Source organism: Clostridium sp. OS1-26 (genome assembly GCF_030915445.1).
GTDB lineage: Bacteria > Bacillota > Clostridia > Clostridiales > Clostridiaceae > Clostridium_AM.
Map to the genome: position 1 here is coordinate 3,976,958 of NZ_CP133264.1, position 57,671 is coordinate 4,034,628.

The window sequence follows — 57,671 nt, forward strand, 5'->3', positions numbered from 1 at the left end:
AAATAAATATTGAGTTTTTCATATTTTAGTCAACCTTTGCATCTTCATTTAGAAACTAAATGTAGATTGGAGCGAAGATTTATGAAGTATGAGAAAGCACAAGATATACTACCGCACGGTATAATAAAACAAATTCAAAATTATATTGATGGTGGGTATATCTATATACCTAGAAAAAATGAAAACAAAAAGTCCTGGGGAGAAAATACTGAAACTAAAAAATATCTTAGTGTTAGAGATAAAGAAATTTTTAATAAGTATTCCTCTGGAGTGCCTGTTAAAATCTTATCTGAACAGTATTTCTTAACGGAAAGCAGTATTAGAAGAATAATCAGGAAGCAAAAAAATTATGATTAATATAAAAGGCATATTTTTCACAGTTGATACTATGAAAAATATGCCTTAAATTTTCATACCTATATATTTCGATCAATCTATAATACTTTTAATAAGTTCACATTATTCTATAGATACTCAACTCCAACTATTAATAAATTTTTAGCTCACCTTGTATATAGTTGTAATCATTACAGAATTATTTATGAACTTGGTCTTTGTGATGCATGATGATATTATTCCTTATGAGGATACAAGGAGGTGTATAACGAATGAGTATCTTAACAATTGAAAATATGAATCATTCATTTGGTGATAGAATACTATTCAGCAATGTATCTTTTAGATTATTAAAAGGAGAACATATTGGTCTTATTGGTGCAAACGGAGAGGGTAAATCAACCTTTATGAAAATTATTACAAATCAAATATTACCAGATGGAGGCACTATTGAGTGGAATAGTAAATTTAGCATTGGATATATGGATCAACTTGTTGACTTAAAAGAAGGAATTACTGCATTAGGTTTCTTGAAAGAAGCATTTTTAAATTTATATGATATAGAAAATAAAATTAATGATTTATATAATAAGCTTGGCAATATAAACGTAGAAGAAATGAATAAAACCTTAAACAAAATTGCCACAATGCAGGAAATATTAGATAAGAGTGATTTTTACAGTATTAATTCAAAAATACAGGCAACTGCAGCTGGTCTTGGAATTAAGGATCTTTTAGATAAGGATGTTTCAGCTTTAAGTGGAGGACAGAGAACTAAAGTTTTACTTGCCAAACTACTTTTAGAAAAACCAGATATTTTATTGTTAGATGAGCCAACTAACCATCTTGACGAAGAACATATAGAATGGCTTAAAAATTATTTAATAAACTATGAAAGTGCATTTATATTAATATCCCATGATAATAGTTTTTTAAATAGTGCAGTAAACGTAGTTTATCATCTTGAGCACAAAGAATTAACAAGATATGAAGGAAACTATGATTATTTTGTTAAACTTTACGATATACGAAAACAGCAGAGGCTAATTGAATATAAAGAGCAGCAAAGTGAAATTGCAAAGCTTGAAGATTATATAAGTAAAAATAAAGCTAGAGCATCAACTGCAAAACAAGCTAAAGCAAGAGAAAAAAAACTTAATAAAATTGAAAGAATAGAAATTAAAAAAGAAATTATAAAACCTTATTTTAACTTTAAAAGTGTAAGAATGCCAGAAAGCATAATTTTTAAAACAAGCAATTTAATTATTGGATACAACAAACCCTTAAGTAAACCTCTTAATTTAAAGATGAAGAGAGGGCAAAAAATTGCAATAACTGGAGCTAATGGTTTAGGGAAAACAACTCTTCTAAAAAGCTTACTTGGATTGTTAAAACCTATAAATGGGAAAGTAACCTTAAGTGATTATAAAAAGATAGGATATTTTGAGCAGGAAATTGCAGAATATAATACTATTTCAGTTTTACATGATGTTTGGAACAGTTTTCCAGATTTGACTCAAACAGAAGTAAGAAGGTATCTTGCTCAATGTGGATTAACAAGGCTGCATATAGACAGCCCTATTAATATATTAAGTGGAGGAGAACAAGCAAAAGCTAAATTATGTAAACTTATTAATGAACCTTCCAATATATTAGTTTTAGATGAACCGACAAATCACTTAGATATTTATGCTAAAAATGAACTTAAGCGTGCTTTACAAGAATATGACGGCAGTATAATTCTAGTATGCCATGAACCTGACTTTTATAAAGATATTGCAACAGAGGTATGGAATTGTGAAGATTGGAGATGTTAAAAGCCTTGAAATCACAATTCAAGGTCTCCTCCTTAATTTTGAGAGCCCGAGAGGGCTCTATTTTACTGTCATAGAACCTAATGTAAAGATCAGTCATAGATTAATAAAATCAAAAATTCTACACTCGGTGAAGTTTCCTTAAAAGTCTGACTTCTGCCTTGAGGTATTCCTAATTATGTATACAACAATTATTAATTGTTGTACATCTGACATTCAAAAAATGGTAAAGTCACTTTTTTAAAATATCTCTAAGTAAAAGAGTTGATATAAAGAAAAGCCATCTGATTTTATTGAAAAGGTAGACGTATTTTAAAATTGTTTATTAATATGTGGACAAACACTTAGAATTGACGTAGAATATAATAAGTAGCAATAATTAGAAAGGGATTGATTTTTATGGATGCAAAGTCAAATGAAATATTTTGGAGGACAAAGCCATGTTTAAGAATTATTTAGAGTTAAATAATACAGAACTTGAAAAACTCATTGAATTTATAAATAAGAATAAAGAAAATAAATTATCATTTGAAGAAATTGATAAGCAATTCAAAGCTGAAGAATATGATTTTGGCAGGGGAGTTATTTTTAAAGTTAGTGAGGGAAATGTTATTGGAAGGGTATCAGTAGTATTAAAAGAATGCACCAAAAAAGGAATAGCATATGCATTCAATTTAGATTTAAGCGAAGGAATAGAAAACTATGAAGTAATTATAAGTGAGATAATAGAGAAAGTTAAAGAGATATCACACAAATATGGAGCAAATGAAATATTTTTAGGAGTAAATAATGAAAAAATAATTAAGGCCTTAAAATCTCTGAATATAAATAAGCAATATTCATCGGTAAAAATGACTTTAGATGATAGAGTGATTAGAGACACACCTTTAAATCTAATTAAATTATCAGAGAATAATAAAAAAGAGTATTTAGACATTTATAATGATGCATTTAAAGAAGTGCCAAATGGGCAAACGCTAACGGAGAATGAAGTTGAGGATTATGTAAAAGGTAACTGCGAAGGAAAATACTATTATATAGTTGCAGCAGATACTGAAATGATAGGTTTTTTACAATTTGATATTAAAAATGGCGTAGGAGAATTTGATTTAGGGCTAATTAAGGCTGCTAGAGGAAGGGGATATGGAAAACGGCTTTTAGAAACAGCTATTAACTTTCTAAACTCAGAGAAGGTAACGGAAATTAGCTTGACGGTTATCACAAAGAATATAATAGCCTATGATATGTACAAAAAAGGGGATTTAAAGATAGTAAATTAATAAATGAATGGTTTCAAATTGACTAAACTTGAACCATTGGAAGGCTTGGGTAATGCCTTAATCCAAATATTACATTTGTGGGAGGAGTGAGACTATAGATTTTACTCCTTTTTAGTTTGAAAAAATTTTAAATATTTTCCAATGATACTTGCATTGCAAGGTAGGCTATGTTACTATACATACATAGCTTGCAATGCATGGTAGCTTAATTATAAATTATATTATGTATTTAAGCTAATTGGTAGAAATTAAAAGAGTGAAGGTGATATAATGAATAAATTCATAGATATTGAAAATAAATTAAATAAGGAATATTTAAAGGCGTATAATGAGGTTCATAGAACTTTAAATAGATCAATTGCAGATAAGTACTTTTTAAATGAAGTTTTAGAGGATCTAATTGAAATGCTTTATACAAGTCAGGAAGAAGGGCGAAATATAGAAGATGTTCTTCCAAATGGGATAAAGGGTTTTATTGATGATATTGAAAAAACCTATTATAAGGGAATTCCTAAGAGAGATGTTTATCTTGGATTACTAGGAAGAACATTTAATCAAATTGCAATATTTTGTTTAATATGCTTTTTATCATATGGTGATTCCAAGATTGTATTAATAGGCATACCAACTGGGCTATTTTATGCAGTTTTAATGCATTTTATATTTGGAAACTTCAAAAGTGGCTACTTAAGAACCATAGTAGATTTTGTGGCTTATGCAATGATTTACCTTATTGCAAGTAAAGTTTTTATTGGCGTATCAAAGGAAGAGTTATCATCTACTATTATAGTTCTTATAATAATGGGATTTGGAACTCTAGGATATGTTATTTCTTCAAGAAAAATATACTTTTAGAAGAAACAAAAGTAGAAGGTGAGAAGATGGCAAAAACAACACAATTATTAAAGGGTATTATGGAAGGGGTAATTTTAAAAGTAATTTCAAAGGAAGAAACCTATGGCTATGAAATTTACAAAAAGCTACAGGATTATGGCTTTGAAGAGTTTGCAGAAGGCTCACTTTACCCATTACTTCTAAGATTAGAGAAAAATAAATTAATAAAGTCAGAGAAAAAACAATCTCCCTTTGGTCCAGATAGAAAGTATTACAGTTTAACTGAGACAGGGCAAAAGGAAATGGAGGAGTTTATTGAAGCTTGGGATATTATTAATGGAAATATACAAAAGGTATGGAGAAAATAAGTTGTCTAGATTAATTTTGAATTTTTTATTGGCACTGTTTATGGACAGGCTTTTATTAGATTGACATCAGTATTCACCATGAATGGTATGACGGTATGGCTCAAATTGAAGTATAGAGGTGGAATTGTGATTAGTTTATTATTAATGAAACAGATTGTTGAACTTTTTTTGGTTATGGTTATGGGATTCGTATTGGTGAAAACACATTTACTGAAAGCAGAAGAGAGTAAAAGCCTCTCAATAGTTGCTCTTTATTTGGTAATGCCCTGCGTAATCATTAATGCCTTTCAGGTTAAATATACAGAAGGCATCCGCAATGGCTTGATTCTCGCTTTCGTGGCAGCGGTATTGATTCATATTGTACTGTTGATTTTAGTAAAGGTACTTGAAAAGATATTCAACTTGGATGCAGTTGAAAAAGCATCTATGATGTATTCTAATGCTGGAAATCTGATCATCCCTATTGTAACTTCTATCTTAGGAAAGGAATGGGTTATTTATTCAAGTGCTTTCATATCTGTACAGCTAATTCTTTTGTGGACTCATTGTAGGATGGTATTTTCACAAGAACAAAAAGTAGATTTGAAAAAAATCCTTTTAAATATTAATATGATTGCTATTTTCTTTGGAATTTTATTTTTTGTTACAAGAATCCAGCTGCCGGATATCATTACGAAAACTATGGAATCAGTAGGTGTTATGATTGGTCCTATTTGCATGGTTGTGGTGGGAATGTTGATTGGAAATATGAGTTTCAAACAGGTATTTGAATATAAGAGAATTTATCTAATTACTTTTCTAAAGATGATAGTATGTCCAGTTATAATTCTGCTTCTACTTAGATATGGCGGAATGGCGAACTTATTACCAAATGCGAAGATGATTTTGCTTATCAGTCTGCTTGCAACAATCACGCCTTCTGCAGCAACAGTTACACAAATGGCTCAAATCTATGGGAAGAATGGAGAATATGCTAGTGTTATAAATGTAGTTACAACTATTGTTTGCATTGTAACAATGCCAATTATTGTTTGGTTGTATCAGATATAAGACATAATTATATAGTAAGATATTACTGAACACTTGATGTGCTAAAGAATGTAATTTAATGCGAATTAACTATATAAATAAATTAGAATTATGAACGCTGAACCGTATCACAAATAAATGAGTTTTTTTATAAAGTATTGATATTACTAGTATTAGCGTGTTTTAAGCAAAGAAAACACTGTATCATAATTGAAGCTAGAAATAGAGTTTTTATAAGTAATATTAAAAATAAGCCAACGATATTTAAATATCATTGGCTTATTCAGTATACTATAAAGCTATAGTAGCGCTTTCAGTATAATCTAATGTAACAGTAGCTTCTTTAAAGTGAATTTCATAAAGAGATAATTGATTTCCAACCTCATTTATTGTCATTTCATAATCAGGAATTTTTTTGATAAATTCATCTTTTAAATCAAATATTGTTAAGTTACTTTTTTGAATTATTGCATTATTAACTCTAATATGTTCAGTTCCATTAGATGGTATAGTAGTAAATGCTACTATGTTGTTTTTTTCAAACTCTTCAACTTTTAAATTATCTGAGAATGTTGAAAAGTATATAACTCCCTTCTTTGAAATGTTGTAGTAAAAATTAATGATTCTAACATTGGGAATATTATCTACACTAGTTGCTAGAGCTAGTTCTTTTTGAGATAACATAATCCTATTAAATTCTTTTAAAAAATCCATTTACAATACCCTCCATATTTTATATATTGTTTATAACAAATTAAATATATCACAGTAAATTTGACAGCATTATGTCAAGGTTATAAAAGATATAAAATAAATATATGTATGATTTTAAGGGGAGATATTATTGAAGATAGATAGATTGATATCCATTATTATAGTATTACTAAACAATGAAAGAGTTAGTGCAATAAAGTTAGCTGAAATGTTTGAGGTTAGTTCGAGAACTATATATAGAGATATAGAGGCAATATCTTTAGCTGGAATACCGATAATAACCTATAATGGAGCTAATGGTGGTATTAGTATAATGCAAGAATATAAGGTTGATAAGAAATTTTTTACAACGTCGGACATTTCAACGATTCTGATGGGATTATCTAGTGTTTCTACAACATTATCAAATAAAGAGGTTATAGGTACACTAGAAAAAGTTAAAAGTCTACTTCCTAAAGAACAGTTTAAAGACATAGAGTTAAAATCAAACCAAATAACCATTGACCTTACAACATGGATGGGTAATAAAAATTTTCAATCCAATATTGAGAAAGTAAAAAGCGCTTTAAATGATAGCAAGTATTTATCATTTGAATACTATGGTGGTAATAGAAAAAAAGATAAACGTTGTATAGAACCATATAAATTAATATTAAAAGAAAATAACTGGTATTTACAAGGATATTGTACTTTAAGAGAAGATTTTAGAGTGTTTAAATTATCTAGAATTTCAAACCTTGAAATATTAGAATCAATATTTGTACCAAGGGAGTTTAAATCAAAACCATTAGATGGAAGTGAATGGATAGATAAAAGGCTCATTACAATTAAGCTTCTAGTTGATTGGTCTTTGAGAGAACAAATGGTTGAAAGATGTGGAGAAGATAACGTAAAGGCTTATGGAGAGGATAAATTTATAGTTGAGTTTCCTTTTGTAGCTGATGATTTAGGATATAATATATTAATGGGGTTTGGAGATAAATGTGAATGTTTAGCTCCAGAGAATGTACGTGTAGAACTTATTAAACGTATTAAAAAATTGTTACATACTTATAAGAATTAATATTTACTTAGAAAAACCTCACTTGCAACTGATACGGAGAACCGCACCATAAGTAACGGAGGCTTTTTTAGGATAGGGATTGAAGGGCTTGAAGTTTAGTATAATACAAATATAGTAAGTATCATTGATACAGAATTAATAAAATAGGACTTACTGGGAAGTAAGTCCTTGTTTCGGCTTCTAAGAATATTCCGAAGTAAATAAAAATAACTCTACAAAATATAAAGAGGACTATACACTAAGTACTTATTTAGGTCGTCCTCTATATTAGGAGCTATATTTATCTAAAAAGTAACAGTTTAAAATCCATTGAATTTTACAAATATAGCTGCAGAAGCAGTATGGATTTTATATTGATTGAAAGCAGCCTTTCTGAGTTCTTCCTTTTTTTCTTCATCAGTTACAACCGAATAATATGAGTGCTGAATATTAAAGCATGAAGGAGCAAGCATTAACAATTCGAATATTTCAGTAAAATCTCTATCTGGAATTTTTACTCCCTTTAAAAAGTTATTAGCAAAACGTATTTCTTCAATAATTTTTTTGATTCTGACATAAACATTCTCCCTATTCCCGAATTTTTATAAGTAAAACCATAATTAATCCTTATGTTGGTATAATATAATAAGTTGCTTACTTTTATTAAGTGAGTGTGATATAATAGTAATAGGTGGTGATTGGATATGGAAAAATATCATATGTGTCCAAAGTTTGAAAATGCTTTTGAACTATTAGGCAAGAGGTGGACTGGATTAATTATAAGAACATTATTAAGTAGACAAAAGCGATTTTCTGATATAGCAGAAGCAATTCCGAATATGAGTGCTCGTATTCTTACAGAGAGATTTAAGGAACTGGAGAAGGAGGGGATTGTTAGTAGAAAGGTTTATCCAGAAACCCCTGTCCGTATAGAATATGAACTTACGAAAAAAGGACATGAACTTCAAGCTGTTATGAATGAAATTCAAAAATGGGCAGAAAAATGGAGCTGAATAAGATAATATAAAGAACTTCCTATTAATTTAGGGAGTTCTTTATATTTATCTATAAAATATAAATCTAAGAGCAACTTTAAATAATTATTAAAAAACCTCTTGACTAATCTTAATTCATATGTAATAATTTAATTAAACAAACTTACTAAATGTAAGTTAATAAATAAAATATAATTAATAAATATATGTAAGTTAATAAAGTTATTTTTGTAGTAAATTTTATTTATACTTAACTTAAAATTGTAAAAGATAACTAAGAGGAGAGATGTAGAATGTTAAGAAAGATAGAAAGCAAAAATATGGGTAGTAGTAATCTAGGATGGTTAAGAAGTAAATTCCACTTTTCCTTTGCTGAATATTACAATCCAGATAATATAAACTTTGGAGTTTTAAGAGTAATAAATGATGATTTAGTTGAAGCTGATACTGGATTCGATACTCACCCACATAGAGATATGGAGATAATATCTTATATAGTTAATGGTGAGCTTACACATGGAGACAGCATGGGTAATAAAAATACTATAACTCGTGGTCATGTTCAATACATGAGTGCAGGAACAGGAGTATATCATAGTGAGCATAACTTTGGAAAAGATATATTAAGATTCTTACAAATATGGATTTTTCCTGATAAACAAGGATATAAGCCTAACTATGGAGACTACAGATTTAATTGGGATGATAGAAAAAATAAGTGGCTTCATATGGTTTCAAGTAAAGATGGTAATGCTCCAATAAAAATAAATCAAGATATGAATATTTATTCCTTAGAACTTGAAAAAGGAAAAGAAATTAATTTTCCAGTTAAGGAAGGAAGACAGGCGTATTTAGTTCAAATAGAAGGAAATTCAATAATAAATAATATTGAATTAGCTGATAGGAATGGAATAGAAATAGTTGAAGAAGAGATTTTAATTAAAGCGAAAGAAATATCTCATAGTTTGATTTTAGAAATGAGAAAACAAGATTAATAATATTTAAATCATATTAAGGATAAATTCTATCTACAAATAGTAAAAAAGAAATATTTTATATAAACTGGAGGAATGATTATATGTCAAAAGATTTTTTAACTGCTGTAGCAGACAGACGTACATTTTATGGAATAAGCAAGGAGGCTGTGGTTTCAGACGATAAAATTAAAGAAATCATAGACCATGCTGTTAAGCATACCCCATCAGCATTTAATTCTCAAAGTGCAAGGGTAGTTCTATTATTAGGAAATCACCACGATAAATTGTGGGATATTACAAAAGAAGCATTACGAAAGGTTGTACCAGCTGACCAATTTAGTTCAACTGAAGAAAAAATAAATTCATTCAAAAGCGGATATGGTACAGTTTTATTCTTTGAAGATAATAGTGTAGTAGAGTCTCTTCAACAGCAATTTGCTCTTTATAAAGATAACTTCCCAATATGGTCAGAGCAATCAAGTGGAATGCACCAATTTGTTATTTGGACTGCATTAGAAGTTGAAGGATTTGGAGTTTCATTACAACATTATAATGAACTTATTGAGACTGATATAAAGAAAGAATGGAGCATACCAAGCAATTGGAAGTTAATTGCACAAATGCCATTTGGAAAACCAACAGCACAACCAGGAGAAAAACAATTCCAATCATTAGAAGAACGTGTTAAGGTATTTAAATAGATTGTACTTTAACTTGTTATAAAAAATAGTCTTTTTTATAAAAGCCTATGCAGTTATTGCATGGGCTTTTATCGAAGTTAAATTTAAATCGTCCGATACCCCTCTTTATATAATTTTGAAATATATATTTACGGTGAAGACTGGATAATTGATATTTTAATATACTATGTACAAAAATGTATAATTTATCTAGATTTCTTTTGAATTTATGGAAGAGGAAGAGATGGGAATTGTTCATGTTTTGTATAATAGCGCAAGTAACAATGAAAAGTATTCATTGATTTTATTAGTGTTAAAATATATAATTTTATTAAAAAATATAACAGTGTTATAAAATTATGTTAAATAACAATAAACAATGAGGTGATTTAAATTTGGGTATAAAAGAACGACGTGATAGAGAAAAGCTAGAATTAAAAAATAAGATACTTAATGCTGCAGAAGAATTATTTGCTGAGGCTGGATATCAAAACATCTCAATGAGGAAAATTGCGAATAAAATAGAATATTCATTACCTACAATTTATCAATTTTTTGAAAATAAGGCTGATATATTATTTTACATTTTCAAAGAAAATAACGGTAAACTATTAAGTGCTTTTATGGAAATAAGTAAAGAAGAATATAATCCATTAGAAAAACTAAAGGATATGAGCAGAGCTTATATAAGTTTTGCTCTTGAAAATCCTCATTATTATGAACTTGCTTATATGAGTAATGCATTAAGATATGAAAAAAATTTGATTTATCATGAACCACAATCTCCAGGATTTAAAACCTATGAATTAATGTTATCAACGATAACAGAGTGTAAAGAACAAGGTTATTTTCAAGATAAGGAGGTTGAAGTAATAGGTCAATGCTTATGGGCAGGAATACATGGTTTGACTTCATTGTTTATAGGACATGATGAATTCCCTTGGAAGGATAAAAAATGTCTAATAGAAAATATGATAAATTCTTTGATAAGCAAGTAACGCCGAAAGTAAAATTAAATTAATCTAATCCCTTCGCTTATAGAAGAGTGAAGGGATAAAATTCAAGGCTAACATTTCTTTCTATCTTTATTAATCCTTATCTAAAAAACAATCAATACTATTAACTTAGTCAAAACATTGTGTATGAACTTCTTATTCACATCTTAATAAAAGATATCCAATATTAAATTATTTATTAAAGCTATTGATTTAGTAAAAATTATAAAATATAATAATATTAAGAAATATAACACCGTTAGATTTAATAACGTTATTATAAATGAAGGGGGAATAAAACATGAATATTGGTAAAATAATTGTTTTAATTTTAGTAAGTCTGTGTATTGTTGTAGGGGGATTTTTAGGGTTGAATTACTTTACTAATTTACAAAAATATAAGAATTCAATTAAAGAAATATCAATAAGTAATGTTGACATATCTAAAATTCCAGACGGAACTTATTTAGGTTCTTATGATGCATTGAGAATTGCAGCTGATGTAAGTGTTACGGTTAGTAATCATAAAATAACGGATATTAAATTATTAAGTCATAAAAATGAAAGAGGCCAAAGAGCGGAAGTTATTCCCAAAAGAGTTTTAGAAGCTCAATCCTTAGAGATAGATGCAGTTTCTGGAGCAACAAACAGTAGTAAGGTTATTTTAAAGGCTATTGAAAATGCTTTAGAAGAAAGGAAATAAATCAAAGAAAAAACTGGAAATAACTCGTAAGGAGGTCCTATAATTGAGTGAAAGCATAAAAATAATTAAATTATTTAATAAGAATAAGTGGGTAATTTATTTAATGGCATTTCTTATAGGTAGCGCAATTGGTATTATAATTCCCCTTACTTCTATTCACATGTCAAGAAATTATGTTAGTGATGTTTTAATCGGAGTTATTGCTTCAGTGTATTTTTTTACTATTGCTTTAGGCTCAATATTAATTAATAAAAAGCTGAAAAATAGAGATTTAAAGAAACTTATTTCATTAGGGTTATTAATCAGTGCCCTATGTACATTAGGCTTTCCAATGGTATCTAGTGCGGCAGTATGGTTTATTCTTATGGCATTAATGGGTTTTGGTGTAAGCTTTCATTTAGTAGGCACTCAAACAGCTCTTCACAGATTCACTGATGGCTCTGTCAGAGGAGTTGTAAGTGGAGTATATACGCTTTTCTTTGCTTTCGGATTTGCTTTTGGTACAATTGGAGGACCTAAAATATATGCAAAAGATATATGGTGATGTTAGTATAATATTGTAGACACGAAAAGCCGAACACTTTACAATAAAGAAAAGAGAAGGAAGTGTTACAATGGCAAGAGGCAAAAAACAATATACGGAAGAATTTAAAAATACAATAATAGAATTGTACAACTCTGGAAAGACTTTAGCAGAGTTAAGTAGTGAATATGCCCTTTCTAAATCAACCATAACTGGATGGATTAAAAAAAATAAACCTGTCGCTATAGGTAAAGATACAGCAATAACAGCAGCAGATTATCAAGCAATGATTAAGAAAATGGCAAAGCTTGAAGAAGAAAATGAAATACTAAAAAAAGCTATGGGCATATTCGCAAGGAAGTAGCATCGGTATTCGAATTTATAAAAGCCAACAAGAAATATCATGATATTAAACTAATGTGCAAAGTTCTTAAGGTATCTAGGAGCTCTTATTACCAATACCTAAAAAAGAAGCCTAGCAAAAGAGATTTAGAGAATAATAACATTGCGAAAGCAATTATAGATATACACAAAGCTAGTAAAGGCCGTTATGGAGCCCATAAGATACACGCATCTCTAAATGCAATTGGTGTAACAATCAGCATAAAAAGAACTCAAAGGTTGATGAAGAAAATCGGAGTAAAATCTGTAATAACAAAGAAATATAGACCATCTACTTCTAAGCATAAAGTAGAAGAGAAAGAAAATATACTCAAAAGAGACTTTCAAGCTGAGAGCATCAATAAGAAATGGGTAACTGACATAACCTATATTCATACTATCAAGGATGGATGGTGTTATTTAGCCTCGGTTATGGATCTATATAGTAAGAAAATAATAGGCTACGCCATGTCCAAATCAATTGATACTACATTAGCGCTACAGGCAGTAAAAAATGCCGTAAGGCTTCAGAAGCCAACTAATAACCTTATACTTCACAGCGATTTAGGCTGTCAGTATATAAGCTCCGCCTTTAAAGAATATATAGTAAGCACTAATTTGATCACTCACTCTTTTAGCTCTAAGGGATGTCCTTATGACAATGCTTGTATTGAATCTTTTCATGCATCCCTTAAGAAGGAGGAGGTAAATCTTGTTACATACTTAGATTTTAATTCTGCTAGGCTTGCTATTTTTGAATATATAGAATCCTGGTACAACATAAGAAGATTGCATAGCAGCATTGGATATATGACTCCACAAAAATGTGAAGATTTAGCTAGAAAATCTTCATAATTTGTTCAACTTTTGGTGTCCAAGATATTGACATAGATCCATGGTTATCATTTATAGTAGGTGCCTCATTTTTACTTATAGCAGCGCTTATTCTATATTTGAAAATAAAAACAAAATTAACAATATCAGCTAGTTCAAATAAAAATGCAATTAAAAAAATATCATTATCTTTACAAGGAGCATTTTCATACGGATTTATAGAAAATACTATAGCGTCAATGTACCCTTTATTTTTATTACAACACAAATTTACTCTTTCTCAAGTGGGATATGCTTTAGGAATGTTCGTAATAGGAGGAATAGTTGGAACCATACCAATTACTTATATTGGAGATAGAATTGGACGAGAAAAGGGTTTGATAATAAGTGTACTGATTTCAATATCAGCATTCGTAGGTATAATAGTATTCGATGGATTAATGTATAAATTGTTCTTTTCATTTATTGCGGGAATAGGTATAGGTGCAATATATCCTATTTCGATGGCACTTGGAGTTCAAAGCTTAGATAATGAAGAAATTATATCTGTTACATCAAATTTTAACTTCTTTTATAGTTTTGGATGTGCTGCGGGACCAGTAGTATCTTCAATTACTATGAATAGAATTGGCAGTAATTATTTGTTTAGTATAAGCTTAATGCTTTTAATAGTACTTTTGTATAATGTATTTTCAAAAACAAAATACATTACAGATAGAATTCATTTACTACAAAAAAATCAATAACTTTAGATACATTAATTTTAGCCTGCATCTTAATTATAAATAACATGAGACTGCATCTATTTTAAAATGTAGACTCATGTATTGTGTTAAAAAATATTTTTAGAGTATGCGTTTGTGGAGTATGTGTTTGCCTTTATATTAAATATATAATTATAATATATTCGATTATAGATTATTTGCTACAATAATTATTTAACCTTCAAGACCATTGGTCTGGCGGTCCATGTTTTCTACAACGATATCATAAATTTCTCCCAAAGAAGCACAATATTCAAGCACCTTCCATGGTGTATTAGTGTGAAAATGAATTTTAATCATTTCATCGTCACCAACAGCAAGCAAACAGTCACCTTTAATATTGTTTGTAATATATTCGTTGATTGCATCTTCCGAAAGATTATGTCCCTCGATTAATAATTGGGTATCAAATTTGTATTCAAGCATAATACACTCTCCTTTGTCCCTTCTATTCTACAAATTACTACTTATTGAGTTGTTTTACATCTTTCATATGTCGCATTGTCTTACATCAATGACTTAATTAATATAAAAATTATACCACACCATTAACATATATTCATAGGCGTATAGGAAATACAAAAGTTTTTCAACACCGTATTATTCAATTGTCAAAGAACATTGTTCGCATCTTTTGTTTAAATAATTGCGTTGTATTTTTTTCATATTAAGCATTAATCTAATAAAAGGTAAAACAAAAAGAGCATTTCTGCTCTTGGCCTTATGCAGAGTTTTTGTAATGTGACACAAAAACTCTGCATTATTCAAATCTGAATTCTACGGTGTTCAAGTAAATTGTTCGTTTTTTAATTATTTCTTTGAATGGGAATATTAAAGCATTCTACCATTTAAATAATGAAATAAATCCTTTGTTACTTCTTGATAATCCAAATCTTGAATAGAATGATTCCTCCGAAGGCTTTGTTAAAAGAATAGGGCTTAAATTATTTTCCTCAAGAAACTGCATTAAATTCTCCATTATCTTCGTACCAATTCCTTTTCCTTGATAATCTTTATGAACAAGCAGTCTTAATATGTATGCATGCTTAATTCCATCAGAAAGTACTTGTACAAATCCTATAAGTTTATTTGAATCATCTCTCACAGTAATCCATCCCCATGATAACTTTAATGATTCATCTAATTTTTTTGCCGAACTTAATCCCCATCCTATTGTCTTTAATAGGTTATTTAATTCATTTACATCAATTTTAGCATTTCTTTCTATTCTCACAGAACCTCACTCCATCCATAGTTTAATAGCATAATAACAAATAATTCTGGTATTAGTTATGCGAAAATTATACCATAAATTTCATGAACTACCAAATTGCTTTTCATTTTAAATAGATTATTGTTCATATTCTTAATTTCAATAGATACGTTGCATAATATCATATTAAACATTAATCTGATGAAAGATAAAACAAAAAGAGTATTTTTGCTTTTGATCTTACGCACAGTAGTTGTTATGCGACATAAAAACACCCCAAAATTCAATTCATGAATAATGCGGTGTTTGAGTAAATTGTTCGTTTTTTAGTTATGACGTTAAATTGTAAAATAGAAATTATGCAAATTTAATAATGTTTTAATAAGTCTTTTTTATGACAGGTATCCACACTTCGCATCGATAGTCTGCATCTCTATTACCATAATACCTTTCCATTTCAGGAGCATCAGCATGCTCATAATTTGATGCTGGAAACCATTCAGAACTAATTCTTTTCCATACTTCATGTATATCTTCATCACGATTACCGTCAACTTCAAAAATAGCCCATGTCAATGCTGGTATTTCTAAAACCTTAAACTCTTCTGGAATATTCGTATTAGGCATATCACAGGCTATCATATATCTCATAGAACCATCTTCAGGATTATGAGCAAAAAGGATACCTGCATCCAAAAGTCCATTTTCAGGTTTTCCAGAAATTTTTATTATTTTTGCACTAGTCCCTTCAGTAACACATTTTTCCCAAAACTCAGGAATCTCCCTATAACATTTACCATCAACAACATTAGTCTTAAAGTCCTTACCAAACATTTTAAAAGATTCTTTTTCAATTATTTTATAATTCATTTCTTTATCACCCTTCATAGTAATTTGGATTGATAGACGACCAAAAGATTTTAGTTTAACTCCTGACTTGCGCGCAGCCGATGGAGTGACACCATGAAGTCTTTGGAAGGCTTTTGTAAATGCTTCTGATGTTTCATAACCATACTTAAAGGCAATATCTGTAATTTTTTCATTTGAACATGTCAGCTCTTGTGCTGCAAGTGTTAATCTCCTATTACGTATATATTCACCAATAGTAAAGCCTGTTAACATACTAAACATACGCTGGAAATGAAATGTTGATGAATACGCACTTTGAGCAATCTTGTCATAGTTAATTTCATCTAAGATATTGTCCTCCATATAGTTAATTGCGTTTTGCATACTACGTAACCAATCCATATCTATCCTCCTCAATTAAGATGATAACATTTATATTATTATTTAAGCCTGTTTTTAAATGCTAATAAATGTCCTATTTTATATAGTGTCGCGTATACTAAATACAACAAATATAAATAATACTACAATTTTATCTTCAGAGTACTTCAATATTAATTATTATAAAAATAATTTTAACACCTCATTATTCAATTTTCAAAGGTCATTTTTTTGTATAATATATTACAGTAGTTATGTCGTATATTTATCATAAGCCGAACTAACAACAAGTTATTAATAAGGAGAATTTGAATTATGAAAAATAATTTAAAGAGGCCAATTTATATTGAGGAATATGTATCAATTGATGATATCGATCAATATCTATTTCACTCTGGTACAAAGTATGATAATCCAGTAATATTATATCTACATGGTGGGCCTGGCAGCCCTGAATCAATATTTGCACATGCATTTCAAGAAAAATGGGAAGATATTTTTACAGTAGTTCATTACGATCAACGGGGCTCCGGAAAAACTCTTACTAAGAATCCAGATAAATATCCTACAATTGATTTGCTGATAAAGGATTTGTATGAAACTATTCAATATCTAAAGAAAAAATATAATAAAGAAAAGATAGTTTTACTTGGCCATTCTTGGGGCAGTGTTTTAGGAAATACTTTTATAAAGCGATATCCAGAAGAAGTAGCTTATTATATTGGAGTTGGACAGGTTATTAATATGTTTGAAAATGAGCGTGTTGGCTACGAAAAGGTTAAGGAATTAATTATACAGGCTAATGATAATAAATCTCTAAAAAAGCTTGAGCTTTTAGGTGATTATCCTGGAGACAAATTTGATAGTAAAAGCTTTAAAAAGTGTATGCAAGTACGTAAACTTCAAGGTAAATACAACTTAGCTGTTAATATGGATCTTTCAATATGTAAAACTGCATTTAAAAGTCCCATTTTTAAATTGTCGGATATTTCTGCAATGATAAAAGGGATTAAAGCAAATGAAAAAATATTAGATTATTTAGGAGCCTTTGACTTAAATTCAGAATGTGCAGAATATAAAATGCCAATTTATTATATTCTAGGCGGAAATGATTGGCAGACACCCTATGTTATTGCTAAGGAATACTTTAATAAAATCAATGCCCCATATAAAGAGTTCTATTTAATACCTGATGCTGGACATATGACAATGCTGGATCAGCCTCAATTATTTTTTGATACAATATTAGAAATAAATAATAGAGAGAAGTCAAGAATTTCTACGTATTAGATCCAAATGGATTAAAAATTCAGTTCCTAGAGAATATTTAATAGCAGGTTCACTTCACTAGAAATGGGATTAGCGAAGTGAACTTGCTAATCTGCCCTCATGACCGTTAATGAAAAATAAAATCCTAATTAAATAAGATTTTTATTTGCTAGCTGCTTCAAATGCGTCTATAAGCTGCTTCTTAGAGGTAGCTCCCTCATGGATTTTAACTCCATTAACAAAGTAGGTAGGAACATAATAATAATCATATTGCTTGGCTACCGACGGCTCAGCCTCTTCATCCACTATTTTAACTTCAATATCTGCGTATTTTGGATTTTCCCTCTTTATTTCTTCTATCCAAGAAGCTGCATTTTTGCAGTGAGGGCACCAACTAGTGATAAGCATCATTATGGTTTTCACTTCTAATCAACTCCTATTTTTTTTATTTAATATACTTTAAGATAAAAATTACAGTTTATTGTTTGTTTCTTTGTAATAAAATATTCTAACTTACCTATAAGTAGACTCAAGGTAGTACCAAACATTCTAGCTTGCCGAGTTCTATCCTTATATCTATTCTTCATACTTCTGTGAAAAGGCTCAACAAGCAGTTGGTTACTGCAAGTTGAATCTTAAAATGTCTATGTACAAAGTTTTTACTTGACTATGTAGTATGTCCTAATTATATTTTAGACAGTTTCTGCACTTACTTATCAGAGTCAATAGTAATTGTATAATGAACATAAACGTCAGGACAACCTTTTACAGGAAGCCAATATTTAATTTTTTCAGTTCCTACATTGAGTATTTGCGCAGTGTTTGTAGAAATAGCTTCATTTGCTTTACAGCCTTTATGAGCTTCAGGAGCTCCGATTGCAAAACATGGCACTTCTGTTTTCATTCCTATGTTATGAGCAGTTTCATTAACAGCTAATACTGTTTTGTTTTTATGAATCAAGCGAACAGGAGCAGGAAAGCTATCCCACATCATATGAAAAGCTTCTATAACTTTTTGATCAACCATTTATAATTCCTCCTATGTAAATGCATTGTAGTTAGTTTACATAACTAATTATACTAATTGCCTATAATATTTGTCCATATAAGATTTATACTGACACACAAAAGTAGGATTAAAACCTACTTTTTTATTTTATATTTTTTTAGTAATAGACTCGTAAAGGGTTTTATGGTTATGGGATGAGAGTAACATAATATGGCTTAACTGAGTAAGATATCTTATAGCGAACAAATGAAATAGGCAGAAAAAATGCTATAAGGAGGCTATCATATGTACAAAATTAATGATAATTATTTGAAGCTGCCAGGAAGATATTTATTTTCATTCATAGGAAAGAGAGTAGCTGCCTTTATGGAGAAGCATCCTGATAAGAAGGTTATCCTTTTGGGAATTGGTGATGTAACTCAACCATTAGCGCCAACTATCGTTAATACGCTACATTGTGCAGTTGATGAAATGAAAAATGCAGATACTTTCAAAGGATATGCACCAAATTTAGGTTACGAATTTTTACAAAATGCAATTGTAAAAGGTGATTACACATCCCGAGGTGTTGATATTTCAACAGATGAAATATTCGTAAGTGATGGTGCAAAATGTGATGCAGGTAATATTCAAGAAATATTCAGTATAGATAATAAAATTGCTATTTGTGATCCTATGTACCCTGTATACTTAGATATAAATGTAATGGCTGGAAGAACAGGAACATATGATGAAACTACGCAAAGGTGGAGTGATGTTATCTATATGCCATGTACTCCAGATAATAATTTTACACCAGAGCTTCCAAAGGAGACACCAGATATTATTTATCTATGTTTTCCTAACAATCCAACAGGGGCAGCAATTACAAAAGATCAGCTTCAAGTTTGGGTTGATTATGCGAATAAGGTAGGAGCAGTTATTATATATGATGCAGCATATGAAGCGTATATTTCAGAGGATAATGTACCACATACAATTTATGAATGTGAAGGTGCAAAAACTTGTGCTATTGAGCTAAAGAGTTTCTCGAAGAATGCTGGATTTACAGGGGTAAGACTTGGATATACAGTTGTTCCAAAGGATTTGAAATGTTCTAATGTTTCCTTAAATGCACTTTGGGCTAGACGTCATACAACAAAATATAATGGAGCACCTTATATAGTTCAAAGAGCAGGGGAAGCTGTTTACTCTAAGAATGTAAGAGAGCAGATAAAAAAGCAAATTGATTATTATATGAATAATGCAAAAGTAATCTGTGAAGGGTTAAAGTCAGCAGGTTATTATGTATTTGGTGGTGTAAATGCACCATATATCTGGTTGAAGACACCAAATGATATGACTTCCTGGGAGTTTTTCGATTATTTATTGGAAAATGCAAATGTTGTAGGTACGCCAGGAGTCGGATTTGGTCCACAGGGAGAAGGATATTTTCGACTTACAGCATTCGGTACTTATGAAAATACATTGGAGGCTATTGAGAGAATTAAGAAACTGTAGGAAGATAAAAATATAAAAGGCCAATTCTTAATATAGAAAAACTAGCTAGAAAGTTAACTTTCGGTCTAGTAACCCTATATAAAGAATTGGCCTTAAACTTAAGTATACTAAAAATTCAAATTGGCATTAAAAATTTTTCCCTTTAGATCTTAGGAAATCAAGAAACTCTTCCTTGTTTCTATTTATAATTAATTCTTCAGGCATATCTATCTGCTTCAGCATACTTAAGGCAGCATCGAAATTACCTATATTGAGGCAAAAATGCGCATCACTATTTAATATTATCCTTACTCCATATTCTTTGCATAGACGAGCTATTCTAGTGCAGTTCTTTTCGCTTCCAATTCTTGAGCTTACAAAGGAACTATTATTTATTTCAATAAGTATGTTTTTTTCTTTTGCTTTTTTTACTAATTCCTCTTCGTGAATTGGGAATTTAGGATTGCCTGAATGACCTATAATATGTACATTAGGGTTATCCATAACTTTTAAAAAGGCAGAAGTATTTAAATCAGCATTTTCATTTGCTTCCATTACTGGTTCGTGGATACTTGCTATTAATATATCCATTTGTTTTTGAAGAGATATTGGTAAGTCTAAGTTTCCTTCATAATCTATAATGTTGGCTTCGCAGCCATAAAGCATAGTAACACCAAAAAGTTCTTTGGGAAGTACCTTGAAATTCCCAAAGTACCATTCATGAGGAGCTCCAGGCATGGAAGATCCATGATCTGTGGTACCTAAAAGTTGAAGCCCTTTTTCGCTGGCACATTTTGCATTTTCTAATAAAGTTGAGTAGGCATGCCCACTGGTTATAGTATGAGTGTGCATATCAAGAAGACATTTCATATATATTACTCCTTTCAGGTTATAATTAAAATTAATATCATTTTTATTATATATTATAATTTATATTTAAGTCAGTTAATTGCTTACTTTTAAAAACAAATTAACAATCATAATATGTGCTGTAAGCAATGAATTGAAAATGGACAAGTAAAGTTGACGGAAGATTTGACGAAATGCCTAGTTAGGATAATTATAGATATTCAAAATAAGAACAAATGTTTGTATAAAACCTGAAAATTATACTAATACTATATATAAGAAATATTTGGTATAATCAAAGGAGAAATAATATGCTAAGGTACAATTATAATCTAGCTCTAAACATTGATTTTATAAAGGAAGAGGACGAAAAAGCTTATCATGAGCATGATGTTGGATACAAATATATATTTTCTCATAAGCCTACATTCATTGAACTTTTGAGGAGCTTTGTAAAAACAGACTGGGCAAATTCAATTAATGAAAAAGATTTAGTTTTACTAGATAAGTCCTATATACTTTCAGACTTCAAGGAAGAAGAGTCTGATATAGTATACAGAGTAAACATAGAAGATGAAGAAGTTATTTTTTACGTTCTATTAGAATTTCAATCTAAGGTGGATTTTCAAATGCCTATAAGGCTTCTCTTTTATATGACGGAAATATGGAGAGATGTACTTAAGAATGTAGGTAGCAAAGAAAGAAGAAGAAAAAACTTTAAGCTTCCAGCAGTAGTGCCTATAGTTCTTTATAATGGATTAAATAGATGGACTGCTGAGAAAAGTTTTAGAAGAGTACTTAATGGAGAAAATTTTGTAAAAGATAATATTGTAGATTTTAATTACATACTTTTGGACGTAAATAGATATAAAGAAGAAGAGTTACTAGAAGTAGCTAACCTAGTTTCAGCGGTATTCTTAATAGACTCTAACATAGATGAAAAACAGTTGATTAAAAGGCTTAAAAAAGTATATTTATATTAAGAAAAATAACACCAGAACAGTTTTCTATATTTAAACGTTGGGTAAATGGAATAGTTAAAAAAAGATTAAAAGAAGATATAAAGCAGGAAATAGAGGAAGTTTTGAATAAATCAGATCAAAGAGAGGTAGATAGTATGGTTTCTAATCTTGAAAAAACCTTAGAAAAAATGGAGAAAAAAGCAATAAAAAAAGGAAAAGAAGAAGGAAAGATAGAAGGGAAAATAGAGACAGCAGCAGAAATGATTAAAGATGGAGAGCCTATAGAAAAAATAAAAAAATATACAAATCTAGATGAAAATAAGATTTTGGAATTAATAAAACAAATAGGAAGCGAAAAAGTTCAATAAAATATGGTCTAATTTTCTAAAAATATGATTTAATTTATCCTTAAGCCTGTTATCAAATATGATTTGTTAATAGGCTTAAGAATTTTAGACAGGTTCTGAGCAGTGGCTTGTTAAAAAGTTAATATAATTCTGAAGCAAACTCGGTATGCAGGAACTTCCGAGCTAAGATACTTGAAAAACTGACGAAAATTAATACAATTTAAAATCATATCTATTTTACGAGCAACGTTCTTCCAATATCAGAAACAGTTTCAACTATATAATCTGCACCTGCATTCTCCAGTTCTTCTCTGTCACCATATCCAAATAAAACTCCCATTGAGTGAATACCATTCTTTTTAGCGCCTATAATATCATGCTCTCTATCACCAAGCATAATAACCTTTGATTTGTCTAAGATATTGCAGCTTTCAAGTGCATAGGATATGACTTCATCTTTTTTTACTCTTGTACCATCAAGGTTTCCACCTGCAATAAAGGTAAAGTATTTTGCAATATTAAAATGCTCTAAGATTTGTTTTGCAAAAATCTCTGGTTTTGAGGTTGCGACAATAAGAGTTTTAGAACTTGCTTTTAATAGTTTCAGCAAATCCTCAAGTCCTTCATAAACAAGATTTTCGTAAATACCTTTATCTTTGTAATATTCACGGTAATATTCAACAGCTTGTTTTGCTTCTTCTTTTGAGAAACCATAATATTTTTCAAAGGATTCCCAAAGCGGAGGTCCAATAAATTTATATAACTTACTTCTATCAGAAACTTTAATGCCGTATTTCTCTAGTGAATACATTACCGAGTTGGTTATGCCGATTGCAGGGTCCGTAAGAGTGCCATCAAGGTCAAATAAAATATATTCATAGTTTATCTTATGTTCATACTCTTTTGCCACCATTTCATTTTTACCTCCTTAAAGAATATTATAAAAAGAATTTGTTATATTACTATTATTAATTAAGTCACTTGTAAGCTATTCATTTAATAATTGATCTGCTTTTCTCATGTCTTTATAATACACATCTAAACTTACAGTTTGCAGATCTCTTACATTAACCATACTTCTTGCTACTGATTGGTCTGTCCCCATTTCACCAACAATTTTTATTCTACATCTTATACTATTGGCTTTTAAATAAGCGTATTTTTCGTTTAGTTTATAGCAGTTATTTCCTCTCTCTACCATTATTGAAATCCATTTTTTATCTTCTCTTAATCTATCAAAAACAACCCATACAAAAATAAGAAAAACTACTAAATAAAATAGTATGTTTGACATAACAAATCTCCCTTTTGTTTACCTCAAGTTACCATTGTCCTCTTGTTTAATTATACTGTATATAAATTCAAACATCAAACATTTGTCAAACTATATAAATATTGCTTTTCTTGTTTTAAAATACTTTAACTGTGTATCGGAAAGAGAAGTATACAATTGGATCAACAGATGTTTACATTTGTTTTAAGCATAGCCTTTACTTAATAAAGATTTCAAATTATAAACTATAATTGTATATGAAGATGAATATGCAGGAATTTGTTGGTATAATTTTAGTAGAGATGTGAGTTGTGAAACAACAGGAAAATGTATGCTTTTTCCTCTTAATAACAGAAGAGATAATGTACATAGGTATGATGATTAAGAAAATTAATTTAGAGAACTTAAAACTCATAAGGAAGGTTTATAAAATATGACAAAGTTATTATTAGTAGAAGATGATAAAGATTTATCTTATGTAACCGCTTATGCATTAAAAAAAGAAAATTTTAGTGTAGATACTGTAGATTGCTTAAAGGAAGCAGAAGAATTGGTTGAGAAAGAAGCTTATGATCTCATAATATTAGATGTAATTTTACCTGATGGATTAGGATATGAATTTTGTAAAAAGGTGAGAGCAAAAAGTGATATGCCTATTATCTTTTTGACCTGCTGCGATGATGAGGTAAATGTAGTAATTGGACTAGACATTGGAGGTGATGATTATATTTCAAAGCCTTATAGAGTAAAGGAGTTGATTTCAAGAATCAATTCTGTTCTGAGAAGAAATAGACAAGCTGTTAATAAGGAAGAAGTAATATCAAGTGGAGATATTAAGGTATTTACTGCTCAATATAAAGTATTAATAAAGGATAAAGAAATTGTGTTAACAACTACAGAATATAAGCTATTACTTACATTTTTAAGCGCTCCACATCAAGTGCTAACTAGGGCACTGCTGCTAGAGAAAATTTGGGACTTAGAAGGCAATTTTGTAGAAGATAACACACTGTCTGTTTATATAAAAAAGCTAAGGCTAAAGTTAAATGAAATTAGTGAAAATCTCGATTATATCACTACCATTAGGGGAGTGGGATATAAGTGGAATAAGGATGTGGTAAAACTATGAAGAGGTACTTTATTAATAATGAACTTAAGGTTACCTTTATAAGTTTAATTATTACCTTAATTTTTGCTTTAGGAATATCTTTAATTGTATTGAATCTTACTTTAGATAGTATAAGTGCCAATGTTGCTAAACAAAATATTGAGATTACTGGAAAGCTGGTTGAAAAGTATCCTCAATTAGAAAAAGGTATTATAGATGTTATAAAGGAGCCAACAACAGAGGATCAGGCGAGGAAAGGAAGGGCGATTTTAAGTCAATATGGTTATAGAGAGGATATGTCCTTTAAATTTCAAGATCCAATAAACAACGTTTATGATAAAGTGGTTTTAGAAATCGTAATGTCTTTTATAGCCTTAGCAATTAGTATACTTACTATAGTGTTTTTGGGATTTTCTAAGGTTTATTCTAAAGTAGAAAAAACAACTTATACAATACAAAAGGTTATTGATGGTGATTTCTCTTACAATTTAAAAGAGGATGGAGAGCAATTCTTTGACATATTAGGAAGCGAATTTAATAAAATGGCTAACTGCCTTAAGTTAAATATTGATAGTTTGAAAAAAGAAAAGATATTTTTAAAAAATATTATAGAAGATATTTCCCATCAGCTTAAAACTCCAATAGCAACCTTAATAGCTGCAAATGATATTATGGCTGCCGAAACCGATATGCCAGAAGAGACACGTACACATTTTATTAAAAGAAGTAAAAAACAACTGGAACGAATAGAATGGTTAGTCAAGAACCTATTGAAACTAGCCATGCTGGATGCTGGAATTATTGTATTTAACAAATCTAAAGTTCCGGCAGTAACTATGGTAGAAAAAGCTATTTCGTCTATAGAATATTTGAGAGAAGATAAAAACATATCCATAAGCATTGATGAAAATGTGCCAAACAGCTGCTTTTACGGAGATCCTAACTGGACTGGTGAGGCAGTGTTAAATATTATAAAAAATAGCATAGAACATACCCCTGAGAGAGGAAAGGTAATTATAAGCATCGAACAAATGAAGTTAGTTACTATTATTAAGGTTTCGGATAATGGAGAGGGAATCGAACAAGAGGAAATTACTAAAGTATTTGAAAGATTTCATAAATGTAAAAGTAAATACAAAGATGATAGTGTGGGAATAGGGCTTTCTTTATCCAAGAGGATAATAGAGGGACAAGATGGTACAATTACAGTTCAAAGTGAGAGGGGAAAAGGAAGCTGTTTCAGCATTGTTCTTATAAATCAAAATATTTAAATGTATCTGAGCCTTGTAAAAATATCCTGTTATATAAGCAAACTTCATAACTAGGAACTCTATAAGCTAACTTTAATGAATAAATTATAAGATAAAATTCACTAAAAATTAAGATAGGAATTTTATACTAATATTACAGATACAGAGTTCTTAGTGAAACTTTAACTTATGAAATGCCCTAAAACTCCAAGTTTGAGTATTTCTAGGACATGAATAAATGGAACTCTAACAGGTGATAGGAGGAGCAGCATGGATATTGTAAAAGTGATTCAGTTAAATAAAATTTATGGAAAGGGTAATACTCAAGTTGATGCATTAAAAGATATTAATATGAGTGTCCAGGAAGGAGAATTTGTAGCAATTATTGGACCTAGTGGATCAGGGAAAAGCACATTAATGCATATATTAGGTGGTGTGGATACTCCATCTTCTGGCAGCGTAATAATTAAAGATAAAGATATTACGAAATTAGATGAAAAGAGGCTAGCTATTTTTAGGAGAAGATCCATAGGATTCATTTTTCAGCAGTATAATTTAGTGCCTGTTTTAACAGTGGAAGAAAATATTAGTTTACCACTTATTTTAGATAACAAAAGTGTTGATGGTAAACAATTGGAAGAATTAATGAAAAGCTTAGGGATTTATGATCGAAGAAACCATTTGCCTTCAGAGCTTTCTGGTGGCCAGCAGCAAAGAGTTGCTATTGGTAGAGCATTAATAACTAAGCCGGCTATTATTTTAGCTGATGAACCAACAGGAAATTTGGATAAAAAGAACGGAGAAGAAGTATTAAGTTTATTAAAATTATCTGCTAAAAAATATCACCAAACCTTAATTATGATTACTCACGATCCTACAATTGCATCGAAAGCAGATAGAATTATTAATATTGAAGATGGTGTGGTGAAATAATATGATTAAGAATTATTTGCAAATAACACCTAAATATTTAAAAATTCAAAGGAAAAGAACTTTATTGACTATTATAGGTATCGTTCTTTCTACTGCTTTAATTGTAGCGGTGGGAACCTTAGGCTTAAGCTTCTGGGATAAACAGTACAAAGAAATTATGAAGAATGAAGGTGCGTATCAAGTATCTATTTCCAGTAATTCTAAAACAAATTCTGAAAAAGTTAAAAATAATGTTTCTGTTTTAGAAGCAGGTACAGTGGTGGAGTTAGGTACAGGTGGCAAAAATCTTGTAGATGGCGAAAAAAACATATTAACTGATGCAAAGGAATTTGACCCTAATGGGTATAAAATTTGCGCTTATGATAAAAAAGCTTTAGAAATGTGGCCAATCCTCCTTGCAGAGGGAAGATTGCCAAAGTCCAGTGATGAAATTATTATAGGTAATGAAACTTTACCTTATCTAAAGGGAAAAATTAATTTGGGTGATAAGATTTCTATGGACATGTCACCTAATAATGATAGCAAATCAAAGACTTATACTGTGGTAGGATTTTTAGATTCTAATTTAAACTTTTCCAGGAGGATGGAAGGAGTAACTTTTTATGATGCTGACCTAGATTTAGGCAATGCAAAGTATACAACTTACATAAGCTTTAAAAATAGCGGAAATGTTCGTGAAGCAACTAGAAAGCTTCTAGCTGATTTAGGTAATAGCAGCGGAAATAGCCTTAAGGTTTCTTATAATGAAAAAGTTTTAAGGTTTTTGCTACAAAGTGATAACAATGGATATAATATTGCATTAATGTCTGGATGCATATTTTTAGGATTGCTTGTAGTTTTTGCTATGAGTGCTGTCATATATAATATCTTTAATATTGCACTTCTTGAGCGTATTTCGCAATTTGGATTGTTTAGATGTATAGGAGCAACTGAAAAGCAAATCAGAAAATTAGTATTTAAAGAAGCAACTATTTTAGGTACTATAGGAATTCCAATAGGAATCTTAGTAGGAACTTTTGCTATAAAAGTTTTATTAAGTGTCCTTGCTATTATTGTGCCTAATCTACCTTATGGACAGCTTAAATTAATCATATCACCCTATATTATATTTATTAGCGTTATTCTAAGTTTAATTTCTATATATATAGCAGCTTTTGGACCAGCAAGAAAGGCTGGTAAGACATCACCACTTGATGCAATAAGAAATACAGGAAATTTGGGAAAAGAGAAGTTTAAAGGCATAGCTTCAGGAAAATTAGTAAAGAAACTGCTTGGTGCCGAAGGATGGATCGCAAGAAAGAACTTAGGAAGGAATAGAAAAAGATTCTCTATAACTGTATTTTCTATGGTTATAAGTATTGTGCTGTTAATTGTATTTAGTAGTATTATTGACCTAACTTACAAAACTGGAATAAATGATAGTGATAACGAATTTTATCATTTTCAAATATCACATAAGGATAATAGGGGTGATGTAAAACTTACAGAGGAAGATTTTAAAACTATAAGTAGTTTTAATGAAGTCGATAAAGTATATAAGATGTATTATAGGTATTTTGATACTAAACAAGGCGACTCAATAGGAGATGAAGTATTAGTTTATGACAATCTAGTTAGCCCTAGGTTAAAAGAATTCAAAACTGAATGGTTTAATAGCAAAAAAGTATACGATAAATATATTAATTTTAACAGAAGTCAAATAGTAGGGTTATCAGACGAAAACTTATCAACCCTTAATAAGTACTTGCTTAGCGGTGAAATAAATTACAATAAAATGAATAATGAAAAGGGAGTTATTATTGTTAACACAGGATTTAGCTATGATCCTAAAACTAACAAACGTATTATAATGGACAATCTAAATATAAAAGTTGGGGATAAAATAAGGTTAAAGGTATCTGTAAACAGTGATGGTAAAAAATCAAGCTCTCTGGATGAATATAAGGAGTGTACAGTTCAAGGAATATTAAAGCAGGGAATTTGGGGACAAAAGTTTACTGCCGATGGTGGAATTAATGTATATACTACAGAAAACATATATAAGGAATTAACAAACAAAGATAGAAATCCAGACTATTTGGTAATAAAAATAAAGGATAATAGAGATTCTTCTTCAGTACGAAAATTTTTGACCAGCATGATAAAAAAGTATCCTAATTTTCTTCTAAGGGATCGTGAAGCAGAAATGAAAGAAAATGCACAATATAGTTTAGTAATAAGTATATTTGTATATGGCTTTTTTGCAGTAATTGCAGCCATTAGCTGTGTTAATATTTTTAATACTATTAGTACAAATATTATGCTAAGGACAAGAGAACTTTCTATTTTAAAAGCAATTGGAATGGCAAAGCATGAAGTTAATAAACTAGTAAGACTAGAATGTGTTTTTTATTCCATAGTAGCTATTGTAATAGGAAATATATTGGGTGTAGTAGGTTCTTATACGTTATATAAAATGCTTTGCAGTGCTGTGGAAATTCAATGGAGCATGCCTTGGGGTGCTGTGTTAGCATCTTCTGTTGGAACTGTTGGTGTAACTATACTAGCTAGCTATTTTCCATTAAAAAGAGTTAACAAGATGGCAATCGTGGAAGGAATAAATAATGCAGAATAGTTTAGCGGGTTTATAGAGGCAATAAGTAAAAGAATATAGGTACGTGCGTAACCATTAAACTGCCAGCTTAGGTTGGTAGTTTATTTTTATACAATTTAAATTTCATTCAATGTCAGAAATGGTGCTTAGGATAGTTGGATTTTATCAAGAAAGTAGAAATGAGTTATGGTAAAATGTACATATAAAAATTACAAGATAAAAAATAACTTTATATAGATTAGAAGGGAAGAAATTATGGATAAAAGAGTTAGGATTTTAGTAGTTGAAGATGACAATGATATTAATAAATTACTTTGCAGTATTTTTGAAAATAAGGGATATAGGTCTAGAGCGGCTTTTTCAGGAACAGAAGCTTTAATGTGCGTAGAAAATGAAAAATGGGATATGATTTTACTGGATTTGATGATTCCAGGGCTTAGTGGAGAAGAAGTTATATTAAAAATAAGAGAAATCACAAAAGCTCCAATCATTATTGTGAGCGCAAAAACATCTAAAAAGACTAAGCTGGAATTATTAGAAAAAGGAGCTGATGATTTTATTTGTAAGCCTTTTGATCCAGACGAAGTGGTTGCAAGAGTTAATTCTAATTTGAGAAGATATTTAGAATTTTCTACAGATGAGGAAAAGAAAAACAACATTTTGAGTTATAAAGATATTATGTTAAATACAGAAAGCAAGGAAGTAAAAGTTGAACAAAACGTAGTTGTGTTAACTGCAAGAGAATTTGCAGTGTTAGAGTTATTATTAAATAACCCTAATAAGGTATACAGTAAATCTAACATCTTTGAAAGTATATGGGGTGAAGAATTTTTAGGTGATGATAACACTGTAAATGTACATGTAAGTAGATTAAGAAATAAGTTATCTAGAGTTAGTAGTAATGGTGAAGATTACATAGAAACAGTTTGGGCAATGGGGTATAGATTAAGGAAATAGTTAATTATAATTTAATATAAAAAATATCTATTAAAAAGATTTAATACTTTTGAAAGGTTTTAGCAAGGTTTTCTTATAAAAGATTGTTTATTATAAAAGCATGATTTATAAGAGGAGGTAAGGACTAAAATGAATGAATATGCAATTAGAGCTAGTAATATTACAAAAATATATAGAAAGCATAAGGTGTTAGACAACTTATCCATTAACATTAGAAAAGGTGATATATACGGATTTATAGGGAAAAATGGTGCTGGTAAAACAACTATGCTTAGGGTGCTTACAGGACTTGTTATACCTAATGAGGGACAAGTTGAACTATTTGGGCGTAGTGAAGATAAAGAGGTTATAAAGGGAAGGGAAAGAATTGGTGCATTAATAGAAGCACCAGCTCTGTATCTTAATATGACTGCGAAAGAAAATCTTGAACTTGTCAGAATTCAAAGAGGGATTCCAGGAACTAAGTGTATTGATGAAGCTCTAAATCTAGTAGGGCTTAAGGATGTAGAGAAAAAGAAAACCAAGAATTTCTCATTAGGAATGAAACAACGATTAGGAATTGCTATAGCTTTATTAAGTGATCCAGAAGTTTTAATTTTAGATGAACCTATAAATGGGCTAGATCCAATTGGAATAAAAGAAATAAGAGAACTTTTACTTAAATTAAATAAAGAAAGAGGAACTACTGTTTTAATATCAAGTCATATATTATCTGAGCTTACTCATATTTCAAATAGATATGGCTTTATAAATGATGGGAAATTGGTTGAAGAAATAAATGTAAGTGAACTTTCTAGTAAATGTAGAACCCATATTCATTTGAAAACAAGTGATTCTTCAGATGTTTCACTTATTCTAGAAAATGAGCTTAGAATAGAAGATTATGAAGTTTTTTCAGATAACATTATAAGAATATATGATGAATTTGACGAGGAAAAGATTACTCTGGCTCTAGCTAAACATAACATAGGAGTTAAAGAAATAATGAAAATGGGTGAATCTCTTGAAGATTATTTTACTAAGCTAGTTGGAGGACAAGATAATGAGTAATTTAATTAGAGGGGAATTTTATAAATTAAGAAAAAGTAAATATTTTATTGGAATGATTTTTTTGGCATTAGTGGCTTCATTTTTTTTGATGAATAGTTTCGATTCAAATGTGCAGAGATTAAGGGGAGCACATCCTGAACTTGTAAATGGGATGTATTCAATAAAATATGCATTTGAATGCATTTTATTTACAAGTTATATATTTGCGTTATTTGCAGGAGAATTTATCGCTAAAGATTTAAAAAATAATATGAGTAAAACTTTTACTTATGGATATGAGAGAAGTAAATTTATATTAAGCAAGTTAATAGTTTTTATAATATCTTCTTTATTTCTAGAATTAATTTATACAATAATTTTAGTTATATATGCTTCAATCAGCTACGGATTTTGTGAAGCTTTAAATTCTAGCACTATATTATACCTAATTAGAGTAGTTGTTATTGGAATAATGTATAATGTAGCAACAATATCTATAGTTGCTATGATTGCCATAATAACAAAGAGTAATTTGTGTACAGTTGTTTCACCAATTTTATTTATATTACCCTTTTCAGCATTATCTTTTACATCATATATTTCAATTATAGCTACATACGCATGTCCTTTTGTCATTGGTGAAGGAGCTATAGCTAGATTTGCACCAAAGTCAGATATCATAATTGGAATAATTTCATCAGTGATAACTTTTATAATAACAATTGGAGTAAGTATATTATATGTAAAACATGAGGATATTAAGTAATTAAGATAAACAGAGCTCTTGACTTCAGAGAGCCCAAATGTTAAGCAGATATCCAAAATCTTCGATTTTGAGATAGTCTCTTACGCAGGTGTGATGATTTGGTGCGAATCGCTTTCGCAGAGTGCGATGGGAGTATTAGAACGGGTAGTCATCGGATAAAAAATTTATTATATAAATTAGGAGAATTGAGATGTACTTATTAGCTATTATTTTATTAGTGATTTTTATGATTATATTTTCAATGGCAATGTGGATTAAATTATTTTCATATAAGCGACAAATACGAGATATTACTAATCAGATTAGAGCCTTTAAAGAGAGAAAAACAAACAAAAAGATTAGTACTCAAATAGTAGATAAAGATATAGAAGAGCTTGCTTTGCGGATTAATGAGTACTTAGAACTCTATAAAAGAAATGAACAAGAAAAGATAATATTTGAAAATACATTAAAACAAGGAATAGCTAATATGTCTCATGATTTAAGAACCCCATTAACTTCAATAATAGGATATTTAAAGTTACTTCAAAATGATGAAATAGATAAAAAAGAAGCACTGGATATACTTAAAAATAAAACTAATAAATTAAATGTACTTGTAAATGATTTTTTTGAGTTAGCTTCAATAGAAAGTGAAGATTATGAACTAGATATGACAAAAGTAAATTTAACTAATGTAGTACGTGATGAAATCTTATCATTTTATGAAGCTTTTCAAAGCAAAGGACTTGAACCAAAGATAAATATTTTGGATAAACCAATTTTTATAATGAGTGATATGGACAGTTTAGAGAGAATAATAGATAATTTAATTTCTAATACATTAAAATATGCAGAAAAAGACATAGAAATAAATTTAGAAGAGTCCAATGATAAAGTTATTTTAAAAATCTCCAATATATGCACAAGCATTGATGAAAAAGATGTATTACATATGTTTGATAGATTTTATATGGCAGATAAGGTGAGGAAAGGACAAGGAGCAGGACTTGGTCTTTCTATTGTAAGAAGTTTAATGGAAAAGATGGATGGACTCATAACCTCAAGGTGTGAACAAAATAGGCTCTCTATAATATGCGAATGGAAATACATAGAATAATATTATTTTATATATTTATATTTGATTAAAGACTGCTGTTCATTTTCTAAAAAGGATTGGATTTGATTTTGCCTTTGTATTTACTGATTGACATAATTTGCATTATCCTTTAATATATAAAATGTAATCAAAAAATTCATAATTAAATGCAGGTTTAAAAAATAATTTTTTAAACTAAAGAGTCACATAACTGGCGGAAGTGGAGTTTACCACAGGGAGTGCGACTTGTAAAGTAAAAATGTCGACCGCCTGGGCAAATGTCCAGGGGGTTTTATGTTTTTTGTAAGCTCCTGGACATCTTTAATTAAAATTAGGAATAAAAAAATTAGAGATGGAGGTATTTTGAAATGAGTTTTAAATCAGATATCGAAATAGCACAGGAGTGTAAACCACAAGACATTAGAGAGGTAGCTGCTAAATTAGGTTTTACAGAAGATGATATCGAGCTTTATGGAAAATATAAAGCAAAAGTAGATTACAATCTTTTGAAGAAAACACCAGGAAAAAATGGCAAGCTAATACTATGTACAGCAATCAACCCAACACCAGCAGGTGAAGGAAAAACTACTACATCAATAGGTGTGGCAGATGCTTTATCAGAAATAGGTAAAAATACAATAGTTGCATTAAGAGAACCTTCACTAGGACCTGTATTTGGAGTAAAAGGAGGAGCAGCAGGCGGCGGATATGCTCAAGTTGTTCCAATGGAAGATATAAACCTTCACTTTACAGGTGATTTCCATGCAATAGGAGCAGCAAACAACCTTTTAGCTGCAATGATAGACAACCATATATATCAAGGAAACGCTTTAGATATCGATCCAAGAAGAATTGTTTGGAGAAGATGCGTTGACATGAACGACAGACAATTAAGATTTGTTGTTGATGGTATGGGGGGAAAGCAAATGGAGTGCCAAGAGAAGATGGATTTGACATTACTGTTGCTTCAGAAATAATGGCTATATTCTGTTTAGCAACTGACATAAATGATTTAAAAGAAAGATTAGCTAGAATAGTTGTAGGTTATACAAGAAGTGGAGCTCCAGTAACAGCTGGACAAATAAATGCTCACGGTGCTATGGCTGCATTACTTAAAGATGCTTTAAAACCAAATTTAGTTCAGACACTTGAAGGAACACCAGCATTTGTACATGGTGGACCATTTGCAAATATAGCTCATGGATGTAACTCAATAATGGCTACAAGAATGGCTACTCACTTTGCTGACTATGTAGTTACAGAAGCAGGATTCGGTGCTGACCTTGGAGCTGAGAAGTTCTTAGACATCAAGTGTAGAATGGCTGGATTAAAACCAGATGCTGTTGTAATAGTTGCTACAGTAAGAGCACTAAAATACAACGGAGGAGTACCAAAGGCTGAATTAAATAATGAAAACTTAGAAGCTCTTGAAAAAGGACTTCCAAACTTATTGAAACACGTTGAAAATATAACTAAAGTATTCAAACTACCAGCAGTAGTAGCAATAAATGCATTCCCAACTGATACTCAAGCAGAGTTAAAGTTAGTTGAAACAAAATGTAAGGAATTAGGAGTTAACGTTAAACTTTCAGAAGTTTGGGCAAAAGGCGGAGAAGGTGGAGTTGAAGTAGCTAAAGAGGTAGTTAGATTAATAGAAGCAGGCGAAAATGAATTCCAATTCTCTTATGATGTTGAACTTCCAATAAGAGATAAAATAAGAGCTATATCTCAAAAGATATATGGAGCTGATGGTGTAATATTTACAGATCAAGCTAACAAAGAAATTGATGAATTAGAGAAGAATGGATTTGGAAAAACTCCAGTATGTATGGCAAAAACTCAGTACTCCTTAACTGATGATCAAACTAAACTTGGAAGACCTACAGGATTTAATATAACTGTAAGACAAGTAACAATTTCAGCAGGTGCAGGTTTTGTTGTTGCAGTAACTGGAGCAATAATGAAAATGCCAGGACTTCCTAAAGTTCCAGCAGCTGAAAAAATAGATGTTAATGAAAATGGAGTAATAAGTGGATTATTCTAAAGTATTTTTATATAACTACTGTCTCATATAAAAGGAGGCAGTAGTTTTTTTATGAAAATAATAAAAATTGATAATATAATCAATAAAAAGATGCTGCCTCAGCCATAAATTTAAGTCTTGTGGCTAAGACAACATCTTTTTGATTTTATCCGATCGCTACCATTGCTAACACCCCCATCTTTGTATGAAACTCCTTCTCCTATTGTCGAAGGAGTAAGCGATTCGCACTAAATCAGCACTCTGTGTAAGCGATCATCTCCAAATCATAGATTTGGGATGCCTGCTTAACATTTAGGCTCTCTGCTTAACTGGGGGATAAGCACTGCTATGCGACTGGATAAGTTCTTCTAAGGTTCAGATGGAGAAAGTCATCCTTATAAGCAAACTCCATCTGAACCTAAGAATCACTTGATGATGAAGAGTCTAATTTAAACAGTTCTACTATTTCATCCATCTTAACGGATAACTTATTAAGCTCTTTAGCTGTCTCTGAAATAGAATGCATAGCACTAGTTTGCTCTTTAACCATTGCTGCTACTTCTTCAGTAGAACTAGCTGATTCCTCTGATATAGCAGATATTTTTCCAATAGAAACTATAGCTTTTTCTTTATTTTCATCTACATTCTTAATATTCTCTGACAGATTATTTATATAACTTAAGCTATTTTGTACAGAATCCATAATTAAATCAAAGGATTTTTCTGTTTCAATTATAGAGGAGTTAGCTTTATCTGCAGCATCTATACCAGTGTCCATAGTACTTTTTGCAAGACTTATTTCTTGTTGTATTTCACTTACAATACTAGCTATTTCCTTTGTATGATCTGTACTTTGTTCTGCTAAGTGTCGTATTTCTTCAGCAACTACAGCAAACCCCTTACCATATTCACCAGCTCTAGCTGCTTCAATGGCTGCGTTAAGTGCTAATAAATTTGTTTGTTCTGCAACGCTATTAATAGTACTTACTATATTATCTATAGAACCGGATTTACTGTCTAGGCTATCAACAATAGTAGATAGCTTATTTGTTACATCACTATTTATCTTAAATTTTTCTGTAAGAATATCTAAGGCTTGAGAACCTTTGCTGCTCATTTCTTTAGCATTATTATGAGATTCTTTTACTACGTCAGAGCTTTGCAGGGCAATTTGTATGTCCTCAGCTAAACTCTTAATTTTTTCCAAGCTATCCTGAGAAAATTCAGCATGTTCCGTTGCATTACTTGCTAATTCGGACATTGCATCGGAAACATTATTAATATATGTTAAAGTATCATTAGTATTTGCAGATAAGCTTTTAGAATGTTTAAAAATCTGAGTAGAGCTGTTTTGTAGATTAATAACCACATTAATTAGATTTTTCTTTAAATTAAGTACAGCCCTAATCATAGTGCCAAGCTCATCTTTATTTTTAGAAAATTTCTCTACTTCTTTATCTATACTTAAAGAAAGATCAAACTGGGATATAGCATTTACAAGCTCAGTAGTCGCTTTAATTGGTTCTGAAATTTTTTTGCCTAAATACAATGCTGCAGCTATGGATAAAACAATTCCTATTATAATAATAGCAGAAATTACTACGATTAACTTATTAATGCCGCTAAGGACCTCAGATATAGGTGGTGCGACAGTTAGAACCCATCCATTTGAAAGCTTTGAATAAGCTAGCAGTTTGTATTGTCCATTTTTACTTTTATATTTAATAAAGCCATCTTGATTTCTTTTTATTTGATCATAAATATCTTTATAAACGCCATTTTTAACTGTAGCTAAGTTATCTTTATATGTAAAATCAGGATGCACTAAGTAATCATATTTGTCATTGTATAGTGAAGCATAACCTGTGTTATATACTTTAATACTATTTACTAGATTTTTAATATAACTTAGTTTTAAATCAACACCAACTACACCTATAAGTACATCATTCTTGAATATAGGTTTTGAATATGTAATTACATCTGAGTTAATAATGGAAGAAGTATGTGGAATGGACCAGGTTCCATTTTTATTTTTTATGGTTTCATAGTACCACTGCATGTTTTTATTTTTAGAGTCATATTTTTCTTTTGTTAATTCAGGCTGTGTTTCGAAATTACCAGTGCCTTTAACATCAGCAAGACTAACATCAGCTGCTTGACCGGTTAAGTCAGGATTAAGAAGAAAATACATAGATGAATAGGATTTAGAGTCTTTCGAATAATTTTTTATGGTTGATGCTAAAGTATTTTTGTATTCTTCCATGTATTTTGGATCTGATTTTAGTCGCTCTGCATCAAAGGTATTTAGGACATTAGAGTATAAATAATCCACTTTGCCTTCTGCTAGTTTAAGCTTTTCATTTAAATCTCCCGCTGTGCTTTTAGACATATAAACAAGCTTGTCCATAGCTTCTTCATTCATAAGTATTTTTCCTGTAATTATTGAGACGGTTCCTAAAATTGAAGATAAGGTAACACAGCAAGCTATAATGGTTATTATGATTTTAGTGCTTATTTTTTTCATGTTAGTAATCCTTTCAAAAATTATAAATTTTATATTTTAATGGCTAACAAAGACTATTTTACCATCTGTTTTATAAATGGTCAAAAAATTGAATAGATCTAAAAAGGTGAATGATAACTTAAATACTGGCACAAGGCCTTTGTTAAAAAGACTTGTAATTCTACAGATGGAAGACTAATAAAAGTAATACAGGGGTGGAGAAGCTATGGAAATTTTAACAAGTATATTAAATTTTAATCAAGTAAATAATAGAAATAAAAAATTAAAATTAACAAATTCATGCTGCCTTTCTTAGGAAATAATAGGTATAGTGAATTTACTAATATTTAAAAATTCAAGATGATGATAAATCTTTTCAATAATTATACATTAAATTTTTGATTAAAAGAGATTATTCACAGTTTGTTAACTGAAGTATTTGCCCTGAAAACTAAAACTTAATATAAAATCTGAGCATATTTTATTATTATCCTTATAAATTATTCTATTTATTATTATTCTTACAAATTGCCCTATATCCTTTAAAGGCAAATTATATAATTCTAATTAGTGATACTATTGCAACTTTCTAAATGAATCGACTTTTTTATTTATAAAATTACAAAAATCTTTTTTTAACAAAAACTATGATATAATGGTTTTCATAAAATATAAAAGGAGGTACGTCTTATGGATAATAAATTATCTAAAGATGCATATGGTGGCGTAGCTGGTAAAGACTACGTTCCTTACATTTCCAGTGGGTCTAAGTCTGGTGGAAACGTTGCCGTATTAATTATTGGTATTATTTTAGCTGTTTTATTCGCAGCATCAACTGCCTATTCAGGTATGAAATCAGGGCTTACAGTTGCTGCTGGTATACCTGGTTCTATAATAGGTTCCGCATTTATAGCTGCATTTGCTAAACAAAAAGGTATCCTTGGCAAAAACTTAGTTCAAGGTATGGCAAGTGGTGGAGAATCTGTTGCTAGTGGTATAATATTCGTTTTACCAGCAATTCTTTTAATAGGTGCTAAAGTTAGTTTCTTAGAAGGTTTTGTTGTTGGTGTAGGCGGAGTTTTATTCGGTATAGGAATAGCTTCTCTTGTTCACAATTACTTAATGGTTGAAGAACATGGTAAATTAATGTACCCTGAGTCAATGGCTATATCTGAAACACTTGTTGCTTCAGAAGGTGCTGGAGATTCAATGAAGTACATGGGAATAGGTTTTGGAATAGGCGGTATTATAACTGTTATAACTAGTTCATTTTTAAATGTAGCTAACAACGTTATAAGCTATGTAAATGAAACTTTCTACAAGTGGAAATTTGAAGTTGAAGTTAACCCTCTATTATTAGGTATAGGATTCATAGTTGGTTTAGATGTTTCTTTAACTATGTTTGCTGGTTCTATATTATCTAACTTCGCTGTTATGCCTTTAATAGGTTATTTCGCTGCTCTTGGAAAAGACGGTGCAACTGTATGGAATAATCCTAATGTTGCTATTAATGCTATGCAAGTTAAGCATATAGCTGGTAGTTATGTAAAATATATAGGCGCTGGTATGATGCTTTCTGGTGGTTTAATAGGTGCTATTAAGCTTATACCTACTATAATATCTTCTATAAAAGAAACTCTTAATGCTAAGGCTTCAAATGGTGCTGGCAGTTCATCTGCTGGAAACATGATATTACTTGGTGGTATAGTAATAGGTTTCATAGGAGGTTTCGTGGTATCTGGTGGTAATATAGTAATGGCAATAGTTGCTGCTATTTTATCATTATTCTTATCACTACTATTTGTTATAGTTGCTGGTCGTTTAACTGGTACTATAGGAACTTCAAATCTTCCTGTATCTGGTATGACTATAGCTTCTATAGTTATTGTAACATTATTATTCGTTGTAATGGGATGGAAAAATCCTGGAAACAATAAATCTTTACTTTTATTTGGTACATTTATAGTTACTGCTATATCTATAGCTGGTGGTTATTGTCAATCACAAAAAGTTACTTTCGTAATAGGTGGCGACAAAAATGAAATGCAAAAATACTTTGCTATAGCTGGTGTAGTTGGTGTTACAGTAGTTGTTGGTACTATATTAGTACTTTCTAGCCAACTTGCAATGACTGGTGATAACGTTCCGTTTGCACTACCTCAAGCTAACTTAATGTCAACATTAACTGCTGGTATAATGTCAGGTAAATTACCTTGGGTTATGATAATTGCTGGTGCTGTTATGGGAGTTGTTTTATTCTTATTAAACCTTCCTATAATGACAATTGCTATAGGATTCTACTTACCAATATCTACAACTTCTATAATATTAATAGGTGCATTAGTTCGTCTATTTATAGAAAAAACTTCTAAATCTGAAACAGAAAAAGAAGTTAAAGTTTCTAATGGTATAAGTTTATCTTCTGGACTTGTTGCCGGTGGTTCTATATTAGGACTTGTAGGTATAATACTTCAAGTATCAGGTGTTATAAAAGGAGCTGGTCCAAGTGGATTCACTGCTTCTAATGGAATGGCAGTTATAATATTAATAGGTTTAATAGTAGCTACTATAATACCTATAATTAACAGTAAGGTAAAAAATGCTAAACAATAACGAAGATGTTTTAAATATAATATTTAAAATCTCTGACAATTTAGAATATGAAGTAGATAAAGACAATATTGTGACTATACTTGAAAAACAAGATCATAAGGTCCAAAGGTTCTTTAGAAAGCTTAAATTCAGAATTCCAGAATATAAAAAAACTTCTCTAGATGAATACGGAAGTTATGTATTTTTACAAATAGATGGCAAGAAAACTGTAAAAGATATTGGAGAAAATCTAGAAGTAAAGTACGGTGATAAAGCTCACCCACTTTATGAAAGATTATTGTTATTCTTAAACCATATCGACGTTAATTGTCACTATATAGTAAAAACAAATTTCTAAGACATAGAAGATGGCACTGCATTGCAGCTGCCATCTTTATTTATTATCAAAAAGACTATAAGCTTTAAATTGATAAGGTTTTTGGGCTCTTGTTGTTGATATCTTGATGTAAAGGCCTTGGAAGCAACAATAAAGGAATGATAGAGCTAAATTTAAAATATTAAATACAATAAGTAAGTTGGAGTTTACAATAAATTAGAATTTAAAAAAAATTCACAAATTGATGATAATTTTAGCAAATAATGACTATAATGAATTTTATGATATTTAAAAATTCAAGATGGCGATAATCCGTTTTTAATGATTATATATCTGATTATACATTGTTTTTTTATTAAAAGGGGTTATTTACAGTTTTTAACTTGAATGTTTGTTCTGAAAACTAAAATTTCATATAGAATCTAAATGTATTTTATCATTATCATTACAGTAGATACAATTTAATATTATATTTACAATTTGCCCATATTGTTATAAAAAGCTCTATGCCCTTTAAAATTAAATTTTATAATTCTAACTGATAGCAATATTGAAATTTTATTGACAAATAAATTTCTGTATTTGTAAAATTGGCAAAATTCTTTCTAATAACAATTGTGTTATAATTGTGTTTATTAAATATAAAAGGGGGTACGCATCATGGATCATAAGTTATCTAAAGATGCATATGGTGGCGTAGCTGGTAAAGACTACGTTCCTTACGTTTCTAGTGGTTCTAAATCTGGTGGAAACACTGCTGTATTAATTATTGGTATTATTTTAGCTGCTTTATTCGCAGCATCAACTGCCTATTCAGGTATGAAATCAGGGCTTACAGTTGCTGCTGGTATACCTGGTTCTATAATAGGTTCTGCATTTATAGCTGCATTTGCTAAGCAAAAAGGTATCCTTGGCAAAAACTTACTTCAAGGTATGGCAAGTGGTGGAGAATCAGTTGCAAGTGGTATAATATTTGTTTTACCAGCAGTTCTTCTAATAGGTTCTAAAGTTACTTTCTTAGAAGGATTTGTTGTTGGTGTAGGTGGAGTTTTATTCGGTATAGGAATAGCTTCTCTTGTTTATAATTACTTAATCGTTGAAGAACATGGTAAATTAATGTACCCTGAGTCAATGGCTATATCTGAAACACTTGTTGCTTCAGAAGGTGCTGGAGAATCAATGAAGTACATGGGAATAGGTTTTGGAATAGGCGGTATTATAACTGTTATAACTAGTTCATTTTTAAATGTAGCTAACAATGTTATAAGCTATGTAAATGAAACTTTCTACAAGTGGAAATTTGAAGTTGAAGTTAACCCTCTATTATTAGGTATAGGATTCATAGTTGGTTTAGATGTTTCTTTAACTATGTTTGCTGGTTCTATATTATCTAACTTCGCTATTATGCCTTTAATAGGTTACTTCGCTGCTCTTGGACAAGACAGTGCAACTGTATGGAATAATCCTAATGTTGCTATAAACGCTATGCAAGTTAAACATATAGCTGGTAGCTATGTAAAATATATCGGTGCAGGTATGATGCTTTCTGGTGGTTTAATAGGTGCTATTAAGCTTATACCTACTATAATATCTTCTATAAAAGAAACTCTTAATGCTAAGTCTTCAAATGGTGCTGGCAGTTCATCTGCTGGAAACATAATATTACTTGGTGGTATAGCAATAGGTTTCATAGGCGGTTTCTTGATATCTGGTGGTAATATATTAATGGCAATAGTTGCTGCTATTTTATCATTATTCTTATCACTACTATTTGTTATAGTTTCTGGTCGTTTAACTGGTACTATAGGAACTTCGAACCTTCCTGTATCCGGTATGACTATAGCTTCTATAGTTGTTGTAACATTATTATTCGTTGCAATGGGATGGAAAAATCCTGAAAGCAACAGATCATTACTTTTATTTGGTACATTTATAGTTACTGCTATAGCTATGGCTGGTGGTTATTCTCAATCACAAAAAGTTACTTTCATAATAGGTGGCGACAAAAATGAAATGCAAAAATACTTTGCTATAGCTGGTATAGCTGGTGTTACAGTAGTTGTTGGTACTATATTATTGCTTTCTAGCCAACTTGCAATGACTGGTGATAATGTTCCATTTGCACTACCTCAAGCTAACTTAATGTCAACATTAACTGCTGGTATAATGTCAGGTAAATTACCTTGGGTTATGATAATTGCTGGTGCTGTTATGGGAGTTGTTTTATTCTTATTAAACCTTCCTGTAATGACAGTTGCTATAGGATTCTACTTACCAATATCTACAACTTCAATAATATTAATAGGTGCATTAGTTCGTCTATTTATAGAAAGAACTTCTAAAACTGAAAAAGAAAAAGAAGCTAAAGTTTCTAACGGTATAAGTTTATCTTCTGGACTTGTTGCCGGTGGTTCTATAATAGGGCTTATAGGTATAATACTTCAAGTATCAGGTGTTATAAAAGGAGCTGGTCCAACTGGATTCACTGCTTCTAATGGAATGGCAATTATAATATTAATAGCTCTAATAATAGCTACTATAATACCTATAATTAATAGTAAGGTAAAAGATGCCAAGCAGTAACGAAGAGGTTTTAAATATAATATTTAAAATCCCTGATACCTTAGAATATGAAGTGTCTAAAGACAATATTGTAACTATACTTGAAAAACAAGATCATAAGATCCAAAAGTTCTTTAGAAAGCTTAAATTCAGAATTCCAGAATATAAAAAAATTACTCTGGACGAATACGGAAGTTATGTGTTTTTACAAATAGATGGCAAAAAAACTGTAAAAGATATTGGAGAAAATCTAGAATCAAAGTATGGTGATAAAGCTCACCCACTTTATGAAAGATTATTATTATTCTTAAACCATATCGATGTTAATTGTCACTATATAGAAAAAACAAATTTCTAAGATATAGAAGATGGCACTGCATTGCAGCTGCCATTTTTTTTATAATTTAGACAGGTAACTAAAATTAGGAACAAATATTCGTATGGTATTTGATAAAATAGACCATACTATATCTATGAAAGTCTAAAAGAAGATATAGCATGGTCTATTCATTTAAATGGAAATAAGAGAACTAATTGCATTATTAATCATATTTTGATATAATTTTCAAGTAATAGGTAAAATGTGACGAAATTACCAATGCATAAGAGGAGGTTATTTAACTATGATTAAATTAATTATTGTTTTACTTTTTATTATAGGATTCGTAGTCAAGGTGATTTTAGAAAGTAAAAAAGGCTCAAATTATAAGGGAAATTTAACACCTACAATGAGGTTTATTCTTGCAGCAGGAGCAAACACAGCTCAAGCATCGGATTGTGGGTGTGTTGATATTGGCGGAAATCCAGCTGATGCTTGGGCTAAAAAACATATGAGAAAATTATTAAAATCTGGTTGGAACATTAGGAATACTGAAGATTTAAAGGAAACTATTTCTTGGTTATTTAATGAAGGTCATAATAAAGAATGCATGGAAGTATATAATGAGTATAAAGTTAATCCAGAATCAGTGAAAAATAAAAAAATGAAAGATCTTGTATTTAGCAAAATATCAGAAAGCTATGAAAAGCAAGGTATCTTAGCATGGGATTTATGTAGAATATGTAATGTAGCAGGATGGGGATTTTTAGCAGAATATATTACATATGAAGAAGCTATTGAAATAAGTGTACAAGCTTGTAAGCTTTTACAAGAAAACTATAGTTCATGGGATGATATGATGGAAAGTTATTTTTTAGGACTTTTATATTGGAATAATGAGTTTTCTGTAACTAAAAATAGAAGAGATTGCTATGAAGCTAGCAAAAAAAATAAAGATAGTATTTATAATGTTCCGTGGGATACTGTACTTTCACATGATGATGTCATTCCACCAAGAACTAAATAGAACAATTTTAAAGGACAAGTTGATAAAAATTTCCAAAGTAAAGTAAGTAAAAAAGCCTATAAGCCTTAAAATAATAAGGTTTATAGGCTTTACTGTTTAAATGAAAAGATTCAAGGAATTTATACCAAAGATGTAATTTTGCAGTTTAATTTACTTTAATGTATAATTATGTGTGGACACTGGAACAAGAGCTTTGTTAAAAGGCTTTAAATCCCACAGATAAAAGACTAATAAAAATAATACGTAATATAGTGTAGTTAATAATTTAGTGTTTATAGCAATTTAAGTTACATTCTTATATAACAATGAGGACGTTAAGAAAAGAATTGAAGAATTACGACAACAACAAGTTAGCAAGGAAATGAATCAAAGAGTCAAGTCTAAAGATATCATTATAATGAAACAAATTGAGATCATAGAACGGAGGTATTGTATTGAATAGAAAAGTATTAGAATCAGAAAGATTGTTTTTAAAACCACTGTCTTTTAATGAATTATTATATATTAATAATAATGAGGTTAACAGAATTGAAACACCAATTGAGTTAGAAGCACTACCTGATTTTGTTAAATCTGCAATATCAAAAAAACTAGAGAAAATGCAAAAAGTTAATGATGACGTTCATGAATGGTACACATATTGGCTGATTATTGATAAGGACAAAGAAAAAGGTGTGGGATTTGTTGGATTTAAGGGAATACCGAATGAAACTGGTTATTCAGAAGTTGGATACAACATATCTCCTAACTACAGAAGAAAAGGACTAATGACGGAAGCATTGTCAACATTAACAAAATGGGCTTCAAATAATCCCGGTTGTAATGGAATTACAGCAACGAGAGTCTTAAAAACAAATATAGGGTCCAATAGTGTATTAAATAATTGCAATTTTACATTAGTTAGTTCCTCGGAAGAATCAAATAATTATGTGCTTACATTTGAACAAAATTCGTATATTATGGATTAACAATAAAATTATCAACAGATTATACGCAAAATAATAAATTATAAGCTACTAAATTATATGTAGTTTATGTATAAAACAAATAAAATCAGTCAGTGTATGACAATGAACACTAGATATAATACGGAGGAAGATTTTTATGGAAATTACTAAAGAACCTATTATAAACATAAGAAATTTAAGAATAAACTTTGGTGAAAAACAGGTGCTAAATGGAATAAATTTAGATGTCTATAGAGGTCAAATTATAGGGTATATAGGACCAAATGGAGCAGGTAAAAGTACTACGATAAAGATATTACTAGGGCTTATAGAAGGATATACTGGGGAAGTCAGAATTTTAGGGCAGGACATATCAGATGGAAATATAGAATATAAGAAAAAAATAGGATATGTTCCTGAAACTGCAGAAATATATGACAGCCTTACAGCAAGGGAGTACTTGACCTTTATAGGTGAGCTGTATGGTTTAGACTATGAGGATGTTGACCAAAAGGCTTTGAAGCTTATGAAAATCTTTGGAATAGAAGGAGTATATGATTCTAGAATGACATCATATTCCAAAGGTATGAAGCAAAAGGTGCTAATAATATCAAGCTTATTACATAATCCTGATATATTGTTTTGGGACGAGCCCTTAAGTGGATTAGATGCCAATAGTGTTATGATTGTAAAGGAAATACTAAGTGAATTAATGGCACAAGGGAAAACTATATTCTACTCATCACATATAATGGACGTAGTTGAAAAGATAAGTAATAGAATAATACTAATTAAAAATGGACAAGTAGCAGTTGACGGAAGCTTTGATGAATTAAAGCATAGGTGTAAGGATGGGTCTTTGGAGGATATATTCAATGAGTTAACTGGATTTAAAGAGTATAAGTCAATAGCTGAGGAGTTTGTATCTATAGTTAGAGGTGAAAATGATGAAGGACTTTAAGGTATTGAAGTTTTTAGACAGATTTAAAGGCTTTTTTGAAAAAATCGATGTAGATTATGATGTAATGAGAAAGATATTACAGGTAAAGTTTATTATGGATAGAAGAAGAGTTTCTACCATAATGAATAATTCATCAAAAAATGGAAGTGAGAGTGAAAATAGCTTTAATAAATCCTTATTGTTTTATGCACTTGTCGGTTTAATTATAGTTCCTGTAATTTGGGCAAAAGAGAATTTTATATTTCAAATGAGTTTTGTTTTTGGAATATTAATGTTTATGATTACAACTACTTTAATTTCTGATTTTTCTTCAGTGCTTTTAGATGTGAGAGATAAGAATATTATATTCTCAAAACCGGTAAACAGTAAAACCTTAAGTATGGCAAAGGTTTTACATGTATTAACTTATATGGTTCTTATCACTTTTTCATTATCAGGTGCAGGACTTGCCGTAGCATTATATAGACATGGCATTTTGTTTTTTTTAATGTTCTTACTAGAAATAATTCTTATGGATTTATTCATAGTAGTTCTAACAGCTTTATTATATTTGTTGATACTAAAGTTTTTTGATGGAGAAAAGCTAAAGGACATAATAAACTCTGTTCAAATAATTTTATCTATAACTATAACTGTAGGTTATCAATTTATAGGAAGATTATTTGATTTTACTAATATACATATGGCGTTTACGCCAAAATGGTGGCAGTATTTTATAATGCCTATATGGTTTGGAGCTCCTTTTGAATTAATATTACGTGGTAATCATAATATTTATTTTATAATACTTTCAATACTTGCAGTGCTGGTACCTGCAGCTTCAATAATTATATATATAAAACTAATACCTACTTTTGAAAGAAGTTTACAAAAACTAAATAATAATAGTGGTAAATCTAAAAAAGGAAATATAAAAATATTTGACAGATTATTAAAGGTAATTTGTTTAAGTAGAGAGGAGAGGATATTTTTTAGATTTGCATCTAATATTATGAGCACTGAAAGGGAGTTTAAACTTAAGGTGTATCCTTCCCTAGGCTTTGCTATAATTTTTCCTTTTATATTTATATTTAATCAATTAAAAAACTTAGGCTGGAATGGTATAATTTCCAGTAAGATGTATTTAAATATATATTTTTGTGCATTATTAATTCCAACGGTAGTTATGATGATGAAATATTCAGGAGGATATAAAGGAGCTTGGGTTTATAAAGCGATTCCTATTAAAAGTGCTGCAGACATATTTAGAGGAACATTAAAAGCATTTATTGTTAAGCTGTTGTTTCCTGTATATATTGTTGAATGCATAATATTTATGTGCATATTTGGAGTAAGTATATTCCCGGATTTAATTGTAGTATTTCTAAATATATTATTGTTTACAGTGATTTGCTTTAGGACACTAAAAAAGGCATTACCTTTTCGGAAGCTTTTGGAATTTCTAGTCAGGGTGAGGGGCTAGTAGTAATTCCACTTATGCTTTTACTTGGAGTTTTAGCAGCAGTACATTATTTTTGTACTTCCGTTAACTATGCAGTGTATGTATATATTGTAGTTATGATTATTGTAGATATGTTTGCATGGAAAAAAGCATTTAATATATCAAAAAGTATACAAAACTAGATAAAAAGAAGATTTTAGGGATGCTTTTTAGTATAATCACCTCTTTTTCTACTTTACAAATACCAGGACTTCTTACTTTTCACGCAGGAAGGGATGCATGGCTATCGGTAATTATTGCATGGTTTTTGGATGTGTTAGTAGATTTACTTTACACTTATATGGGAATCCGGTTTCCAGGTGAAAATTTTGTGCAGTATAGTATTACTATTCTAGGGAAATATTTTGGCAAAATAGTTGGAGCAATGTTTCCTATCTACTTCCTAATAGTAGCCTCAGCTTTAATGAGAGCTATTAGCATATTGTTCCCCCTAAAAGGCAAGTGCAATGCACTTGCCTTTATTATATGGTTGGCGTTATAATTCTGTAGCACATTTTCAAGGTCAAACATAGTATGTACTGAGAAAAAACAACCTCTAAAAAGTCTAGTTAAGGAGAAATGTTTATAGGAATTGCCAAGGTCAAGAATGCCTTAACATATGTTGTGAACTCAGTGATCATACTGTAACCGTTATTGATTAAGAATAGACAGGGAAAGTGAGAGGCTATACAGCACCACTGCAGAATTGCCCCAAAAATCTATACAATTACCAATTGGAGCTTGGGAGCAGATTGGATAAACTATGAAAAGGAATTCGGATCCTTTGGAGAAATCGGTATGGATATGGCAGTAGATATATATGGAGATATATGGTTTATAGAAGCCAATACAAGGCCGGATAAACTTCCAATACCAAGATTATGCGATCATCAAGAAATTCTTGCTGAGGCTGTCAATATTTTTGAATATGCTAAGTTTTTGACAAGTAATGTTACAATCTACACAAAATAATAGATTGTTTAAATAAAATTATACTTTTAAGAATCCTAACAAGGAAAGAACCAGATTGTTTTTAAGTAAAGTTTTGAATAAGTAGCATTTTGCTTTTAATATACTTTACGTTTCAATAGTTCACCTAATAATATAAAAATATGTTAGGAGGGATTGCTTTGGAGGTTCAAATTAAGAAATTATCAGAGAATGTAGATTCAAATATTTGCTATATGCCAAATGACATTTTTGCCCTTTTTAAATTATCTAAAAAAATCCTATATAAACTTCATCTTGGACAAAGTTATGAATACTCCTATATAATGCCAAAGGAAGAACACAATAAATGTATGTATTTTTCAAATTCAGTGTTTAAAAAATTACTGCTTTTTGAGGGCATTACATTGAATATCTGGAAAAATGGAGATGATATTTATCTTGGACCTGTGGTAGGGGTCTTTGTAAATCCTAAATTCACAACAACCATTAAAAATGGAAAGCCCTCTTTTTTTACACAAAAACATGCTGAGGCAGGCAATAAAGCAAACTGTCTATCATATTTCTATTCTATTGAAGAGATAAACTGGGATGAAGGAAAGATAAAGGGATACACTTTTGTTCAGAACTTGAATAAGTGGAGATGCGATTGGTTCCCAATGCCAGATGTTATATATGATAGAGGAGTGAATTTTAATGAAGATCAAAAACCCTATGTGAAGTATATGAAACAGCAGTTTAGAGCGAATAATGTTCATTTTATAAATAGCCCAAGATATTTGAGCAAATGGAAAGTTTATGAATGCTTATCAAAATATCTGGATGTGAATATTTATTTACCTAAGACAACTATTTATAGAAGTTTTAGTGACGTTTTGTCCATGTTAAACGAATATGAATTTATTTTTGTTAAGGCCTCTAATGGAAGTCTAGGAAAACAAGTATTATCTATAGAACAAATTGATAAAAAATATAAACTTAACTTCAACGAACATGGTTTAAAAGAAATTATACTAAAAGAAATAGAAGATGTAAAAATGTTTGTAGAAAAGTTTGTAGAAAAGTTTGGTAAAGAAAGACAGTTTGTGGTACAGCAAGGAATCAGGCTATTAAAATATAATGGGCGTAATATGGATATTCGTGTATTAATGCTTAAGGATAGACAGGGAAAGTGGAAGGCTTCACATCTCCACTGCAGAATTGCCAAAAAGACCTATACAATTACAAATAACAGCTTGGGAGCAGCTTGGGAAAAATATGAAAAGGCATACCCTTACCTTAGCAGCCCATTTTCCAAGAGAAGCATTCCTGATAAAGAAGAACTTATAAATGCAACTAAGAAAGTTCTTTATTATTATGAGAAGGAATTCGGATCCTTTGGAGAAATTGGTATGGATATGGCAGTAGATATATATGGAGATATATGGTTTATAGAAGCCAATACAAGGCCGGATAAGCTTTCATCGCCAAAAGGACATGATCCGAAAAAAATACCTTTTCAGGCTATTAGTATTTTTGAGTATGCTAAGTTTTTGGCAAGTAAAGTTACAACCTACACAAAATAATAGATTGTTTAAATAAAATCATACTTCTTTTTCAGATTGACATTCTATAATAATTCACTGACGGAAAGAAAGGTATATAAAGAAAGCACTAAGTTTTTTATACTTGGTGTTTTTTACGTTAATACATAAATATAATATTAATAATTAAAACCTGTCACGCATATTTAAGTAGTATCAGATCTTTTAATGAAATTACTAGCTTAAAATAAGAGTTAACATCAATTTTTGAAAGAGATTAAAAGATATTATGGGAATTTTAAAAGATGTCTTTAGTAGAATGGCTAATAAGTTGATAATATTAAACCTATGTAAGACTAAGAATTCTAATAAAAAATACCCTATAGCAGATGGATCATTTATTCAAGATGATATGGTGGAAAAGTGGAATGATTCAAAATGGCAAAGTGAATTTAATTATTTAAAAGAAGCCAAAATGCATTACGTTATTATGAACACTTCTATTACCGAAGATCATTTAACCAAAACTATCTACCCAACCCAAATTTCTGGGGGACAAATGGAATATCCAGGTGTAGATATTGTTGACATGTGTCTTAGAAATGCAGAGAAAACCGGTATTAAGATTTTTTTAGGCATTAATTTTAATAAGGCTTGGTGGGAAAAAGGACCTAGAGATCCTGTATGGCTTTATGCTCAAATGGAAAGAGGAAACGTGATAGCTGACGAATTATATACTAAATACTATTACAAATATCCTAATGCTTTTTACGGATGGTATTGGGTATATGAGGTAGATAATTTAAATTTTAAAACAAAGGATGATTTTTCTGTATTAGCTAAAGCAATTGATATTAATTTAAAACATTTAAAAGAAAAAAATCATCGATTACCGTTGATGTTATCACCTTTTATGAATTCTATTTATGGAAGTGCTGAAGAATATGCAAAAAACTGGGCCTATTTATTTCAGCATACAGATTTAGAAAAAGGGGACATATTTTGTCCACAAGACTCCGTTGGCGGCGGGGGACTAAAAATAGATGAAGTAGATCACTGGTTTGCAGAATTAAGAAAGGCTGTAGATACTAAAACAGGGTTATTATTTTGGGCTAATACAGAAACCTATAATCATTTAAATTGGTCTAGTGCTCCTCTCAATCGATTTATAAGACAGATGGAAATTGAAAAACCATATGTAGATAACATTATAACTTTTGCATATTGTCATTACTATAGTCCTAATAATATTGATAAAGGTTTCCATGAAACTTATTTAAAATATGTTAAAAGTGGGCGGTTAGAAAATTGTAAACCAACACCCCCAAAGAAAGTTAAAGTTAGAGAGGTGGGGGAAAATAAATTTTTAATTTCTTGGTACCCTGCCCGTGATAACATTGGGATATATGGATATGAAGTTTATAGAGATAAAAAATTAATTTTTTCTACTAATGTAGATAGAATATTCAAAGGAAAAGAAGGGAAAAAGGAAGGACTTGTAATGAGTTATATAGATAAGGTACCCTTAAAAGATAAATTTAAAGAGCTTAGTTATGAAGTAAGAGCAATAGATTTCGCAGGAAATATATCAAAACCTAAAAAAGCAAAAGTATCCTCTTTGCAAATTCGGTAGACCAGGCCTCCCAAGTTAAAATCAGAGAGTTCCATAGAACGGATATAATTTGAGATAAAATCTATACGTACAAGTTGCTTAAATGAGGCTAAGCACGAACTAAAGGAACTCCCTTTGAAGTTCTTTTAAAAAGTCTTATATTATCAACATTATTCTTAAACAGAGCCATAGTTTTAAAAAGAGCATTTTTTCATAAAGCTAAAACACGAAAGTAGGAGGGGGTTTAACTGAATAAATCACATTTTTATTTATTTTGTATATCATATAAACTCACTTTTCTGTATAAGGTTCTAAGACCAATGCCTAGTTCTTTTGCTGCTAAGGTTTTGCCACTAGTATCCCATCCATATTTATCTAAAGTATTTTTTATAATTTGAAACTCAACATTTTTTATTTTAGGCTTTATATTTAAATTGTTAGTATTAGAATTCATAATAATTTTTTCTGTAAGGCTGATTGGAGCAATAATATTATTTTTCTCAACATTTACTGCATATTCAATGACGTTCTCAAGTTCTCTGACATTGCCTGGCCAATCGTAAGCTTTGAGAAAGTCAAGAGTTTTAGAGGAGAAGCCTTTAATGTTCTTGTCTAGTTTTTTGTTATATTTTTCTAGAAAGTAGATTGACAATAGTTCAATATCATTTTTTCTATAACGAAGAGGGCAAATATTAAAAGGAATTACATTTATCCTGTAATATAAATCAGCTCTAAATTCTTTTTCACTAATCATATCCTCAATATTTTGATTAGTAGCAGCTATTACTCTAACATCTATATTAATTGGACGTATTCCACCTACACGGTAAATTGTATAATCCTGCAGTACTCTTAATAATTTAGCCTGTGTATATAAAGGCATTTCACCTATTTCGTCTAGGAAGATTGTACCTCCCTGTGCCAATTCAAATCGACCAGGTTTTCCACCTTTTCTTGCCCCTGTAAAAGCTCCTTCATCATAGCCAAATAGTTCGCTTTCAAATAAGTTTTCAGGGATGCTTGCACAATTAATCGATATAAAAGAAGAATTTGCCCGTTTGCTTGTGTAATGAATTGCTTTTGCAAATAGTTCTTTTCCTGTGCCTGTTTCTCCTGTTATTAGAACCGTAGATGAACTATTAGCTATCTTACTAACTCTTTCTTTAAGCTTTTGTATATCATTACTTATTCCTTTTATTTTATTTAGGTGATCGTTAGATTCTGTATCACTAGGTATGTCTACTGTGGAATTCAATAGTGAATTTGTATAATCAAAGGACCTGTATTGGTAATCATTTATAAAAAGGCTTTCTATCAAATCAGAAACTTCATTTATGATATCAATATAAATATTGATATTATCAGTTAATTTCATTCGGCCTTCTTTGGTAAAGGAAGTTAGGCAAAGGACTCCTATAGGGTTATCTTTATATTTTATTGTATTTAAAATCTCAATTGTAGATGGACATTTATTGTCAAATCTACAACCATTACACTCAAGCATGTGGCCAGGTTTGTTCACTAAAGTACGTCCATTTGAAAAAACTTTTTTGATAGATGGACTATGAACTTCAAGGCCTTTATATTTTAAATAATTTTTTGTAGATATTATTAGATTAAAGTCATCATCAATAATTGCTGATTCAATATTAAGGGAAGTAGAAAGAAGGTTAAGCAATTTTTCTATAGTCGGTTTAACCTTTTTGAGTAAATCCATAAAACCCCTCCTAAAAATCAAAACTTTGGCAGAGTCTATGACAAAAATGGCAAGAGTATCGCAAACAACATTTTAATTGAATTATAAATTAGTAAAAAAAATTAGAATTTATTTGGCATGAATTTTGCTATTTACATCATATATATAAATTAACTTATACGGAATTTATTATATATTATAACAAAAAATGTAATTAAGATAAAGTTCTGTATTTACTAAGAATTCAAAGTTAGGTAAACCAACGTTTGCACAATTACGCAAACGATTAAAATAATTAATAAAGATAAGGGGGAAAAAAATGAGCAATATTGAAGGACCAAGTAATAAGCATCATAGTAGTCTACAGATAAGGAATACTGAGAAAAGGGATGGGGAACTTCGTCGTAGTTTACAAGCAAGACATCTTAACATGATTGCAATTGGAGGTGCAATTGGAACAGGGCTTTTTCTTGCTTGTGGTAATGCTGTAAGCTCAGCTGGACCAGGTGGCGCACTACTTGCATTTGCTGTCATGGGTATGCTTGTGTATTTTATGATGCAATCTCTTGGAGAGATGGCAACACTTATTCCAAGTTCAGGTTCTTTCGAAACTTATGCTACAAAATTTATAGATCCAGCCCTTGGTTTCGCCCTTGGTTGGAACTACTGGATTAGTTGGTCTACAACAGTAGCAGCAGAGTTGGCTGCCAGTGCACTAATTATGAAATTTTGGTTTCCTAATATCCCAGGTTTGTATTGGAGTATTCTGTTCTTAGCAATTTTATTTACACTTAATGTTCTTTCAGCAAGGTCCTTCGGTGAGGCAGAATACTGGTTTGCAGGCATAAAGGTTGCAACGGTAATTATATTCCTTGCAGTAGGCGTACTTATGATAGTAGGTATTCTAGGAGGTACATCTCCTGGGTTCTCAAATTGGGTGGTTTCAGATGGCAAAGGCAATACCGGTCCTTTTATAGGTGGTGCAGCAGCTATATGTATAGCATTTTTTACAGCGGGATTTTCTTTCCAGGGAACTGAACTTGTTGGTATTGCAACGGGAGAGTCTGAAAATCCAGAAGTAAATGTTCCAAAGGCTATAAAAAACGTATTTTGGCGAATATTATTATTCTATATAGGTGCTATTATAGTGATAGGCTTTTTAATCCCATGGACAGAGCCTAACCTATTAAAGAGTGGTGCCATTCAAGATGTTGCTATTTCTCCATTTACACTGGTATTCCAAAAGACAGGAATAGCTTTTGCAGCATCTCTCATGAACGCAGTAATTCTTACTTCTGTTTTATCAGCAGGCAACTCAGGACTGTATGCTTCAACTAGAATCCTATATTCTATGGCTAAAAACGGTAAGGCTCCTAAGATGTTTACAAAAGTAAGTGCTAAAGGAGTTCCAGTATATGCACTAATGTTCACAACACTTGTAGGTACGCTTTGCTTTTTTTCATCCTTTGTAGGTGACGGAACTATATACACATTTCTAGTTTCAGTAACTGGTGTAGCTGGTTTTATAACCTGGATTGGAATTTCAGCCTGTCATTATAGATTTAGAAAGGCATATATTGCACAAGGCGGAAAGCTTGAGGATCTTAAGTTTAAGGCTAAGTGGTATCCTTTTGGACCGATAGTAGCAGGAGTACTCACAGTATTAGTAATTTGCGGTATGAATTTAAGTGCTTTTACAGGTGATAAGATCGACTGGGTAAGTGTTATATTTAACTATATAGGTGTACCAATATTCATTTTAGCTTGGATAGGATATAAGATTGTCAGGAAAACAAAGGTAGTGCCTTTAATGGAAGTAAATTTCTCAATGGACGAGACAAATAGGGAATCCAAATAAATATAGAGAAACTAACTAGAAAGTTGACTTAGTAGCTCTATATAGAATGTTTTAACTGACTTGTATGTAAGTGAGTGTTCGTTGAACACCTATACATATAAGTCAGTTTTTATTTTAGCTTTGCTTATAGTTGTCACTTGTAATGCCAAATATGGCAAAAAAGTAAAATGTAAATTGAATCAGTATTGATAATATCATTGGAAATGTTTGGCACAAATTTTGCTTTAGAGTTATACATAGATATCCAACTTGGGTGTTTGACTTATTAGCGGTATTCATAGGAGTACCTCTTCTGTACTGTTAATAATTTTAGTTATCTCTAAGGCTTGCTGCTAAGAACCTCAACAATCTTAAATAAACTCGCTGTGCTCAAACAGTATTTAAGATTGTAGATGTTCTAAAGCAGCTTCGCCAAGAGCTAACATAAAATCATTAAATGTACTGTCAGATGTACCCCTATGAACACCTTGATTAAGTCAATTATCGAAGTTGGATATCTATAGGACTAGTTTAAATTATTTATAAAATAATTCTTCTTTATGATGAATATAAAATAGAGATGAGAATTTTATATTCATAAGGATATTAGCATCACAATAAAAATAATGGGGGGTTTTACTATGTTTAGAGATAAAGATGTACTTTCATTGGAAGGAAAAGTTGCAGTGGTAACAGGAGGAGCATCAGGAATCGGTCGTGCAACTTGTGAACTTTTAGCTGAATACGGAGCAAAGGTTGCTATTCTTGATATTAACGAAGAACTTGGGAAAAAATCAGAGGAAGAAATAATTAAAAATGGAGGGCAAGCTTTTTTTATAAAAAATAATGTTGTATCAAGAGAAGATTGTGAAAGAACTGTAAATATTATTAAGGATAAGTATGGAAGAATTGATATTCTATTTAATAATGCAGGAGTAACAAAAAGAAAGACTGTAGTTGATCTTGAAGAGTCAGAGTGGGACTTTGTAGTTGATGTTACTTTAAAGGGTGCCTACTTAATGTCAAAATATGTAATTCCAGTAATGGCTGAAGGCGGCGGTGGAAGTATTATAAATACTGGTTCAGGCTGGGGATTAAAAGGTGGAGATGATGCTGCTGCTTATTGTGCTGCAAAGGGTGGAATTGTTAATTTAACTAGAGCAATGGCAATAGACCATGGAAAGCAAAATATAAGAGTAAATAGCATTAATCCTGGCGATACTAATACGCCGCTATTAAGAGATGAAGGACGTCAGCTTGGCATTGATGATGAAGAATTCTTGAAATTATCAGCTGCAGGAAGACCACTTGAAAGACTTGGAACTCCAAAGGATATAGCTAATGCAGTGTTGTTTTTTGCTAGTGATCTCTCTACATGGATTACAGGAGCTGCTCTTGTAGTTGATGGCGGTGGCCTTGCATAGATAATGAAATTTAGATAGGGGGTAAAAAGATATGCCTATTAAAGGATATAAAAATCATCCTTATATTCCTAATTCAAGTGTAGAAGTTCAAAAGGAAATGTTAAGAGAAATTGGTCTTGAAAATCTTGAAGATCTTCATGATGAAATACCAGAGGAATTGAAATTAAAAGGTAATATGGAACTGCCTGAGTGTTATCCTTCAGAATATGAGTTAAAAAGACATGTTGAGGGTATAATCGGAAAAAATAAAACCTGTAATGAAA

At 30.4% G+C, this 57,671-nt stretch carries 55 protein-coding genes, 1 pseudogene and 1 riboswitch (1 of these 57 cut by a window edge); of the genes and pseudogenes, 44 read left to right on the top strand and 12 right to left on the bottom strand.

The genetic code is table 11. The annotated features are described in order from the left end of the window. Nucleotides 1-66 precede the first annotated feature (66 nt). From RCG18_RS19675 to RCG18_RS19700, 6 genes are all read left to right on the top strand, one after another. On the top strand, nt 67-357 hold the full coding sequence (locus RCG18_RS19675) for a CD3324 family protein (RefSeq protein WP_374119154.1): 291 nt from the start codon (nt 67-69) through the stop codon (nt 355-357). Nucleotides 358-608: 251 nt separating this feature from the next. After that, nucleotides 609-2,153 (top strand): ABC-F family ATP-binding cassette domain-containing protein, encoded by a 1,545-nt coding sequence (locus tag RCG18_RS19680; protein WP_308037725.1) that lies wholly within the window; start codon nt 609-611, stop codon nt 2,151-2,153. A 437-nt stretch (nt 2,154-2,590) separates the two neighbouring features. Continuing rightward, a complete protein-coding gene (locus RCG18_RS19685; RefSeq protein WP_308037726.1) occupies nt 2,591-3,430 on the top strand; it encodes a GNAT family N-acetyltransferase in 840 nt (279 codons plus the stop codon). Between the two features lie 270 nt (nt 3,431-3,700). Then, complete coding sequence (locus RCG18_RS19690) at nt 3,701-4,285, top strand: hypothetical protein (RefSeq protein WP_308037727.1); 585 nt, start codon at nt 3,701-3,703, stop codon at nt 4,283-4,285. Nucleotides 4,286-4,311: 26 nt separating this feature from the next. Further along, nucleotides 4,312-4,632 (top strand): PadR family transcriptional regulator, encoded by a 321-nt coding sequence (locus tag RCG18_RS19695; protein WP_308037728.1) that lies wholly within the window; start codon nt 4,312-4,314, stop codon nt 4,630-4,632. Nucleotides 4,633-4,758: 126 nt separating this feature from the next. Beyond that, complete coding sequence (locus RCG18_RS19700; RefSeq protein WP_308037729.1) at nt 4,759-5,682, top strand: AEC family transporter; 924 nt, start codon at nt 4,759-4,761, stop codon at nt 5,680-5,682. Nucleotides 5,683-5,952: 270 nt separating this feature from the next. Here RCG18_RS19700 and RCG18_RS19705 read toward each other — a convergent pair whose 3' ends face one another. Next, nucleotides 5,953-6,375: a pyridoxamine 5'-phosphate oxidase family protein gene (locus tag RCG18_RS19705; RefSeq protein WP_308037730.1), complete on the bottom strand. Its 423-nt coding sequence runs from the start codon at nt 6,373-6,375 to the stop codon at nt 5,953-5,955. A 130-nt stretch (nt 6,376-6,505) separates the two neighbouring features. Between RCG18_RS19705 and RCG18_RS19710 the strand changes: the two genes are divergently transcribed. Then, nucleotides 6,506-7,438: a YafY family protein gene (locus RCG18_RS19710; protein WP_308037731.1), complete on the top strand. Its 933-nt coding sequence runs from the start codon at nt 6,506-6,508 to the stop codon at nt 7,436-7,438. A gap of 299 nt (nt 7,439-7,737) precedes the next feature. Here RCG18_RS19710 and RCG18_RS19715 read toward each other — a convergent pair whose 3' ends face one another. Continuing rightward, nucleotides 7,738-7,986 carry a nitroreductase family protein gene (locus tag RCG18_RS19715; RefSeq protein WP_374119155.1) on the bottom strand — a complete coding sequence of 83 codons (249 nt, stop codon included), beginning with the start codon at nt 7,984-7,986 and terminating at the stop codon, nt 7,738-7,740. A gap of 135 nt (nt 7,987-8,121) precedes the next feature. Here RCG18_RS19715 and RCG18_RS19720 point away from each other — a divergent pair, with 135 nt between their 5' ends. From RCG18_RS19720 to RCG18_RS19755, 8 genes are all read left to right on the top strand, one after another. Further along, a complete protein-coding gene (locus RCG18_RS19720; RefSeq protein ID WP_308037732.1) occupies nt 8,122-8,430 on the top strand; it encodes a helix-turn-helix domain-containing protein in 309 nt (102 codons plus the stop codon). 275 nt (nt 8,431-8,705) lie between these two features. Then, a complete protein-coding gene (locus RCG18_RS19725; RefSeq protein WP_308037733.1) occupies nt 8,706-9,407 on the top strand; it encodes a pirin family protein in 702 nt (233 codons plus the stop codon). Nucleotides 9,408-9,490: 83 nt separating this feature from the next. Next, nucleotides 9,491-10,090 carry a nitroreductase family protein gene (locus RCG18_RS19730; protein ID WP_308037734.1) on the top strand — a complete coding sequence of 200 codons (600 nt, stop codon included), beginning with the start codon at nt 9,491-9,493 and terminating at the stop codon, nt 10,088-10,090. 374 nt (nt 10,091-10,464) lie between these two features. Then, nucleotides 10,465-11,067: a TetR/AcrR family transcriptional regulator gene (locus RCG18_RS19735; protein ID WP_308037735.1), complete on the top strand. Its 603-nt coding sequence runs from the start codon at nt 10,465-10,467 to the stop codon at nt 11,065-11,067. Between the two features lie 298 nt (nt 11,068-11,365). Beyond that, nucleotides 11,366-11,767: an FMN-binding protein gene (locus tag RCG18_RS19740; RefSeq protein WP_308037736.1), complete on the top strand. Its 402-nt coding sequence runs from the start codon at nt 11,366-11,368 to the stop codon at nt 11,765-11,767. 43 nt (nt 11,768-11,810) lie between these two features. Beyond that, a complete protein-coding gene (locus tag RCG18_RS19745) occupies nt 11,811-12,311 on the top strand; it encodes an MFS transporter (RefSeq protein ID WP_308037737.1) in 501 nt (166 codons plus the stop codon). 70 nt (nt 12,312-12,381) lie between these two features. After that, nucleotides 12,382-13,526 (top strand): IS3 family transposase gene (locus tag RCG18_RS19750; RefSeq protein WP_308037684.1). Its coding sequence is split into 2 segments (ribosomal slippage): nt 12,382-12,628 and nt 12,628-13,526, totalling 1,146 coding nucleotides; the frame shifts between segments, so codons are not numbered across the junction. 98 nt (nt 13,527-13,624) lie between these two features. Continuing rightward, nucleotides 13,625-14,251, top strand: a complete 627-nt coding sequence (locus tag RCG18_RS19755) for an MFS transporter (protein ID WP_308037738.1) — start codon at nt 13,625-13,627, stop codon at nt 14,249-14,251. A 192-nt stretch (nt 14,252-14,443) separates the two neighbouring features. Here RCG18_RS19755 and RCG18_RS19760 read toward each other — a convergent pair whose 3' ends face one another. From RCG18_RS19760 to RCG18_RS19770, 3 genes are all read right to left on the bottom strand, one after another. Next, nucleotides 14,444-14,695 carry a kinase to dihydroxyacetone kinase gene (locus tag RCG18_RS19760; RefSeq protein WP_308037739.1) on the bottom strand — a complete coding sequence of 84 codons (252 nt, stop codon included), beginning with the start codon at nt 14,693-14,695 and terminating at the stop codon, nt 14,444-14,446. 415 nt (nt 14,696-15,110) lie between these two features. Further along, complete coding sequence (locus RCG18_RS19765) at nt 15,111-15,503, bottom strand: GNAT family N-acetyltransferase (RefSeq protein ID WP_308037740.1); 393 nt, start codon at nt 15,501-15,503, stop codon at nt 15,111-15,113. Nucleotides 15,504-15,860: 357 nt separating this feature from the next. Further along, on the bottom strand, nt 15,861-16,733 hold the full coding sequence (locus RCG18_RS19770; RefSeq protein ID WP_308037741.1) for an AraC family transcriptional regulator: 873 nt from the start codon (nt 16,731-16,733) through the stop codon (nt 15,861-15,863). A 294-nt stretch (nt 16,734-17,027) separates the two neighbouring features. On the opposite strand from RCG18_RS19770, the gene RCG18_RS19775 reads away from it, so the two are divergent. Then, nucleotides 17,028-18,002, top strand: coding sequence for an alpha/beta hydrolase (locus RCG18_RS19775; protein WP_308037742.1), 975 nt, complete (start codon nt 17,028-17,030; stop codon nt 18,000-18,002). Nucleotides 18,003-18,143: 141 nt separating this feature from the next. On the opposite strand, the gene RCG18_RS19780 is transcribed toward RCG18_RS19775, so the two are convergent. Then, nucleotides 18,144-18,404, bottom strand: coding sequence for a thioredoxin family protein (locus RCG18_RS19780; RefSeq protein WP_308037743.1), 261 nt, complete (start codon nt 18,402-18,404; stop codon nt 18,144-18,146). 286 nt (nt 18,405-18,690) lie between these two features. Further along, nucleotides 18,691-19,008 (bottom strand): hypothetical protein, encoded by a 318-nt coding sequence (locus RCG18_RS19785; protein ID WP_308037744.1) that lies wholly within the window; start codon nt 19,006-19,008, stop codon nt 18,691-18,693. A gap of 267 nt (nt 19,009-19,275) precedes the next feature. On the opposite strand from RCG18_RS19785, the gene RCG18_RS19790 reads away from it, so the two are divergent. Then, a complete protein-coding gene (locus RCG18_RS19790) occupies nt 19,276-20,490 on the top strand; it encodes an LL-diaminopimelate aminotransferase (protein ID WP_308037745.1) in 1,215 nt (404 codons plus the stop codon). Between the two features lie 126 nt (nt 20,491-20,616). Here the strand turns inward: RCG18_RS19790 and RCG18_RS19795 are convergent, their stop codons facing one another. After that, entirely contained in the window at nt 20,617-21,339 is a 723-nt protein-coding gene (locus tag RCG18_RS19795) for a phosphatase (RefSeq protein ID WP_308037746.1), read from the bottom strand. A 290-nt stretch (nt 21,340-21,629) separates the two neighbouring features. On the opposite strand from RCG18_RS19795, the gene RCG18_RS19800 reads away from it, so the two are divergent. Next, nucleotides 21,630-22,301 (top strand): Rpn family recombination-promoting nuclease/putative transposase, encoded by a 672-nt coding sequence (locus RCG18_RS19800; protein WP_308037747.1) that lies wholly within the window; start codon nt 21,630-21,632, stop codon nt 22,299-22,301. A 101-nt stretch (nt 22,302-22,402) separates the two neighbouring features. Continuing rightward, on the top strand, nt 22,403-22,648 hold the full coding sequence (locus RCG18_RS19805; protein WP_308037748.1) for a hypothetical protein: 246 nt from the start codon (nt 22,403-22,405) through the stop codon (nt 22,646-22,648). A gap of 211 nt (nt 22,649-22,859) precedes the next feature. Here the strand turns inward: RCG18_RS19805 and RCG18_RS19810 are convergent, their stop codons facing one another. Both RCG18_RS19810 and RCG18_RS19815 read right to left on the bottom strand, forming a co-directional pair. Next, nucleotides 22,860-23,540: an HAD family hydrolase gene (locus RCG18_RS19810; protein ID WP_308037749.1), complete on the bottom strand. Its 681-nt coding sequence runs from the start codon at nt 23,538-23,540 to the stop codon at nt 22,860-22,862. A gap of 75 nt (nt 23,541-23,615) precedes the next feature. Continuing rightward, the gene (locus tag RCG18_RS19815; RefSeq protein WP_308037750.1) at nt 23,616-23,921 is read right to left on the bottom strand and encodes a hypothetical protein; all 306 of its coding nucleotides are present in this window, start codon (nt 23,919-23,921) and stop codon (nt 23,616-23,618) included. A 412-nt stretch (nt 23,922-24,333) separates the two neighbouring features. Between RCG18_RS19815 and RCG18_RS19820 the strand changes: the two genes are divergently transcribed. The 9 genes and pseudogenes from RCG18_RS19820 (at nt 24,334) to RCG18_RS19860 (ending at nt 35,658) form a co-directional block, all read left to right on the top strand. Further along, nucleotides 24,334-25,029, top strand: a complete 696-nt coding sequence (locus RCG18_RS19820) for a response regulator transcription factor (protein WP_308037751.1) — start codon at nt 24,334-24,336, stop codon at nt 25,027-25,029. Then, the gene (locus RCG18_RS19825; RefSeq protein WP_308037752.1) at nt 25,026-26,279 is read left to right on the top strand and encodes a HAMP domain-containing sensor histidine kinase; all 1,254 of its coding nucleotides are present in this window, start codon (nt 25,026-25,028) and stop codon (nt 26,277-26,279) included. Before RCG18_RS19820 ends, RCG18_RS19825 begins: the two co-directional genes overlap by 4 nt. Before the next feature lie 249 nt (nt 26,280-26,528). Beyond that, a complete protein-coding gene (locus tag RCG18_RS19830; RefSeq protein WP_308037753.1) occupies nt 26,529-27,191 on the top strand; it encodes an ABC transporter ATP-binding protein in 663 nt (220 codons plus the stop codon). A 1-nt stretch (nt 27,192) separates the two neighbouring features. Beyond that, the gene (locus RCG18_RS19835) at nt 27,193-29,805 is read left to right on the top strand and encodes an FtsX-like permease family protein (RefSeq protein ID WP_308037754.1); all 2,613 of its coding nucleotides are present in this window, start codon (nt 27,193-27,195) and stop codon (nt 29,803-29,805) included. 234 nt (nt 29,806-30,039) lie between these two features. Continuing rightward, on the top strand, nt 30,040-30,741 hold the full coding sequence (locus tag RCG18_RS19840; RefSeq protein WP_308037755.1) for a response regulator transcription factor: 702 nt from the start codon (nt 30,040-30,042) through the stop codon (nt 30,739-30,741). Nucleotides 30,742-30,870: 129 nt separating this feature from the next. After that, on the top strand, nt 30,871-31,791 hold the full coding sequence (locus tag RCG18_RS19845) for an ATP-binding cassette domain-containing protein (RefSeq protein ID WP_308037756.1): 921 nt from the start codon (nt 30,871-30,873) through the stop codon (nt 31,789-31,791). Then, entirely contained in the window at nt 31,784-32,536 is a 753-nt protein-coding gene (locus tag RCG18_RS19850; RefSeq protein WP_308037757.1) for an ABC transporter permease, read from the top strand. The genes RCG18_RS19845 and RCG18_RS19850 overlap by 8 nt, the downstream gene beginning before the upstream one ends. A 190-nt stretch (nt 32,537-32,726) precedes the next feature. Beyond that, nucleotides 32,727-33,635 (top strand): HAMP domain-containing sensor histidine kinase, encoded by a 909-nt coding sequence (locus tag RCG18_RS19855; RefSeq protein WP_308037758.1) that lies wholly within the window; start codon nt 32,727-32,729, stop codon nt 33,633-33,635. Nucleotides 33,636-33,811: 176 nt separating this feature from the next. Next, nucleotides 33,812-33,897: riboswitch (ZMP/ZTP riboswitch) on the top strand. An 85-nt stretch (nt 33,898-33,982) separates the two neighbouring features. Further along, nucleotides 33,983-35,658, top strand: a pseudogene (locus tag RCG18_RS19860) (formate--tetrahydrofolate ligase). A 397-nt stretch (nt 35,659-36,055) separates the two neighbouring features. Here RCG18_RS19860 and RCG18_RS19865 read toward each other — a convergent pair. Further along, the gene (locus tag RCG18_RS19865; protein ID WP_308037759.1) at nt 36,056-38,164 is read right to left on the bottom strand and encodes a methyl-accepting chemotaxis protein; all 2,109 of its coding nucleotides are present in this window, start codon (nt 38,162-38,164) and stop codon (nt 36,056-36,058) included. A 669-nt stretch (nt 38,165-38,833) separates the two neighbouring features. Between RCG18_RS19865 and RCG18_RS19870 the strand changes: the two genes are divergently transcribed. The 13 genes from RCG18_RS19870 (at nt 38,834) to RCG18_RS19930 (ending at nt 52,472) form a co-directional block, all read left to right on the top strand. After that, nucleotides 38,834-40,756 carry an OPT family oligopeptide transporter gene (locus RCG18_RS19870; RefSeq protein WP_308037760.1) on the top strand — a complete coding sequence of 641 codons (1,923 nt, stop codon included), beginning with the start codon at nt 38,834-38,836 and terminating at the stop codon, nt 40,754-40,756. Then, a complete protein-coding gene (locus tag RCG18_RS19875) occupies nt 40,743-41,093 on the top strand; it encodes a PqqD family protein (protein ID WP_308037761.1) in 351 nt (116 codons plus the stop codon). The genes RCG18_RS19870 and RCG18_RS19875 overlap by 14 nt, the downstream gene beginning before the upstream one ends. A 639-nt stretch (nt 41,094-41,732) precedes the next feature. Further along, the gene (locus tag RCG18_RS19880) at nt 41,733-43,655 is read left to right on the top strand and encodes an OPT family oligopeptide transporter (RefSeq protein WP_308037762.1); all 1,923 of its coding nucleotides are present in this window, start codon (nt 41,733-41,735) and stop codon (nt 43,653-43,655) included. Then, nucleotides 43,642-43,992, top strand: coding sequence for a PqqD family protein (locus RCG18_RS19885; RefSeq protein WP_308037763.1), 351 nt, complete (start codon nt 43,642-43,644; stop codon nt 43,990-43,992). The genes RCG18_RS19880 and RCG18_RS19885 overlap by 14 nt, the downstream gene beginning before the upstream one ends. 265 nt (nt 43,993-44,257) lie before the next feature. Further along, nucleotides 44,258-44,980 carry a DUF1266 domain-containing protein gene (locus tag RCG18_RS19890; RefSeq protein WP_308037764.1) on the top strand — a complete coding sequence of 241 codons (723 nt, stop codon included), beginning with the start codon at nt 44,258-44,260 and terminating at the stop codon, nt 44,978-44,980. 434 nt (nt 44,981-45,414) lie between these two features. Next, nucleotides 45,415-45,948 carry a GNAT family N-acetyltransferase gene (locus RCG18_RS19895; RefSeq protein ID WP_308037765.1) on the top strand — a complete coding sequence of 178 codons (534 nt, stop codon included), beginning with the start codon at nt 45,415-45,417 and terminating at the stop codon, nt 45,946-45,948. Between the two features lie 136 nt (nt 45,949-46,084). Beyond that, complete coding sequence (locus RCG18_RS19900) at nt 46,085-46,888, top strand: ABC transporter ATP-binding protein (protein WP_308037766.1); 804 nt, start codon at nt 46,085-46,087, stop codon at nt 46,886-46,888. Next, on the top strand, nt 46,872-48,350 hold the full coding sequence (locus tag RCG18_RS19905) for a hypothetical protein (RefSeq protein ID WP_308037767.1): 1,479 nt from the start codon (nt 46,872-46,874) through the stop codon (nt 48,348-48,350). Before RCG18_RS19900 ends, RCG18_RS19905 begins: the two co-directional genes overlap by 17 nt. A 14-nt stretch (nt 48,351-48,364) precedes the next feature. Continuing rightward, nucleotides 48,365-48,511 carry a hypothetical protein gene (locus RCG18_RS19910; RefSeq protein ID WP_308037768.1) on the top strand — a complete coding sequence of 49 codons (147 nt, stop codon included), beginning with the start codon at nt 48,365-48,367 and terminating at the stop codon, nt 48,509-48,511. A gap of 20 nt (nt 48,512-48,531) precedes the next feature. Next, entirely contained in the window at nt 48,532-48,870 is a 339-nt protein-coding gene (locus RCG18_RS19915) for a GerAB/ArcD/ProY family transporter (RefSeq protein ID WP_308037769.1), read from the top strand. A 239-nt stretch (nt 48,871-49,109) separates the two neighbouring features. Then, a complete protein-coding gene (locus tag RCG18_RS19920) occupies nt 49,110-49,340 on the top strand; it encodes a YheC/YheD family protein (protein ID WP_308037770.1) in 231 nt (76 codons plus the stop codon). 158 nt (nt 49,341-49,498) lie between these two features. Further along, on the top strand, nt 49,499-50,881 hold the full coding sequence (locus RCG18_RS19925) for a YheC/YheD family protein (protein ID WP_308037771.1): 1,383 nt from the start codon (nt 49,499-49,501) through the stop codon (nt 50,879-50,881). A gap of 247 nt (nt 50,882-51,128) precedes the next feature. Then, entirely contained in the window at nt 51,129-52,472 is a 1,344-nt protein-coding gene (locus RCG18_RS19930) for a DUF4434 domain-containing protein (protein ID WP_308037772.1), read from the top strand. Nucleotides 52,473-52,716: 244 nt separating this feature from the next. On the opposite strand, the gene RCG18_RS19935 is transcribed toward RCG18_RS19930, so the two are convergent. Further along, nucleotides 52,717-54,168 carry a sigma 54-interacting transcriptional regulator gene (locus tag RCG18_RS19935; RefSeq protein ID WP_308037773.1) on the bottom strand — a complete coding sequence of 484 codons (1,452 nt, stop codon included), beginning with the start codon at nt 54,166-54,168 and terminating at the stop codon, nt 52,717-52,719. A gap of 346 nt (nt 54,169-54,514) precedes the next feature. On the opposite strand from RCG18_RS19935, the gene RCG18_RS19940 reads away from it, so the two are divergent. The 3 genes from RCG18_RS19940 to gcvPA form a co-directional block, all read left to right on the top strand. Further along, nucleotides 54,515-56,005, top strand: coding sequence for an amino acid permease (locus RCG18_RS19940; RefSeq protein WP_308042063.1), 1,491 nt, complete (start codon nt 54,515-54,517; stop codon nt 56,003-56,005). A 620-nt stretch (nt 56,006-56,625) separates the two neighbouring features. After that, complete coding sequence (locus RCG18_RS19945) at nt 56,626-57,408, top strand: glucose 1-dehydrogenase (protein WP_308037774.1); 783 nt, start codon at nt 56,626-56,628, stop codon at nt 57,406-57,408. Between the two features lie 31 nt (nt 57,409-57,439). Beyond that, nucleotides 57,440-57,671, top strand: the beginning of a protein-coding gene (gcvPA, locus tag RCG18_RS19950) for an aminomethyl-transferring glycine dehydrogenase subunit GcvPA (RefSeq protein ID WP_308037775.1). It continues 1,169 nt past the right edge of the window; only the first 232 of its 1,401 coding nucleotides appear in the window; its start codon is at nt 57,440-57,442; its stop codon lies beyond the right edge, outside the window.

Coding starts and splice junctions, on each gene's coding strand:
- RCG18_RS19680 (WP_308037725.1), top strand. CDS start 609: ATGAGTATCTTAACAATTGAAAATATGAATCATTCATTTGGTGATAGA.
- RCG18_RS19685 (WP_308037726.1), top strand. CDS start 2,591: ATGTTTAAGAATTATTTAGAGTTAAATAATACAGAACTTGAAAAACTC.
- RCG18_RS19690 (WP_308037727.1), top strand. CDS start 3,701: ATGAATAAATTCATAGATATTGAAAATAAATTAAATAAGGAATATTTA.
- RCG18_RS19695 (WP_308037728.1), top strand. CDS start 4,312: ATGGCAAAAACAACACAATTATTAAAGGGTATTATGGAAGGGGTAATT.
- RCG18_RS19705 (WP_308037730.1), bottom strand. CDS start 6,375: ATGGATTTTTTAAAAGAATTTAATAGGATTATGTTATCTCAAAAAGAA.
- RCG18_RS19720 (WP_308037732.1), top strand. CDS start 8,122: ATGGAAAAATATCATATGTGTCCAAAGTTTGAAAATGCTTTTGAACTA.
- RCG18_RS19725 (WP_308037733.1), top strand. CDS start 8,706: ATGTTAAGAAAGATAGAAAGCAAAAATATGGGTAGTAGTAATCTAGGA.
- RCG18_RS19730 (WP_308037734.1), top strand. CDS start 9,491: ATGTCAAAAGATTTTTTAACTGCTGTAGCAGACAGACGTACATTTTAT.
- RCG18_RS19740 (WP_308037736.1), top strand. CDS start 11,366: ATGAATATTGGTAAAATAATTGTTTTAATTTTAGTAAGTCTGTGTATT.
- RCG18_RS19760 (WP_308037739.1), bottom strand. CDS start 14,695: ATGCTTGAATACAAATTTGATACCCAATTATTAATCGAGGGACATAAT.
- RCG18_RS19770 (WP_308037741.1), bottom strand. CDS start 16,733: ATGGATTGGTTACGTAGTATGCAAAACGCAATTAACTATATGGAGGAC.
- RCG18_RS19775 (WP_308037742.1), top strand. CDS start 17,028: ATGAAAAATAATTTAAAGAGGCCAATTTATATTGAGGAATATGTATCA.
- RCG18_RS19785 (WP_308037744.1), bottom strand. CDS start 19,008: ATGGTTGATCAAAAAGTTATAGAAGCTTTTCATATGATGTGGGATAGC.
- RCG18_RS19790 (WP_308037745.1), top strand. CDS start 19,276: ATGTACAAAATTAATGATAATTATTTGAAGCTGCCAGGAAGATATTTA.
- RCG18_RS19795 (WP_308037746.1), bottom strand. CDS start 21,339: ATGAAATGTCTTCTTGATATGCACACTCATACTATAACCAGTGGGCAT.
- RCG18_RS19800 (WP_308037747.1), top strand. CDS start 21,630: ATGCTAAGGTACAATTATAATCTAGCTCTAAACATTGATTTTATAAAG.
- RCG18_RS19810 (WP_308037749.1), bottom strand. CDS start 23,540: ATGGTGGCAAAAGAGTATGAACATAAGATAAACTATGAATATATTTTA.
- RCG18_RS19815 (WP_308037750.1), bottom strand. CDS start 23,921: ATGTCAAACATACTATTTTATTTAGTAGTTTTTCTTATTTTTGTATGG.
- RCG18_RS19820 (WP_308037751.1), top strand. CDS start 24,334: ATGACAAAGTTATTATTAGTAGAAGATGATAAAGATTTATCTTATGTA.
- RCG18_RS19825 (WP_308037752.1), top strand. CDS start 25,026: ATGAAGAGGTACTTTATTAATAATGAACTTAAGGTTACCTTTATAAGT.
- RCG18_RS19830 (WP_308037753.1), top strand. CDS start 26,529: ATGGATATTGTAAAAGTGATTCAGTTAAATAAAATTTATGGAAAGGGT.
- RCG18_RS19835 (WP_308037754.1), top strand. CDS start 27,193: ATGATTAAGAATTATTTGCAAATAACACCTAAATATTTAAAAATTCAA.
- RCG18_RS19840 (WP_308037755.1), top strand. CDS start 30,040: ATGGATAAAAGAGTTAGGATTTTAGTAGTTGAAGATGACAATGATATT.
- RCG18_RS19845 (WP_308037756.1), top strand. CDS start 30,871: ATGAATGAATATGCAATTAGAGCTAGTAATATTACAAAAATATATAGA.
- RCG18_RS19850 (WP_308037757.1), top strand. CDS start 31,784: ATGAGTAATTTAATTAGAGGGGAATTTTATAAATTAAGAAAAAGTAAA.
- RCG18_RS19855 (WP_308037758.1), top strand. CDS start 32,727: ATGTACTTATTAGCTATTATTTTATTAGTGATTTTTATGATTATATTT.
- RCG18_RS19865 (WP_308037759.1), bottom strand. CDS start 38,164: ATGAAAAAAATAAGCACTAAAATCATAATAACCATTATAGCTTGCTGT.
- RCG18_RS19870 (WP_308037760.1), top strand. CDS start 38,834: ATGGATAATAAATTATCTAAAGATGCATATGGTGGCGTAGCTGGTAAA.
- RCG18_RS19875 (WP_308037761.1), top strand. CDS start 40,743: ATGCTAAACAATAACGAAGATGTTTTAAATATAATATTTAAAATCTCT.
- RCG18_RS19880 (WP_308037762.1), top strand. CDS start 41,733: ATGGATCATAAGTTATCTAAAGATGCATATGGTGGCGTAGCTGGTAAA.
- RCG18_RS19885 (WP_308037763.1), top strand. CDS start 43,642: ATGCCAAGCAGTAACGAAGAGGTTTTAAATATAATATTTAAAATCCCT.
- RCG18_RS19890 (WP_308037764.1), top strand. CDS start 44,258: ATGATTAAATTAATTATTGTTTTACTTTTTATTATAGGATTCGTAGTC.
- RCG18_RS19900 (WP_308037766.1), top strand. CDS start 46,085: ATGGAAATTACTAAAGAACCTATTATAAACATAAGAAATTTAAGAATA.
- RCG18_RS19905 (WP_308037767.1), top strand. CDS start 46,872: ATGATGAAGGACTTTAAGGTATTGAAGTTTTTAGACAGATTTAAAGGC.
- RCG18_RS19910 (WP_308037768.1), top strand. CDS start 48,365: ATGCTTTTACTTGGAGTTTTAGCAGCAGTACATTATTTTTGTACTTCC.
- RCG18_RS19915 (WP_308037769.1), top strand. CDS start 48,532: ATGCTTTTTAGTATAATCACCTCTTTTTCTACTTTACAAATACCAGGA.
- RCG18_RS19930 (WP_308037772.1), top strand. CDS start 51,129: ATGGGAATTTTAAAAGATGTCTTTAGTAGAATGGCTAATAAGTTGATA.
- RCG18_RS19935 (WP_308037773.1), bottom strand. CDS start 54,168: ATGGATTTACTCAAAAAGGTTAAACCGACTATAGAAAAATTGCTTAAC.
- RCG18_RS19945 (WP_308037774.1), top strand. CDS start 56,626: ATGTTTAGAGATAAAGATGTACTTTCATTGGAAGGAAAAGTTGCAGTG.